We start from the raw sequence: 56856 nt of genomic DNA on the forward strand, positions 1-56856 counted from the left end.
AAGGGACCTGGCGAGATTCGCGACGAGTCATGAGTCGCTTTATGGCTGTTTTTATAGTGGCTTTGTAGTTCTTTTCAAAGGCTTCATTCCGTCTTCTCTTCGACTTTCGGCTTCTGCGGCAATTGCACCGCCGATTCCCATCGCATCGAACGACACGCGGAACACGGCTCGGTCGGCCGGTTCTCGGTATCGACGGTCGCACCGCAACTCCAGCATGCGAAGTAGCCGTCGGCGCCGATCGCATCGAGAAGCGAGCACTCCATGTCCGGCCGAACCGTCAAGCCGGGGCGTTCGTGCTTTCTCCACACGAGGCTAATAGAACCGGACGACTCCAGATAAACCCGGCGTAACTGTCCCAGATGCGCGACGTTTGCAGCACGAAGTTCCGACGCGAGCATTTCGCGGGACACCTCGCTTGTCTTGAGCTCGTCGAGAAGAATTCTGCCGTCCTTCACGAGCATGGTCACGTCGCCTTCCTGCGCTACCTGAAATTTTCGCCACCGCAGGCCGGCTCTCGAACTCATGCGCTGAAGCGCGACGACGGTAAACAGCACGATAGCCGCCGGCAAAATGCCTTGCGACGACACCTGAATCGGAACGCCAATCGCAGCGCCCAGCATGAGAATCACCGCGAGTTCCGTGATGCTCAACTGCGCGGCAACACGCTTGCCCATCATGCGCATTGCCACTAGCAGCAGCACATAGACAAGCGCCGCGCGGACCACCACTTCCAATAAGAACGCCCAGGGTCCGTCGCCAATCAGGATTCGCTGAACGAGCTGCATCAAACCTCCACTTCCCTGACTGCACATGTCCATTCAGTCGAGCCGCAGTTCTCGCATCGCAAATTGTCTGTGTGTTCCTTTTCAATCGTGTTGCCGCAATGACGACACGCCGACCAGCCTGGCAAGCGGCCTTCTTCCTGCAGTTCCTTGTCGATTGCCGGCAGCACGGAGAGGCCCGGCTTCGACGGTCTGGCGGGAATGAACGAGAAAGAACCCGAGGGCTCCATATAGAGCCGGCTAATCTGTCCAAGGTGTTGCCAGCCCTTGATCCGCATTGCTTCGAATACTTTTTCGCGCGGCATCGCGGCACGCGCCAACTCGTCCATTTCGAGCCGGCCTTCGCTGACGAGCAGCGTGACGTCGGTTGAAATAAGCGTTTCGAGCCGCCGGTGTGTGGTGCCGAGCCGGGCAATGAGACGCTGCAATACGATTGCGACGAGTGCAATCACCAGCGGCGGCAGCATCCCCCGGTTCGACGCCTGCAACGGCACGCCGATGGCCGCCGCGAGTGTGACCACAATCGAAATTTCGAACAATGTGTATTGAGCCGCCACGCGGCGCCCGAGCAGACGCATTGCGATGACGAGCAGTACATAGGTCACGCCGGTTCGCAGCAGTACTTCAAGCAGGAACAGCGATGACGTGTTCCCGAAAAGAAAGCGGTGCCAATCCGTAAGGCTGAAGGGATGGTTTTCCACGACGGTATGCGCAGCAGTGGCCTGGTGGGACACGTAGCGCATGGCGCATGCCTGAAGACCGCGCAAGGCAATTCAGGCACTTTGCATCTGCGAGAGCGCCGCTTCGGCCACTCGTCGCCCATTGTTCCAGTGCTCGTCGATGGCGGTCTTGCCGAACTGCGAGTCCTTGAAATGCGCTTCACATTGCGAGCGCTCGTAATCCACCGGCACGATGCGTACATTGTCCGGCTGCGCAAGCGCCGCTGCATTGATCAGTTGCGGGTCGCTCTGCCTCTTTTCGCCGTCGATGCACTCGAGCGCGTACGCAAGCAAAGACTTCAAACGCTGTGATTCCTCACGCGTTTCGTTGAAGAACGCCGCTCTGCTTGCGTGCTGGATGTTCTTGAGGCGAATGTCCACGTCGACGAGATTGTCCGCAAGCGGGCCATCGCAACTCCATAAGTCGGCGCGCAAAATGGTGGTGCTCACACCAGGCGGTGCGTTCGCCAGCAGATGGCGCACGGGCGCGCCGGTCACGAGCGAACCATCCCAGTACCAGGCGCCGTCTATTTCGACGGCTGGAAACCACGGCGGCAGCGCGCCCGACGCCATGATCATGGCGCCATCGAGTCCATCGTCGTGATTGACGAAGTAGCGCGCCGCGCCCGTCGCCACGTTCGCAGCCACCACACTGACCTGGACGGGGCTGCGATTGAGCAGTTCGAAGTCGCATAGGTTCGACAGCGTGCGAACGAGTGGTCGTGTGTCGAATACGCTCGCATCGCCCGGATTGCCTGTGCCTGCGACCCACGGAATATCCACGCGCCGCACGAAGAACCCCGGCAACCCGAATTGCAGCGCGTACGTTTGGTCGGCTTCGGCGAGCATGCGTCTCACCGTTCGATGTTCGAGCGCGCCGCGCGGCGGCCATAGTTGCAACGCGTGCTCGCGCAGCGCGGAGCCGGGCACCGACACGCTATTCCAGAAGGTTTTGAGCCGCTCTATCCTGCGCGACGGCTCGTTGCCGAAATAAAGCGCCGCATTGATGGCGCCAATCGACGACCCGCTGCACGCGTCGATTTCGACACCCGCGTCGTGCAATGCTTCGAGCACGCCGGCCTGGAATGCGCCAAATGCGCCGCCGCCTTGCAATGCAAGTGCAATCCGGTGAGCAGGCTTTTTATGTGCAATCGTCGATGGCGGCATGCGGCTCCTCGTCTTCTCCGCACGCAAAGCGGATCAGGATAAAGAAAGCATGCAGCGCCGCAACGCGCGTTCCTGCCGCTCGCGCCGGACTGCGGCCGCAAAAGTGCCGCGCGCGCAAGCTCGAGCCAAGCGCCGTTCAGTGCTGACCCGCGTTCAGCACCATCCAGATTTGCCGGGCCTCTGGCCCCGCAAGAATTCGCGCAAAGACCGCGCGACATCGGCTGCACGTGTAGTGCTCTTCGCGGCGCGTCTCTTCCACTGAACCGACGCCGTTGAGCGTCAGGTCCGAGTGCGGAGGCTCGGCCGCCGGTTTGCCATACAGTTCCGCGCATTGCGCGCAAGGTTGAATCCAAAGGTCCATGTGTCGGTTGCCAGTACTTTTTCTATTCGAGGCAAGCGCTTAGTCCTCAAACGGATTGCCGCTGCTTTTCGCCTCAGTACTGAGATTGTATTCCGCACGCACCGCCTTGAGGACCGCTTCCACGTCGCGCTCGAACCCGACCGCATTGCCGAAGTGAGTCATGTTCCAGTTGCAGCCCGTCTTGTCGGGGTCCTGCAATTGCGGCCGCGGCACGCGAATCTTCACGCCATCCTCGACGATTTCCTGCAACCGATGGATTCGCCGGCTGACCTCCTGCTGAAGCTGCGAGGCATTGAGCGTCTTGCGTATCATCCAGGTCCCCTTCCGTTTATCCGCGCCAGTCTAGCGCAACCGACGCGCGCCGCGACGTGGCGCCGGAATGGAAAGCTGGACCTGATGAGTGTTGGTATCGGAGGAGTAAAACGATGCGGGCTGTCTGGGCAGACCCAACATCGATTTGCCGTTACGCTCCCGCCCTTCCCATGGAATGCCCGCCCACTCTGGCTCGGCGGGCGGTGAGCATAAGCGCATCGCTGTCGGCACAGTAGTTGCAAATGTTAGCCGCATCACCAGGAGACAGTCATGATGCGGCTCTTTGCAAACTCATTCCGAGCGAACGCGGCCTATAAAAACGGCATCGTCGTGATCGGCGCATGCGCGGTCATCGCAATCTGCGTAACCGGACTTGCGGCACTTACGGGCATGCTGCCGGAATCGGAATCGGTCGCCGTCACCGTGACTGCCATGCCGTTGGTGGACCTGCAGACTGCGCTGTCACGCGACATCGTCAGCCCATGACCTAACGCGCGGCAGTGACCGCGCCCGGCTCCGCGTAGTCTTCGGCATCGATGTCGTATCCCGACGGCTCCCAGCGGATTGCGAGCAGCACGAGCAACGAAGTCAGCGGCGCGATGGCGATCAACCAGAAGACCTTCGTACCGAACGCGGCAGCGAGCACCGGAAATAGAAACAGCGAGACCGTCGACGCCGAACGCACCAGCGTCTGGTTAAAACCGACGCCGATTCCCCGCAGCGAGGTCGGATAGCTCAGCGACGCATAAGTCATCGAATGCGAGCCGGGTCCGAAACCTTGTCCGAACAGATAGCCGCCGAGCAGAAGAATCGCGACCACCACGAGCGCACCGCTGCCCGGTTTGCCGATCAGCGCGAGTCCGATCAGCGACGCGAATTGCAGCGCGTGCCCGAGCACAGTCATTTTCCACGCGCCGACGGTCGGCGCGGTGCGCACGCCGATCAGCCCGCCGACGAATGCAAATGCGAGATTCAGCGCGAGTGCCGCGACAATCGTCGTGAGCGGCCCCTGCTGGAAGAAACTCGTGATGATCACCGGCAAGCCGAAGATGATCGCGTTATAGCCGAATGACGAAGCACTGCCGATCACCGCGGCAAGAATCGTGCGGCGACGGTAAGTGGCGTTGAACAGAACCCCGTAGTTGCGCCACGATGCCGCGCGCGGCGCCTTCTGCGGCGTCGCGCTTCGTTCGACTACTGCGTCGATGCCGTAAGAGCGCTTCAGGATGCGCGCGGCCTCCTCGAGATCGCCCTGATTCGCGGCCCAAACAGGCGACTCGCTGATATAGCGGCTACGCACGAGAATGATCGCGATGGCCGGCACCGCGCCGAATGCGAGCGTCAAACGCCATAGCCAGCCCAGTTGATGCTCGGGCAGAATCGCGTACAACCCAAGAATCAGCAGATAGCAGGTACTCGTCGCCGCGTACCATGCGGGGCACCACGCAGCGACGCTCGCCGCCTTGTTGCCCTTGCCTGCCACGCGCGAGAACTCGGCGAGAAACGCCATCGCCACCGGCAAATCGAGCCCCACGCCGAAGCCCATCAAAAAGCGCGCGCCGCCGAGCACCCACGCGTTCGGCGCGAGGCCGGCCGCGATCGCCGCGACCACGAAGAACAGCATGTCGGCCATGAACACGCGATAACGGCCGATGCGATCGGTCAGATACCCGCCGAACAGCGCGCCGAGAATCGCGCCAAAGGTGATGGCCGACGACACGAATCCCACCTGAACCGGCGACAACGAAAACTGGCGCGCGATGTCCTTGATCCCGTAAGCGAGCGACGTCAGATCGTAAGCATCGAGAAAGACACCACCCAATGCAATCGCAATCACGATCCGCGCATTACTGCCTTTCGCGGCGCCTGCGCTGACGATGCGCGACACGTCCTGCGCATTGCGAATGACGGTGGGACGCGCCGCGTTGCCGGCAGACGTTTGCGGATCGGCTTCGGTGGAGGGAAAAGCAACAGTGGACATGATCTCGCGTTCGCATGAATGGCTGAAGCGTCGCATGGTAGCCATGCAATCTATGCGGGCAAAACGACGAATTTAACTATGCAAATCGGGAATTGCGTACTTGCATGCGGCTCGTGCCGCATGACGGCATTCAGTCACGCGATTCGAACTACTGCAGATTTTCTTATCAGCAATGATTGGTTGGATTCGACGGCACGCGAATCTAACGTGTAGTGCCAGGTCTCTGCCCGCCAGAGCATTCGTACTTCTTTTCCCTTCCATCGACCGGTATTGCCGCATGCGCTATTTCCGTCTGCTGAAATCTTTCTTCGCCGTGGCGGCGCTGTCGCTCGCCGCGGTTCACGCCTATGCCGACAAGCCGGCGGTGATTCGCATCGGCGTCGCGCAACAGGGTAATGGCGACCCGCCTACGTTTGGTGGATCGCCTGCAGCCACCGTGCAATTGCAGCAGTCGCTCGAAAAAGAATTTGCCGCCGACGGCATCAAGGTCGAATGGCTGTTCTTCAAGGGAGCCGGCCCCGCCGTCAACGAAGCGATCGCCAACAACGCGCTCGACTTCGCCTATCAGGGCGATTTGCCCTCGGTACTCGGCCGCGCCAACGGTTTGAAGACGCGCCTGCTGCTCGCCTCGGGCGTCCGCGTCGGCATCAAGATCGCTGTGCCGACGGATTCGGACATTCGTTCGATCAAAGGCCTCAAAGGCCGGCGCGTGTCGATCTTTCGCGGCACCAATCTGCAGCTCGTCGCGGACAATGCGCTCGCCGCCAATCAGATCGATGAGCGCGATCTTCGCGTGATCAATCTCGATTCCGCGAGTTCGCTGGCCGCGCTGGCATCCAAGGGGATCGACGCGTCGGTCAACGATTACCACCTGTACAAGCTGCGCGATCAGGGCCTCGCGAAGATCGTCTACGAGTCGCAGAACGATGGACCGCAATTCACGCGTCAGGCGCATCTGCTCGTGCTCGACGACTTCGATCGCGCGCATCCCGATGTCGTGCAACGGGTCGTCAACGTGCTCGTCAAAGGCGCGCAATGGTCGTCCGATGAAGCGAACCGCGATGCGCTCTTCAAGCTGTGGTCCAAGAGCGGCGTGCCGTATGCGTCATGGCAGGCGGAGTTCGCGAATCAAACACTCAAAGACCGCAACTCGCCGTTGATCGACCCGTTCATCGTCGCGCGCTACAAGGCCGTCGCGGCCGATGCGCTGAAACTCAAGCTGATCCGTCAGCCCGTCGAGGTCGATAACTGGTTCGAGACCAAGTATCTCGACAACGCATTGCGCACGCAGAAACTCGACCATTACTGGACGCGCTACGACGCCGCCGGCAAGCCGCTCGGCTAACACGGGAGCGATCACGATGAGCGAAACCGCACTTGATGCCGGCAACGAGCGGTTCGGCCACGACGCAGCGGCGCGCGAGTTGCCCGCGGCGCCGCCACGTCGCAATGCGCGGCTGCGCGCGCTTGCCTGGCGCCTCGCGCCCTGGGTGTTGCCGGCCGTGCTGCTCGCCTTATGGGCGACCGGTTGCGAGCGCGGCTGGATCGCGCCGCAGATCTTGCCGCCGCCCGAGCGCGTGTTCGACACCTTCGTCGAACTGGCGAGAAGCGGCGATCTCGCAAGCAATACGTTGATCAGTCTGCAACGTGTGCTGGTCGGCTTCGCTGCGGGCACGCTGCTCGGCTTCGCGCTCGGCGCGGCGCTCGGTCTGTCTCGCACTTTCGAAGCGTATGTGCTGCCGACCTTCAATGCGCTCGTGCAGATTCCGGTGCTCGGCTGGCTGCCGTTTCTGCTGCTGCTCGTCGGCGTCGGCGAGCCGCTCAAATACATTCTGATCGCCCATGCCGCGCTTGTTCCGGTGACGTTGAGCACGCTGCAAGGGTTTCGCCAGACGCCCGCATCGCTCGATGAAGTCGCGCGTGTCTTTGCGTACAAGCGCTGGCAACGGATCGTCTATCTGGTCGTGCCCGCCGCCGTGCCCACGCTCGCGACAGGCGTACGGCTCGCGTTCACCAAGGCCTGGCTCGCACTGGTGGTCGTCGAACTGGTCGCGTCTTCGGAAGGGCTCGGCTATCTGATCGTCTATGGCCGGCAACTGTTTCAGCTCGATCTGGTGATGGCGTCGGTCGTCGTAGTCGGCGCTATCGGTTACGCGATGAATCGTTCGCTCGACGCACTCGAAGCGCGCTTGCGGCGCGGTCAACCGTCGGCGTTTCGCGAGTAATGACGAGTAGCGACGACCCATTGCCGGGCCGCATCGCGTCGCATCGCCCATGAGGTATTCACGATGAGTCTTGCTGTCTTTAAACGGTCCGCCGAAGCATCTAAGCAGTCGACGAAGACGTTGTCGTGCGACTGCGGCGACAACGTGCCCGCCGCCTTCGCACGCGCCGCGCGACCACGCAAGCCACTGATCGCACGCGTCGACTGGCGCGGCGCCGTCTTGCCGATTGCGGCCATTGCAATCTGGTGGGCGATCTCCGAAGCGCACGTCGTCAAGAGCGGCTTGCTCGTCAGCCCCGCGCAGGTGCTGGCCACCGCCTGGCAGCAAATCGTCAGCGGCGCGCTGTTCAAGGCGCTTTCCGCGTCGCTCGCGCGTGAAGCAAGCGGTTTCGTGATCGGCACGCTAGGCGGCCTGCTGCTCGGCAGCGCGCTCGGCTTCTCGCGGCTCGCCACGCGCATGATCGGCCCGAGCTTCGACACGTTCAAGCAGATTTCGCTGTTCGCGTGGATTCCGTTGATTTCCGTGTGGTTCGGTCTCGGCGATGCAGCGAAGGTCGTGTTTCTCTCGCTCGCTGCGTTGCTGCCCGTCGCCGCGCATACGTGTGACGGCATTCATGCGGTGCCGCGCGCGTACATCGAAGTCGCGCGCACTTTTCGCTATTCGCGCTGGCAACTGATCCGCGCAGTCATTCTGCCGGCCGCGCTGCCGTCGATTTTCACGGGCCTCTATCTCGCGCTGATCTATTCGTGGCTTGCGACGCTGGGCGCGGAATATCTGCTCGTGGCAGGCAGCGGAATCGGCAATACGCTGATCGACGGCAGCGAGCAGTTCCGCATGGATCTGGTGCTGTTCGGCGTGGTCGTGGTCGGCGTGACCGGCTGGGCGCTGAACGCATTGGCGCGCGCGGTCGAACGGGCGATGTTTGCGCGCCGTTCGCAGGCGGCCGCCCGATGAACACGCCACACATTGCATTGCACACCGAGGTCCGCACATGACGTCTTCCACGCTGTCCGACAGCATCGACATTCTCCACGTCAGCAAGCGCTACGCGCGGCAAGACGGTACGCCGCTCGCGGTTCTCGACGACATCAGCCTGCGGGTACGCCCCGGCGAATTCGTCAGCGTGCTCGGATCGAGCGGTTGCGGTAAATCGACGTTGCTGCGGTTGATCGCGGGACTCGATACCGATTACAACGGCGAGATTGTCGTCGCCGGAGACAAGGTGCGCGACACGTCGCTCGAGCGCGGCATCGTGTTTCAGGATCATCGACTGTTTCCGTGGCTCACGGCGTCGCAAAACGTTCTGGCCGCGTTGCGCAATGCGCCGCTATCGGCGAAACAGAAGCGCGATGCGGTCGCGCAGCACATCGCGCTCGTCGGCCTGAACGGTTTCGAGCATGCGTATCCGCATCAGTTGTCGGGCGGCATGGCGCAGCGTGTGGCGATCGCGCGCGGCCTCGTGAACCGGCCACGCGTGCTTCTGCTCGACGAACCGTTCAGTGCGCTCGACGCGCTCACGCGCGGCCGCTTGCAAGACGAGTTGCAACGCATCTGGGAACACGAAGGCATCACGATGATTCTCGTCACGCACGACGTGGACGAAGCGCTTTATCTCGGCGATCGGGTCGTCACGATGGCGCCGCGGCCGGGCCGGATCAAACGGATCGTGGATGTCGCGCTGCCGCGTCCGCGCGATCGCAACGATCCCCGCTTCATTCGTTTGCGCGAGGAAGTGCTGGCCGATTTCGCCGGGCACGAGGACGATACGCCGCACGGCGGCACGCGCATTCCGATAGTCAATCCGCCGATCACCGAATGGCGGCTCGCGTGGTGACGCTCGCGGCATTCCCACACACCTGGATCATTTTCGGAGATCACGATGAGCGGTGAAAATCGCCACAAGCGGCAAATCAAACTGGGCGCGTTCCTGATGGAGACGGGCCACCATATCGCCGCATGGCGGCATCCGGATGCGCACGCGGGCGGCGGCCTCGACTTCGCGCACTATGCGGAACTCGCACGGATCGCCGAGCGCGCAAAATTCGACGCAGTGTTTTTCGCCGACAGCGTGAGCGTGCGCGACACGAATCTGCCCTCGCTATCGCGCACCGCGCGCGCCGATCATTTCGAACCGTTGACGTTGCTCTCCGCGCTCTCGGTCGTGACGAAAAACATCGGCCTGATCGCCACGGTCTCCACCACGTTTAACGAGCCGTATAACGTCGCCCGCAAATTCGCGTCGCTCGATCATCTGAGCGGCGGGCGCTCGGGCTGGAACCTCGTCACGTCGAGCACCGAATCGGAGGCGCTCAATTTCAGTTTCGAGCGCCATCCGGACCACGCGGTCCGCTATGAGCGCGCGCGCGAGTTCTACGACGTGGTCGCCGGCCTGTGGGATAGCTGGGAAGACGACGCATTTATCCGCGACAAGGAAAGCGGCGTCTATTTCGACCTCGACAAGCTGCATGTGCTCGGTCACGCGGGCAAGCACTTCAAGGTGCGCGGACCGTTGAACGTCGCGCGTTCGCCGCAAGGATGGCCGGTCGTCGTGCAGGCCGGCGCATCGGAAGCCGGGCGCGAACTCGCCGCACAAACCGCCGAGGTGATCTTCGTCGCGCATCAGACGCTCGAGGAAGCGCAGTCGTTCTATCGCGACATCAAAGGCCGCCTCGCGAAGTACGGCCGTGCGCCGGATCATCTGAAGATCATGCCGGGCATTTTTCCGATCGTCGGCCGCACGCAGGAAGAGGCCGACGCGAAATTTGCCGCGCTGCAGGACCTGGTTCATCCGACCGTCGGGCTATCGCTGTTGTCGAACATGTCGGGCGGCGTGGACCTGTCGCAGTATCCCGTCGACGGCCCGCTGCCCGAACTGCCCGAAACGAACGGCGGCAAGAGCCGTCAACGTCTGCTGTTCGATCTCGCGCGGCGCGAGAATCTGACGATCCGCGATCTCTATCTGCGCATTGCCGGCGCACGCGGACACCAGCAGGTGGTCGGCACGCCGCAAAGCATCGCCGATCAGTTGCAGCAGTGGTTCGAGGAAGAAGGCGCCGACGGCTTCAACATCATGTCGCCGTGGTTACCGGGCGGGCTAACGGAGTTCGCCGAACACGTTGTGCCGGAACTGCAACGGCGTGGACTTTTCCGCACCGAATACGAGGGGCGCACGCTGCGCGAGAACCTCGGACTGCCGCGGCCTGCAAACCGCTATACCAACCTCACAAAACAGGTGCCCGCGGTCGCGGGATATTGACGCAACCTGTTCTCTTTTCCAGGAGCCTCGCATGAGCGCAGCCGCATTGCAGGACACGCAGTCGATTCAGGTGAACCCGCTTTCCGCGCACATCGGCGCGGAAATTCATGGTGTCGATCTCACGCAAAAACTCGATGCGCGGCAAGTCGCGGAGATTCGTGCGGCGCTTCTTAAATGGCGCGTCGTGTTCTTTCGCGAGCAGTTTCTGACGCACGAGCAGCACATCGCTTTCTCCGCGCAGTTCGGCGAGCTGACGGTGGGGCATCCCGTGTTCGGCCACGTCGACGGTCATGCGGAAATCTACTCGATCTCGAAGTATCGCCAGGCAACGCGTTTCGAAGGGCAAACGCTGCTGCGTCCGTGGACTGGCTGGCACACCGACGTGACGGCCGCCGTCAATCCGCCTTGGGCGTCGATCCTGCGCGGCGTGACGATTCCGCCGTATGGCGGCGACACGCAATGGACCAATCTGGTCGCCGCCTATCAGAAGCTCTCCGCGCCGTTGCGCGCGTTCGTCGACGGTCTGCGCGGCCTTCACCGCTTTGCGCCGCCCGCCGGAGCAAGCGGAACGGAAGCATTCGTCAAAGCCGTCGAGCAACGCATTCTCGTGACCAAGCATCCGCTCGTGAGAGTGCATCCGGAAACCGGCGAGCGCGCGCTCTATGTGAGCCCGAGCTTCCTGAAGTCGATCGTCGGCGTGACGCCGCGCGAAAGCCAGGCGCTGCTCGAACTGCTCTGGGAACATGTGACGCGGCCGGAGTTCACCGTGCGTTTCAAATGGGAAGCAGGCAGCGTCGCCTTCTGGGACAACCGCGCGACGGCTCACCTCGCGCCCACCGATATTTTCGATCTCGAGTTCGACCGGCAGTTGTACCGCACGACGCTGGTCGGCGACGTGCCGGTCGGGCCGGACGGTACGCCTTCGGTGGCGATTGAAGGCTCGCCGGTGAGCGCCGCGGCCGCGGTCGCGTTGAACTGAGTGCGATGCCGAGCCGAGGCGACGCGAGGCAAGACGATGCGCTCAGAGGTCGCGCGTGCGCGGAATCACAACCGCCTGGCCGTGCAGTTTGCCTTGCTCATCGAGCAGTTGCCACAGCGTGGCTTCCTCGATCATGAAGCGCCGGCCTGACTGCGTCACGCGCACGCCCTTGTAGCCCGCTTCATAACCGAGCCGCTCCACGCGTGCAAGGAACTGCTGTCGCTCCTCGCGATTCGGGGCTTCTGCCGAGAGCCGGGACGGCAGCCTGGTGATTTCGTCCCAGCTATATTCGAAGCGGCGCTGCGCCGCCTTGTTGCCATAGATAAACACCGGGTCGGGATCGGTGTTGTGCGCAAGCACGGCGAACGGCGCGTGCTCGTAAAGCCATTCGGCGGCGGCGTCGGCAGACATGGGCTGCGGCACCAGCGGGACGCCGAGCAAGCGGGCGTAACTATCGCTGAGAAGCTGGTAGAAAGCGGGATCGCGGTGGAGTGGGGTCATCCAGGGCATCGTTACGGAGATCTGGGTCTCTGGGCAATGAAAGGCGTCCACGATACAGCAAGCCCGTCACGTCCGTCATGCCGGCGAGCGCCCCGCTCGGCAATTGAAACTCGTCATCAAGCCCACACGACCAGTGCACGCATGCGGTGCGGTTCCGGCATGCGCCGGTGCGCGCAATCACCGGAACGGGGCGCAAACGCACTGTGACATCGCCAGATACGGCGATTTCCGCGTGGCACGCTTCTCGCTCTAAAAGGAGCGCAAGGAGCCGGCGCCTCATCCGGTTCAACACAATCTGGAAATGGACGGCTAGGGTTCCGGCCTGCTTCACGCAGGTGCTGGTCCGAGAGCTGTCGACCTCAGGCGAGGTTACACGGCGGGACAAAAGCCCGGGAGAGAACGCGATGTTTTGCGCTGCTCCCTGCCGTCGCTAACCGTCCCTTCCGAGGTCAACCTCATGCGCAAGCTCGTACGCTTTCTCGGCATCGCCGCCGTCTCCCTCGCCGCTTTCGCTTCCACCTCCGCATCCGCCGCGGGCCGCACCGACTTCAAGGTTTGCTGGACCATCTACGCCGGCTGGATGCCGTGGGGCCAGGCGAAGACTCAGGGCATCGTCTCCAAGTGGGCCAGGAAGTACGGCATCAATGTCGATGTCGTGCAACTGAACGACTACGTCGAATCCATCAACCAGTACACCGCCGGCAAGTTCGACGGCTGCGCGATGACCAACATGGACGCGCTGACCATTCCGGCCTCGGGCGGCGTGGACTCGACGGCGCTGATCGTCAGCGACTACTCGAACGGCAACGATGGCGTGCTCATCAAGGGCAAGGGCAAGCAGATCGCCGACCTCAAGGGCAAGCAGATCAACCTCGTGCAGTTCTCCGTCTCGCACTACCTGCTGGCGCGCGCGCTCGAAAGCGCGCATATGAGCGAGCGCGACCTCAAGGTGGTGAACACGTCCGACGCCGACATCTCCGGCGCATTCGCAACGCCTGCCGTGCAGAACACGGTGACGTGGAACCCGATGCTCGCGGACCTGAAGGCGCAGCCGAACGTCACCGAAGTCTTCGACTCGAGCAAGATCCCCGGCGAAATCATGGACATGATGGTCGTCAACACGAAGACGCTGCACGACAACCCCGCACTCGGCAAAGCGCTGACAGGCGCATGGTTTGAAATGGTCGCGCTGATGCACGCGAACAACGCCGACAGCAGCGCCGCGCTCACCGCAATGGCCAAGGCTTCGGGCACCGACCTCGCGGGCTTCAAGGGCCAACTGTCCACCACCGCCCTCTTCTACACGCCGAAAGCCGCACTCGATTTTGTCACCAGCCCCGAGATGCCGAAGATCATGACGCGCGTCGCCAGGTTCTCGTTCGATCATGGCCTGCTCGGCCAGGATGCGAAAAGCGCGGACGTGGTCGGCATGGCGTTCGACAAAGGCGTCGTGATCGGCAACAAGAGCAACGTGAAGCTGCGCTTCGATCCGACCTACGTCGAAATGGCCGCGGCGGGCAAGCTCTAAGCGAGACATCTCACGCATTCGACAAGGCGGCCATTCATGCGACTCATCAATCGACATCCCAGCCGAAGCGGCGGCCTCATGCTGCTGGTGATGCCGTTCATCGTGCTGATTGCGGTGTATTTCACGGGGTCGTCGATGCGGCTTGCAGTCAATCCCGACGACAAGCTGCTGCCGGCCGCGACGCAGATGAGCGAAGCCATCAAGCAAGCCGCTTTCACCGAAGACAAACGCACGGGCGAGTACCTGCTGTGGGCCGACACGGTTTCGAGCTTGCGGCGGCTCGGTATCGGCCTCCTGGTGAGTGCCGCGCTTGCGCTGGCAGCCGCCATTGCGACCGGCTCGTTTCCGCTCGTCAGCGCGACGTTTTCGCCGTTCATCACGGTCGTTTCGATGATCCCGCCGCTCGCCGTGCTGCCGATTCTGTTCATCGTGTTCGGGCTCGACGAGTTGTCGAAGGTGGTGCTGATCGTGATCGGCATTACGCCGATGATCATTCGCGATCTGCATTCGCGCGCCCGCGAAATTCCGGCCGAATTGTGGGTCAAGGCGCAAACGCTCGGCGCCAATAGCTGGACGTTGATTCTGCGTCTCGTGCTGCCGCAGTTGCTGCCGCGTCTGCTGGTGGCGATCCGTCTGTCGCTCGGTGCGGCGTGGCTTTTTCTGATCGCGGCGGAAGCGATCGCGTCGACCGACGGCCTCGGCTACCGCATTTTCCTCGTGCGCCGCTACCTCGCGATGGACCTGATCCTGCCTTACGTCGCGTGGATCACGCTGCTCGCGTGGCTGATCGACGAGTGCCTGCGCCGCGTGACGCAGTGGTCGTTTCCCTGGTTCGGAGGCGCACGATGATCGAAGTCCGCAACGTGTGGAAGGAATACGGCGATCAGGTCGTGCTCGAACGATTGAACCTGCGTATCGAAGCGGGCGAGTTCTGTTCGCTGGTCGGCGCTTCGGGTTGCGGCAAGTCGACGTTCCTGCGGCTTCTGCTCGGCCAGGAGCGCGCGACGCGCGGCGACATTCTGCTCGACGGTCAACCGTTGCCCGCAGAGCCCGACGCGCATCGCGGCGTGGTGTTTCAGCGCTATTCGGTATTCGATCACCTCACGGTGCTTCGCAACGTGATGCTTGGGCTCGAGCTGCCGCGCGCGACATTCACCGGCCGGCTGTTCGGCGCGCAACGGCGTGCCGCGCGTGACGAGGCCGCGGCGATGCTCGAACGCGTCGGCCTCGGCGCGGCGTTGGACAAGTATCCGCAGCAACTGTCGGGCGGCATGCAGCAGCGCCTCGCGATCGCTCAGGCGCTGATGATGAAGCCGCGCGTGTTGCTGCTCGATGAACCGTTCGGCGCGCTCGATGCTCGTCGAAATGGGCAAGTGGGAACTCGGCATTCAGGACCTGCTGATGACGCTCAATCTGTTCAGCCGCGTCGACGTGACGGATGCGGGCGCGCTCGACTTCGTAGCGGGCAATTCGAGGGCCGGCGACTACGTCGATCTCTATGCGCCGATGAACACGCTCGTCGTGCTCACCGCGATCCAGCATCCGCTCGACCCGAATCCGGAATACGCGCCGAAGCCGGTCAAGCTCGAGTTGAGCCGCGCCGAGCCAGGCGTCGCCGAAATCTGCCGAACCGCCTGCGAGGAAAACGTGCGCGGCTTCATCAATACCGATCGTTTCTTTCTTTGAGCGGAGCGCGACACCATGACAACGACGCTGACCGTCAGCGATAAACGCCCCGAACACGCGGTCTTTCGCGAGACACTCGCGGCCGGCGAGCCGTGGCTTCACGAACTCAAAGCCGGGCAGACGCTGCGCATTCTCGATCTGGAAGGCAATCAGGCCGTCGATACGCTGTTCTACAGCCTCGCCGATCCGCGCGAGCGCTTCGATCCGCAACGCACGCTGCGTCGTCAGAAAAGCCTTTATCTGACGACCGGCACCGTGCTGTATTCGAACCTCGGCAATCCGCTGCTGACGATCGTCGCCGATACGTGCGGCCGTCACGACACGCTCGGCGGAGCGTGCGCACAGGAAAGCAACACCGTGCGTTACGCGCTCGAAAAGCGCTACATGCATAGCTGCCGCGATAACTACCTGCGCGCGTGCGCGCACGACGGACGTTTATCGAAGCAGGACATCGGCGCGAACATCAACTTCTTCATGAACGTTCCGGTGACGTCCGAAGGCGGCCTCACATTCGAGGACGGCATTTCGGCGCCAGGCAAGTACGTCGAATTGCGCGCGGAAATGGACGTGATCGTGCTGATCTCCAACTGCCCGCAGTTGAACAATCCGTGCAACGCCTACAACCCGACTCCCGCGGAGCTGCTGATATGGAACTGACGCGTGTTCGCCACTGGCTTTACTACGTCATGCTGGTTCGCTCGGGACGATGCTGTCGCTGCACGCGCGAGCAACTGACTCGAGCGGATCGATAGAGCCTCTTTGAAGCCGGTCTCTGCCGCGGACGACCGCGGCATGCATTCCCACGTGGCGGGACGGCCCGCCCACGAATCAAGCTCCCTTCATGTTCGAGAAAATCCTGATCGCGAATCGCGGCGCGATTGCGTGCCGCATCCTTAGAACGCTGCGCGAACTTCAAGTAACGGGTGTCGCGGTTTATGCCGAAGCGGATCGCGCGAGCCGTCATGTGAGCGAGGCGCCTATTGCGCATGGTCTCGGCGACGGACCAGCAGCGGCGACCTACCTTGATGTGCAAAAGATTCTCGAGATCGCTCGCCGCGAGAACGTTCAGGCGATTCATCCGGGCTATGGTTTCCTGTCGGAGAACGCGAGCTTCGGCGAAGCGTGCGAAGCGGCAGGCATCGCGTTTATCGGACCGACGCCCGCGCAATTGCGGGCATTCGGCCTCAAGCACACCGCTCGCGCGATCGCGGCGGAACAAGGCGTGCCGATGCTCGAAGGCACGGGCCTGCTCGACGATCTTGCGGCGGCGCTCGATGCAGCGGCATCGATCGGCTATCCGGTGATGCTGAAAAGCACGGCGGGCGGCGGTGGTATCGGCATGCGGGTGTGCTGGAACGTCGACGAACTGAGCGCGCATTTCGACGTGGTCAAACGGCTCGGCCAGAACAATTTCAGCGACGCCGGCGTGTTCCTCGAAAAGTATATCGAGCGGGCGCGGCATCTCGAAGTGCAGGTCTTCGGCGACGGGCACGGCGATGCGATTGCGCTCGGCGTGCGCGATTGCTCGGTGCAGCGGCGCAACCAGAAAGTACTCGAGGAAACGCCTGCACCGTGTTTGCCGGACGGCATGCCGGCCGCATTGTGCGACGCCGCGGTGAAGCTCGCTAAAGCGGTGAGTTATCGCTCGGCCGGCACCGTCGAATTCGTCTACGACAGCGCCGCGCAGCGCTTCTACTTTCTCGAAGTAAACACGCGCCTGCAAGTCGAGCATGGCGTGACCGAACAGGTCTGGGGCGTCGATCTCGTACGCTGGATGATCGAACTGGCTGCGGGCACGCTTGCGCCGCTGCAAGAACTCGCAGCAGGATTGAAGCCGCAAGGACACGCTATCCAGGCGCGTCTTTATGCGGAGGACCCAGGCCGCGATTTCAAGCCGAGCCCCGGGCTATTGACCGACGTCGCGTTTCCAACCGCCGACGGTCGCGCGCTGCGCATCGATACATGGATCGATGCGGGTTGCGAAGTACCGCCCTACTTCGATCCGATGCTGGCGAAGGTGATCGCGTGGTCGCCGACGCGCGACGAGGCACGCCGTTCACTCGGTCAGGCATTGCAGAACACGCGCATCTATGGCGTCGAAACGAATCGCGACTATCTCCGGCAGATTCTCGACGACCAGCCGTTTGCGTCGGGCGAACCGTGGACGCGCTGCCTCGAAGGCCTTCACTATCGCGCGACCACCGTCGAAGTGGTGAGCGGCGGCACGCAGACGACCGTGCAGGATCATCCGGGACGTCTTGGCTATTGGGCAGTCGGCATTCCGCCTTCGGGTCCGATGGATGACCGCGCGCTGCGGCTCGGCAACCGGCTGCTCGGCAATGCGGCAGACGCAGCCGCGCTCGAAATCACCATGAGCGGACCGACGTTGCGCTTCAACACGGATGCCGTCGTGGCGGTGACGGGCGCGCATCTGTCCGTATCGCTCGACGACATCGAGCAGCCGTTGAACACGACGCTGTTTGTTCGCGCCGGTTCGACGCTCGCGCTCGGCACGATCCGCGGCGCCGGCGCACGCGCGTATCTGTGCGTGCGCGGCGGCTTCGATGTCGCGATGTATCTCGGCAGCCGCAGCACGTTCACGCTCGGCCAGTTCGGCGGACATGGCGGGCGAGCGTTGCGGGCGGGCGACGTGCTGCATCTTCACGCACTCTGCGACGACAGTGCGGGCGTTGCGCTTGCCAATGTTCCGAAGCTGGAAACCGTGCGGACGCTGCGCGTGATTTATGGTCCGCATGGCGCGCCGGAGTATTTCACGCCGCGTTATATGGAACGGTTCTTCGACACCGAATGGGAAATTCATTTCAATTCGAGCCGTACCGGCGTGCGTCTGATCGGACCGAAGCCCGAGTGGGCGCGCGAGGACGGCGGCGAGGCCGGGCTGCATCCGTCGAACATTCACGATAATCCGTATGCGGTGGGCGCCGTCGATTTCACCGGCGACATGCCCGTGATTCTCGGTCCCGATGGTCCGAGTCTTGGCGGCTTCGTTTGTCCGGTGACGATTATCGAGGCGGACTTGTGGCAAATCGGCCAGTTGAAAGCCGGTGACAAAGTGCGCTTCGTACCCGTTCGAATCGATGAAGCGCGCGATGCGGCACAACAACGTCTGTGCGAATTGCAGACGCTCGAATTCGATGCGAAGCCGGTTGCTATCGCGAACGCAGCACCGCTCGTATCGCCGGTCGTGCTCGATACCGGCGCGGATCGCGAGCGGCTCGTCGCGCGCGTGTCCGGCGACACGCATCTGCTGCTCGAAATCGGTCCGGCGGAACTCGACCTCGTATTGCGTTTTCGCGGTCACGCGTTGATGCAGTCACTCGAAGCGATGGCATTGCCCGGCGTGATCGATCTGACGCCCGGCATCCGCTCGCTGCAGATTCACTATCAGCCTGAACGCTTGCCGTTGCAGCAGTTGCTCGCGATCGTCGAGCGTGCATGGCAGCATGTCCTGTTGCAGAAGGACTTGCGCGCGCCGTCACGCATCGTGCATCTTCCGCTGTCCTGGGACGATCCCGCATGCCGGCTCGCCATCGACAAATACATGACGACGGTGCGCAAGGACGCGCCGTGGTGTCCGAGCAATCTGGAGTTTATCCGCCGCATCAACGACCTCGATTCGATCGACGCCGTGAAGCAGATCGTGTTCGATGCGAGTTATCTTGTGATGGGACTCGGCGATGTCTATCTCGGCGCGCCGGTCGCGACGCCGCTCGATCCGCGTCATCGGCTGGTGACGACCAAGTACAACCCGGCGCGCACGTGGACGGCCGAGAACTCGGTGGGCATCGGCGGCGCGTATCTGTGCGTGTATGGCATGGAAGGGCCTGGCGGCTATCAGTTCGTCGGCCGCACGTTGCAGATGTGGAATCGCTATCGCGACGTCGCCGAGTTCGCGGGGCGCCCGTATCTGCTGCGCTTTTTCGATCGGATCCGTTTCTACGAAGTCACTGCCGACGAGTTGCAGCGCATCCGCGCGGACTTTCCGCTGGGGCGTTATCCGCTGAAGATCGAAGAGACTGAACTGTCGCTGGCGGATTATCAAACGTTTCTCACGCGCGAAGCGGCCGGCATCGAGCAATTCCGCGTGCGTCAGCAAGCGGCGTTTCAGGCCGAGCGCGAACGATGGCGCGAAGCGGGATCGGCGGAGGAAAGTTTCGAGCCGCCTGTCGCTGACGATGCGGAACTCGCGCCGCTGAAAGACGGCGACATCGCCGTGGACAGCGAGATCGCGGGCAGTCTCTGGCAAGTGCGCGTGAATTCCGGCGATACGGTTGAGGCCGGCGACGTGCTGCTCGTCATCGAGTCGATGAAGATGGAGATCTCCGTGTGCGCGCCGTGCGCGGGCACTGTCGGCGAGATTTATGTGGCGCCCGGCTCCGCGGTGCGTGCGGGGCAACGCGTCGCGGTGATCGAACGCCTTTGAACCTTCCTGGGAAATCATCCATGACTTCATTCGATTTGCGCCTCTCCACGCTGCGCGCCGCTTACCTTAACGGGACGATGACGCCGCGCAAGCTGATCGGCGAACTGCTGGAAAAAGCCGCTGCGCTGAATCCCGAGTTTCATCTGTTCATCCACCTTCTGAGCGAGGCGGAGATCGCGCCGTATCTGGAGTGGCTCGATACTCAGGATGTCGAATCATTGCCGCTCTACGGCATTCCGTTCGCGATCAAGGACAACATCGACCTGGCCGGTATTCCGACTACCGCAGCGTGCCCTGCTTTCGCCTATACGCCCGCCGAGTCGGCGACGCTCGTCGCGCAGTTGATCGCGCTCGGCGCCGTGCCGCTCGGCAAGACCAATCTCGACCAGTTCGCTACCGGCCTGAACGGCACGCGTTCGCCGTACGGCAAGTGCCGCAACAGCGTGCATCCCGAGTATCCGTCGGGTGGATCGAGCGCGGGGTCGGCGCTGGCCGTCGCGCTCGGCGTCGCGAGCTTCGCGCTCGGCACCGACACAGCCGGCTCGGGCCGCGTGCCGGCGGGCCTGAACAATCTCGTCGGACTCAAGGCGACCAAGGGTCTGCTATCGACAGCCGGCGTCGTGCCGGCTTGCCGCACGCTCGATTGCGTGACCTACTTCACGGCGACCGCGCGCGAAGCCAGCGAACTGCTCGCGCTGACCGCGCACGCCGATCCTCGCGACGCATACAGCCGCAGAAATCCGCAATGGAACGACGCGCGCGCGTTCGGCAAACTGACTCGCTTCCGGTTCGGCGTGCCGTCGAAGCTCGAATTCGCGGGCTGCGCCGAAAGCCCTGCGTTGTTCGCGAAGGCCCGCGCGATGCTCGAAGCCGCGGGTGGCGAAGCCGTCGAAATCGACTTCGCGCCGTTCGTCGAAGCAGCGAATCTGCTTTATCAAGGGCCGTGGGTCGCGGAGCGCTACACCGTCGCGGGAGAGCTGATCGAGGCTAATCAAGACGCTGTGTTACCGGTGATTCGCGACGTACTCGCGAAAGCGCCCGGTGCCACCGCGGTCGAGCTTTTTCGCGCGCAATATCGTCTGCAAGCGCTGAAGGTCACGTGCGACGCCGCGCTTGAATCCGTGGACTTCGTTCTCACGCCGACCTATCCGCGTCCCGTTACGTTAGCGGAACTGGAGCGCGACCCGATCGGACCGAACTCGCTGCTCGGCTACTACACGAACTTCATGAATCTGCTCGACTATGCAGCGGTGGCGACGCCGACCGCATTCATGAAAAATGGCTTGCCGTGGGGCGTGACCGTGTTCGGTCGCGCGTTCACGGATCAGTATCTGTTGAGCGTGGCGGACACGTTACAGCGAATGAGCGGAGTCGAATGCGTGGGAGGCAATGCGCCTGATGCGAGCAACGGGCGAGCAGCAGCCAACGACCGCATACGCGTCGCGGTATGCGGCGCTCACATGCAGGGCCTGCCGCTCAATCGCGATCTGCTTCGTCGTGGCGCGCGCCTGGTGGAAGCGACGCAAACCGCTCCGCACTACCGCTTATCTGCACTGGCCGCCACGCCGGACGGCACGAGGCGGCCCGGCATGTGGCGAGTGCCCGATGGAGGCGCCGCGATCGCCGTCGAAGTATGGGAGATGCAGAGCCTGGAACTGGGCTCGTTCATCGCAACCATCCCGTCTCCGCTTGGGCTCGGCAAAGTCGAACTCGCGAACGGCACATGGGTCACAGGCTTTGTGTGCGAACCGTATGGCGTGGAGTCCGGGGTCGACATCAGCGAGTTCGGCGGCTGGCGAGCGTGGCTTGCCAGCGAGCGCAAATAATGCGCTTAAAGCACGCCCCGCGACGCCAGGTTGCGATACAGCGCGCGCACCCCGAAAGTCCACGGGGCGACCTCGGTACTCAGGCGCACCGTGTTGATTAGCGCACCGAGTTCCGGCGTCGAGATGGTCACCTTGTCGCCAAGGTGATGCGTGAAGCCGCCGCCCTTCGTGTCGCGGTCCTTGATAGGCGAAAACATCGTGCCGAGGAACAGCATGAAACCATCGGGATACTGGTGATGGCGTCCCCACGTCTGCGCGACGAGATCCTCGGGGTCGCGACTGATCTCGCTCATGTGGCTCACGCCCTCGAGGACAAAGCCATCGTCCGACCCTTCCACGCGCAGCGCAACGCTTGTCGCGCGGATCGAGTCGAGATCGAACGATTCGTCGAACAGACGCACGAAAGGACCGATCGAACAGGACGCGTTGTTGTCCTTGCATTTGCCCAGCAGCAGCGCCGAGCGGCCTTCAATGTCGCGCAGGTTGACGTCGTTCCCTAAAGTCGCGCCGACAATTTCTCCGCGGCTGTTGACCGCAAGAACGATCTCCGGCTCCGGGTTGTTCCAGTTCGACGCCGCGAGTAATCCGACGTCTGCGCCGAAACCTACTGCGGACATCGGCTGCGATTTCGAAAATACTTCGGCATCCGGACCAATTCCGACTTCCATGTACTGGGACCATGCGCCGCGTCGTTCGAGTTCCGCCTTGAGCTTCATCGCTGCTTCCGAACCCGGCTTGATTTTGGACAAGTCGGTTCCGATAGTCGCGGCGATGGTTTGCCGCACCTCTTGCGCTTTGCTGGCGTCTCCGCCCGCCTGCTCTTCGATCACGCGCTCGATGAGGCTCACCGCGAACGTGACGCCGCATGCCTTGATCGCCTGCACGTCGTTGGGCGCAAGCAGCCGTAGTGCGTGCTCCTGCACAGCGCCCAGGTTCACTTCCACCAGTGTCTGAACAGAGCCAAGCGCTTCACCCGTAACTGTCCGCGCAAACTGAACGACGTCTTCACGATCGAACAGGTCGGCCGTGGTCGGCGCGCTCGCGGTTATATCCAGCACTTCGCCGTTGCGGACCACGACGACCGACGGCCCTTCATACGCGGCGGTTTTGCGCCAGACGCGGCCGACAAGCAGCGCCCGCTCGACATCGTGCGGCAGATAGTTGGTAGCGAATCGTGAAGTCATGGTAGCGATTGTCTCCGTGTATGTTGGCAGATCATGTCGGCGCAACGTATCGCCGATTGAAGTCAGTGTCGATAGTTTAGTGGGAATGCCGCGGGTTGCCGCGCTCTTCGATGACTTTCAGATAGAGCGTCGCGGGCTCGAGGCATCCGCCCGTGGACAACTGGCCGACGGTTTGCCGATATAGCTCTTGCCACGGGGTCTGCGCCGGCGGAATCGAGATGCTCACTGTCTCGCGACGGCGTGCAAGCTCTTCGTCATCGACCAGCACGTTCACCGAGCGCGCGTTCAGGTCGACACGCACGCGGTCGCCCGTTTGCAGCAGAGAGAGTCCGCCGCCCACGGCCGCCTCGGGCGACATGTTCAGGATCGAAGGACTCGCCGAGGTTCCGCTTTGCCGGCCGTCGCCCATCGTCGGAAGAGACGTTATGCCCTGGCGCACGAGCGCGGCGGGAGGCGCCATGTTGACGACCTCGGCGCTGCCCGGATAACCCACGGTGCCCGCGCCGCGGATAACGAGAATACAGTGCTGGTCGATCTCGAGCGACGGGTCGTTGATGCGCGCGTGATAATCCTCGGGTCCCTCGAACACGATTGCCCTTGCTTCGAAGGCGTTTTCCGCACCGGGCTCGCTCAGATAGGTATTGCGGAAAGCATCGCCGACGACCGACATCTTCATGATCGCGCTGTCGAAGAAGTTGCCCGACAGCACGATAAAACCAGCGCCATGCTTGAGCGGCTCGTCCGTGCTCTTGATGACTTCACGGTCCGGTTCGGCTGCACGGTCGGCGATCGCACCGACCACGTCGCCCGACACGGTCAAGCAGTCGCGATGCACGAGCCCCGCGCGGTCGAGTTCGCGAAGCACTGCCGGAACGCCGCCCGCGCGATGGAAGCTCTCGCCGAGATACTCGCCGGCGGGCATGCAATTGACGATAAGCGGCACGTTTTCGCCGACGCGCTGCCAGTCGTCCAGACTCAGTTCGATACCCATATGACGGGCAATCGCGATCAGGTGCGGCGGACAATTGCTCGACGCGCCCAGCGCCGACGCCACGACAATCGCGTTCTCGAATGCGGCCTTCGTCATGATCTTCGACGGCCGTACGTCGTCCCGCACGAGGTCGACGATACGCTTGCCGGTCGCATACGCCATCTGCCCTCGCTCCCTGTACGCTGCCGGGATGCTCGCGCAGCCAGGCAGCGACATGCCGAGCGCCTCGGCGAGACTGTTCATCGACAACGCCGTGCCCATCGTATTGCAATGACCAATGGACGGCGACGAGGCGGTGGTCAGTTCCATGAAGCCTTCGTAGTCGATCTCGCCCGCCGCGAGCAGATTGCGCGCGTGCCAGATGACCGTTCCCGACCCTACCCGTTTGCCGTGATGCCAGCCGTCGAGCATCGGGCCGCCCGACAACACGATGGCCGGCATATCGACCGTTGCGGCCGCCATCAGGCAAGCCGGCGTGGTCTTGTCGCAGCCCGTCGTCAGCACGACGCCATCCAGCGGGAAGCCGTGCAGGATTTCCACCAGACCGAGGTACGCGAGATTGCGGTCGAGCGCCGCCGTGGGACGGCGGCTCTGTTCCGCGAGCGGGTGAACCGGAAACTCCATCGGAATGCCGCCGGCGTCCCGAATGCCCGCCTTCGTGCGCGCCGCGAGTTCGATGTGGTGACGGTTGCACGGCGCGAGATCGCTGCCTGTCTGCGCAATACCGATGATCGGCCGGCCCGACTGCAATTCCTCGCGCGTGAGGCCATAGTTCATGAAGCGCTCAACGTAAAGCGCGGTCATGTCCGCATTGGCGGGGTCGTCGAACCATTCCTGGCTGCGCAACCGCCTTGAATTGAGTTGAGTCATCGCTTGTACTCCTCGTTCGATGTCTTGACGATATGGTAGCCACTATCGCCGTGATTGCCGCTTGCCTCTGGCTTCGTCGCGACATTTTTCGCAGGCGTTGTTATCGGTAACATTTTTGGATGTTATCACGCTGCGCGGACGTCGTGCAGCAGAAAAGGCTACGCACTTTCGCGTGCAATGACGGTGTAATCGATGGTTAATTTGCGGCGCTGCGGCACCGCTTGTGCGGTGACCGAACCGAGCGACGACAGCAGTAGCTTGCCGGTGCGTGAGCCGATGCCATACGCGTCGACGGAGACCGTGGTAATGGTCGGATGACAGCAGACGGCAACTTCGAAATTGCCGAAGCCCGCCACTGCAATGTCCGTGGGAACGCTGAGCCCGCGGCGGTGGCATTGCATGATCGCGCCGAACGCCGACATGTCGCTTACGCACATGACGGCGTCGGTGTCGGGCCACTGTTCGAGAAGCGCGTCGAGCGCCGGAGCGCCGTGGCTCATCGTGATAGGCGACTCGCCGAAGCGGATCACGCGAGGCTCGCCGAGACCTTGCGCTTTCATCTCCTGCTGATAGCCCTTCAGGCGCTCGAGACCGCGTCGATCAAGGTCGCTGGCGCCGGCCAGAAAACCTATCTTCCGGTAACCACGCTCCTTCAGATATCGGACCATCTCGCGCGCTGCGCGGGCGTTCGAAAAGCCCACCGCCATATCGATCGGATTGGCCGGCAAGTCCCACATTTCGACGACGGGTATGCGCGAGCGCTCGAGCAGTTGCCGTGTGCCTTCAGTGTGCTGCGAACCCGTCAGCGCGATACAGCGAGGCTGGTATCGGAGCATCGAGCGAACCAGCCGCTCTTCGCGAACGAGGTCGTAGTCGGTGTCGCCTATCAGGAGTTGCAAGCCGTGTGGTTCGAGTGTGGCCGATAGTCCACGCACCGTATCCGAGAAGTTGGAACTCGCCAGAGACGGCACGAGTACAGCGACGAATTCGGATCTGCCGGACGACAGCGCGCCTGCCGCGGCGTCGGCCACGTAGCCGAGTTTGTCGATTGCCTGCTGCACGCGCTCGCGGGTTGCCGGCGCAACGCTGTGCCCGGCGAGTACGCGCGACACCGTCATCTTCGAAACGCCCGCGATGCGCGCAACGTCGGACATGCGAGGCGGGCTCGCTTGCGGGTCGCTGACGACACGGTCGTTGATGCGGGTAGTGCCCATCGGTCTCGGGGTTGAGTTGCCTGAATGTTGTTCGAATGTTGCCTGAATGCGCGAGTCGGCGGAATACGGCAGCACCGGCTGGCAGCGACTGAGCATGATACGACACTCGGTACAGGGCGCCTAAGTAGATTCCCCTGGCTTGCCGTTTTGGGCCGCGTCGTGCTACCTTCGTTACCGATAACATTTTCGCCGCCGGCAACGTTTCGCCCCGATATGTTATCGGTAACATAAATCGCAGCGCACGGCGAGCATGCATGAGCGGCACGATGTATCGGTGCATGACAACGAGATGCTGAAAGCGGTCTCCGCTTTAACGGGACCGTTCGAGACACACCAAAAAGGAGACAGTCCCATGCCAACCCTCACTCAGGCGGCAGCCGCGCCGGCGGTAGCCAACGAGGTCGAAGAACAGTTGTATCGCAAGGTCTTGAAGCGCATCCTGCCGTTGCTGCTTCTATGCTATGCCGTCGCGTATCTCGACCGCGTCAATGTCGGATTCGCGAAGCTGCAGATGCTCGACTCGCTCGGCTTCAGCGACGGCGTCTATGCCGTGGGCGCCAGCATTTTCTTCTGGGGCTACTTCTTCTTTGAAATGCCCAGCAATCTTCTTCTGCATCGCTACGGCGCGCGTTTCTGGATTGCACGGATCATGGTGACATGGGGCATCGTCTCCTCGTCACTCGCCTTCATTTCCCCGCTTTCGCACTTTTTTCATGTCGAGACTTCGACGATGTTTTACACGCTCCGGTTTCTGCTCGGAGTATGCGAGGCCGGGTTCTTTCCCGGCATCATCCTGTACATGAATTACTGGTTTCCCGCCAGGCGCCAAAGCGTGGCGATGTCTGGGTTCCTGATTGCCATTCCGGTCAGCCTGACGCTCGGCGGCATCGTCTCCGGCTGGTTGATGGAAAACACGCACGGTCTGCTCGGCATGGGAGGCTGGCAATGGATGCTCCTGCTCGAAGGCATTCCTTCTATTCTCGTCGCGTTCGTCGTGCTTTTCCGTATGGGCGACGGAATTCAATCGGCGACCTGGCTGACACAGTCCGAGAAGGCTTTGCTTCAAAGAAATCTCGAACAGGAAAGTGCTAAAAAGACCCACAGCGTTGGCGCTGCGCTGAGAAGCCCGCGCGTCTGGTTGCTGACGTTCATTCTTCTCACGTTCAATACCGGCTTTTACGGGTTGGCCTTCTGGCTGCCTTCTATCATCAAGGCTTCCGGTGTAAAGAGTACTTTGAACATTGGCCTGCTGACCGCCATTCCCTACCTTAGCGCCGTCGTGGCAATGCTTTGGAATGCATCGCACTCGCGCAAGACCGGGGAGCGCAGATTGCATGCGGCTATTCCTGCGTTCATCGGTGGCGTCGGCCTGATTTTGAGTGCGCTGTTCGCGAACAATGTTCCGGTGTCGATTGTGTTTCTGACGATTTCGACGTGCGCGATTCTCGGCCTGATGCCGATTTACTGGACCTTCCCAGGACAGATTCTTTCGGGCACCGCTGCCGCTGCGGGCATTGCACTCATCAATTCGGTCGGCAACCTGTCAGGATTCACGGGCTCGATGATTACGAGCATCGCTAAAGACCTGACCGGCAATATCAACAATGGTACGTATGCCTTGGGCGCATGCCTGCTTGTCAGTTGCGTGCTTATTTTGTCGATTCCGAAGAGCATGCTGAACAAGGACCCGGTTCAAGACGCATGAGCGAATCGTCGCTGGCGCGATCGGGAGTCACATCTGGGTCACACCTATCTCAGACCGGAGTGAAGACGATCGCGCCATCGTTCTCGACTTGCGTGAAGGTGCGCAGGAATCGATAAGGTTGCCCGCCAATCAGCAGGTCGTTCCGGCCAGACTGCGTCGCTTCCAGTATCGAGCTCACCGCGGCGTTGCTGATTGAGCCGGAACGGGTCCATTCGTCGGCGGGGGCGCTTGCGTCGCCGATGTATAAGGCGCTCGAGTCGGAGCCCCGTCGCACGACGATGAAGCTGACGCCTTTGCTCAGCGCGAGTTCGAGGTATTCGCCAAGCGCCGCGAGCGCCTCAGGGCTCGATGATGGGGTCTCCGACTGATACGTGGTCATAATGCCGCCCGAGTTAGTTCGACTCAATGTCCCATGCTACCAGCAGCAGCGTGACAGATGGAATCAACCGCTTGCGAACCGGGTCGGGCGCGAGAGGATCACACTTGATTTGGTGCTATCTCGCCGGGCGTCCGGCGCGTCCTTTGAGTGATTTTGCCGCAGCACGCGCGTGTCGCTCGACGTCCACGTCCCACGGCGCCGGCGACGGAAAAACTTCTTGCAGGAAAGCGATAAACGCCTTCACCGCGGGATTGCTCCGGCGACTCTCGGGCCATATCGCGTGAAGCTGAAACCGGTCGTACGCGTACTCGAACAGCACGGGAACGAGTTCGCCGCGTCTGACGTAGGGGGCCGCGATATAGGTGGCCGAAATGCCGATGCCGGCACCGGCTGCGAGCGCCGTGGCGATGGCATCGCTCAAGTCCATCGTCAGCCCTGACGGCGGCGACAACTCCAATAGCTTGTCTCCCATCCAGAACGGCCAGACGGCTGGCTGCCCCGTCGATTGATAGCGGAAGTTCACGCAATCGTGGCTCTGCAGGTCGCTCGGGTGCCGGGGCGTGCCGCGCGCCTTCAAATAATCCGGCGACGCAAACGCGCATATCCGATGCGGAGCGAGCCGGCGTGCAATCAGTCTCGTGTCGCCCGGATCGCCGACGCGAACCGCAACATCGATCCCCTCCTCGATCAGATCGACAATCCGGTCGCTCAGTCGAACGTCGACGTTCACCTTCGGAAAGCGCTTGCGAAATTGCGGCAACGCGGCAGCAAGAATGTGCACGCCAACGGGAAGCGACGTCGCCACCTTGAGCGTGCCGGCCGGCTCGGCGCGAGCCGCGGCCACAGCCTGCTCGATGTCTTCCGCTTCGCGCAGCAGGCGTTGCGTCCTTTCGAGCAGATCGCGGCCTTCAGGCGTCAGCGTCAACGAGCGCGTTGTCCGGCTGAACAGCTTGAGCCCGAAGTGCTGCTCGAGCCGTTGCACGCTTTTGCTGATCGCGGACGGCGAAACCGCGAGCGAACGTGCGGCGGCCGTATAGCTGCCGAGCGACGCGGCACGCGCAAACGCCATGAGCCCGGTGAGTCGTTCGATTTGTTCCATGATGGCACTATTAAAGCGATGACCGGCCCAATTATCAAGCTGTGCGTCGTCAATTAATCTTCTTTCCAACGACGCCAACGGGCGTTCATCCCTGGAGAAGAAAATGACTAACGCAGTGCAGGCAGGCAACGCGGCGCAACTCGCGGACAAGACCGTTCTGGTTTTCGGCGGCACTTCGGGTATCGGGCTCGAGGCCGCGATTCAGGCCAAGCAGGCAGGCGCGCAGGTCATCGTTGTGGGCCGCAACGCGGTTGCCGCCGAACAGGCGGCGAAAGACCACGGTTTCGCGGGATGGCGCGCTGCGGACGTCACCGACGCCGATTCGCTCCAACGCGCCGTGAAGGACATACCTCGCGTCGACCATCTGGTGCTGCTGGCCGGCACATTCGTCGCGGGCAAGGTGCGCGACGCCGAGGTGGCCTATCTGCGTCAGGCGTTCGAGGAGCGTATCTGGGCCGCCGTCCATGTGATCCGCGCATTGGGCGATCGCCTGAGCAAGGACGGCTCGATCACGCTGATCTCCGGCAGCCTCGCGGATCGTCCGAACGCTTATGGGACTGCGGTACTCGGCGCGGCGTCGGCGGCAATGGAGGCGCTCGCTCGCGGTCTTGCCCTCGAGTTGGCGCCGGTTCGCGTCAATGCGCTGTCACCGGGACCGATCGACACACCCATCTTTCACAAGGCGCTGGGCGAGGCCCGCGACGGCTTTGTCGAAGGACTCAAGCAGACTCTGCCGCTGCACCGCTTGGGCACTGCCGCCGAGGCGGGTGCGGGCGTGGTGTTCCTGATGACCAATGGCTTCATGAACGGCGTCACGCTGAATCTGGATGGCGGCGCCCGACTGGTTTGAATCAAGAAAGCCTGCGGAGCGGTGGCTCGCGCGCTATAAGGAACCCGGGAGCATGAGCGCAACGCATCACGCGCCCGCTCGCAACCTCGCCCGCCCGCGCGGCGCGGCATTGCGCGACGGCGGCACGACTTCCGCCAGCAATTCGTCGTGCAAGCCGCGCAAGACTTCCACAAACGCCGACGCGAGCCGCTCCCGCGGCCGATGCGGCGGAAACAGCAAATAGGTCTGAAAACGCGTGGCCGGCACAAACGGGCGGATCGCAATATCAGGTCCAGCATAGTCCCGCGCGACGATAGGATGCGCGAGCGTCACGCCCATGCCATGACGGACCATCTCGCAGCACATCGCGGTGTACTGCGCCTCGATGGCGAGCACGCGCTGCACGCCCGCGCGCAGAAACACCTCGTCCATCAAGGCTCGCGTGCCGTCGCCGTGGCACAGCGAAATAAACGACTCGCCCTCCAGGTCCTCCGGCTTGATGCTGCGCTTTGCAGCGAGCCGATGCGCCGCCGGCATCACGCAAACGGCCGCCACGTCCGATAGCTGCTCGACCTCGCAATCCGAAGCCTCGCTCACGTAGACCGCCACGCCGAGATCGCAGAACTGCGATGCCGTCCAATGATTGACCGTCGCCGACGTATTGACGTGCAGCGACACCGTCACATCGGGAAACAGCTCGACGAAACGTTTGATCGCGTGCGGCACGAGCGTCATGCCCGCCGACGGCATCGCCGCGATCCGCAAACGCCCGCTGCCGAGATTGCGAATCTGCGCGGCCGCATTCGCCAGTCCCTGCAAGCCCACGAAAGCGCGTTCGACCTCGCGGAAAAAAGCCTCGCCCTCGCTAGTGGGAATCAGGCGCACGCCGCTGCGCTGAAATAGCTGCAGGCCCGTATCGCGCTCCAGTTGCGCAATCAGACGGCTCACGTTCGGTTGCGACGTGAAGAGCGCCTTGGCTGCGGCGGTCATCGACCCCGACACCATCACCGCGCGAAACGCCTCGATGTGCTTGAGATTCATGCGTATTTTCCCCAGGAGACGGTCTGTCCATCCATATCATCCATGTATGGATAGGTATTTTATTCGTATTGGACGACATAGCCAGCCGGCGCGACACTGCATTTCAGCGACGGGCAGCGAAGCCCGCCCCACACATACCGGAACTGGAGATCGTCGTCATGAAAAGAGCGTTGCATCGCCGTCTGTCCGCCCCCGCCCTTGCGGCCGTTTCGCTCGCCGTCAGCCTCGCCGCGCCGCTCATCGCGCAGGCCGAGACCACGCTGTATGTCGCCAACGTCGGCGGGTCGAACGAACAGCTCTACCGGCAGAAAATCATTCCGCCGTTCGAGAAGGCGCACAACGTGAAGATTGTGTACGTCGCGGGCAATTCCAGCGACACGCTCGCGAAGCTCCAGGCGCAGAAGGGTCATCAGCAGATCAACGTCGCGGTGATGGACGACGGCCCGATGTACCAGGCGATGCAGCTCAACCTGTGCGCGAAGCTCGACGACGCGCCCGTGATGAAGGACGTCTACCCGCTCGCGAAGCTTGGGCCGTCGGCAATCGGCGTGGGCATGGTGGCGACGGGCATCGGCTATAACGAGGAAGCCTTCAAGAAAGCCGGCTTGCCGCCGCCCGACTCGTGGAAGTCGCTTACCGACAGCCACATCAAGGGCAAGCTCGGCGTGCCGCCGATCACCAACACATACGGCCTGCACACGCTCGTAATGCTCGCGCGCCTCTCGGGCGGCGGCGAAAAGAACATCGACCCCGGCTTCACCGCGATGACGAAGCAGGTCGCGCCCAACGTGCTGTCCTGGGCGCCGACGCCTGGCGAGATGGACGGCCAGATGCAATCCGGCGACGTGATCCTCGCGCCGTACGGCAGCGGCCGCGCGGTCGCGTTGCAGAACACCGGCTTTCCGCTGAAATTCATCTACCCGAAAGAAGGCGCGGTCGCGTTGCAGGTCGCCGCGTGCGTGGTCGCTGAAAACGCGCAGCCGCAGTTGTCGCAGCAATTCGTGCAGTACCTGTTGACGCCGGAAGTGCAGGTGTTGCAGGCGCAAGGCATCGGACTCGGTCCCGTCAACAAGACGGTGAAGCTGACGCCCGAGATTGCTGCACGCGTGCCCTACGGTCCCGATCAGATCTCGAAGCTGACCGCGATGGACTGGACCACGATCAACCAGCATCGCACGGAATGGACGGAGCGCTGGAACCGTTCGGTCGAGCGCTGAACATCTTCGGCACTGGCAGATTCCTCGCGCGGCGCGCGATCTGATGAAGGAGCGAGGCGCATGGCCTTTCTGACTCTGCAAGGCATTTCGAAACGCTACGGCGATTTCACGGCGATCGAGCACATCGATCTGGACGTCGAACGCGGCGAGCTGCTTGCGCTGCTCGGCCCGTCCGGCTGCGGCAAGACCACCACGCTGCAGATGGTCGCCGGTTTCGTCTCGCCGACCACAGGCCGCATTCTGCTCGATGGCCGCGACATCACGAACGAACGCCCGGAGAAGCGCGGCATCGGCGTAGTGTTTCAAAGCTACGCGTTGTTTCCGCATATGACGGTGGCGGGCAACGTCGGCTTCGGGCTCGAGATGCGCAAGGTCAGGCGCAAGGAACGCGAAGAGCGCGTTGCCGAAGCGCTGTCTCTCGTGCGGCTGAAAGGTCTTGGACATCGCTATCCGAAGGAGCTGTCGGGCGGCCAGCGTCAGCGCGTGGCGATTGCGCGCGCCATCGCGATGGAACCCGAACTGCTGCTGCTCGACGAGCCGATGTCGAACCTCGACGCCAAGCTGCGCGAGGAGATGCACATCGAACTGCGCGCAATCCAGAAGCGTCTCGGCATCACGACGATTCTCGTCACGCACGATCAGGTCGAGGCGATGACGATGAGCGATCGCATCGCGATGATGCATCGCGGCGTGATCGCGCAACTGAGCACGCCGTACGACGCGTATGAGCGCCCCGCTACGCCGTTCACATCGACGTTTCTCGGCCGCACCAACGCATTGGCCGGCGAAGTGTTGCGGCGCAATCCGCGTTGCGCCGAAGTCGATGTCGCGGGCACGACGCTGCATGTTCCGCACGAAGGCCGGCACGTCGACGGCGCCGTGCATGTCTATATCCGCCCCGAAAAAGTCCATCTCGCCAACGGCGATGCACGCGTGCGCGGCCGTATCGCGACGCGTGTGTTCGTCGGCAATCAATGGCTGCTCGAAGTCGAGACGGAGCTCGGCAAGCTGCGCGTCGCGCAACCGAATCACGGCGCGCCGCCGCCCGACGAAGGCGACGAAGTCGGACTCGCATGGACCGACGACGACCTGCGCGTACTGACGCAAGACCGGCCGGAGGGCGCTCATGGCCACGCTTGACGACGACCGCCCAGGCGCCGCGCCGTGGCTGCTGTCGGGGCCGGCGCTGCTGCTTTTCATCGGTCTCTTACTGGTGCCGCTGCTGCTCACGCTGATGTTGTCGTTCCGCGTGTTCAGCGACACGGCCGGCGTCACGTCCGCTTATACGCTCACGAATTACTGGGAGGTCGTCAGCGATCCGTACTACGGCACAATCTTCCTGCGCACCGCCGGTCTCGCCTTCGCGGTCACGCTTCTTTCGATCGTGCTCGGCGTGCCGGAAACCATCGTGCTCGCGCGGATGAAGCGTCCGTGGCAATCGCTGTGTCTGCTCGTCGTGCTCGGGCCTCTGCTTATTTCGGTGGTCGTGCGCACGCTCGGCTGGCAGATACTGCTTGGCAACAACGGCGTGCTCAACAACGCGTTGCAGTCGCTGCATATCACCGACGAACCCGTCCGCCTCGTCTTCACGATGACCGGCATGATCATCGCGCTCACGCATGTGGTGGTGCCGTTCATGGTGATGTCCGTGTGGGCGACGATGCAAAAGCTCGACCCGCAAATCGAATGGGCCGGACGTTCGCTCGGCGGCTCGCCGTTCGCGGTGTTTCGCCGCGTGGTGCTGCCGCAGATCATGCCGGGCGTGTTGTCCGGTTCGATCATCGTGTTCGCGCTGTCGGCGTCGGCGTTCGCCACGCCCGCGCTGATCGGCGGGCGGCGCCTCAAAGTGGTCGCGACCGCCGCCTACGACGAGTTCCTCGGCACGCTGAACTGGCCGCTCGGCGCAAGCATCGCCGTGTTGCTGCTGATCGCCAACGTGGCGATCGTGATGGGCTGCAGCCGCCTCGCCGAACGCCGCTTCCGGCATATCTTCGATTGAGCGAAGGAGAGCGATCATGAAACAGAACGGCATTCTCGGGCTCGTCTATAACGCGTTCTTCCTCACCTTCATTCTCGCGCCGCTCGTCGTCGTGATGCTCGTGGCGTTCACCGACAAGGGCTTTATTTCGATGCCCTTCGATGGCGCGTCGCTGCGCTGGTTCCGCGCGATCATCGAGAACGGCGATATCGTCTCGGCGTTCTGGCTGTCGGTGCGGCTCGCGTTTGCCGCGGCGACCATCGGCGTGCTGCTCGCAGTGCCCGCAGCGCTCGCCATCGCGCGTTATCGCTTTCCGGGCCGCGCCGCGCTGACCAGCTTTTTCCTTTCGCCGATGATGATTCCGGCCGTCGTGCTCGGCATCGCTTTCCTGCGTTTTCTGTCGCTGCTGCATCTGTCGGGCTCGTTCTGGTCTCTCGTTTGTGCGCACGTGGTCATCGTGCTGCCGTATGCGCTGCGTCTCGCGCTGTCGTCGGCGGTCGGACTCGATCGCGATGCGCAACGCGCCGCGCTGTCGTGTGGCGCGAGCCGCTTCACCGCGTTTCGCCGCGTCGTGCTGCCGATGATCCGCACGGGCGTCGCGGGCGGCTGGGTGCTCTCGTTCATCCAAAGCTTCGACGAACTGACGATGACCATCTTCGTCGCGACGCCCGGCACGACCACGCTGCCCGTCGCCATGTACAACCAGATCGCGCAGACGATCGATCCGCTCGTCGCTTCGGTGTCGGCGGTGCTGATTGTCGGCACGGTCCTGCTGATGGTCCTGCTTGACCGCATGGTCGGACTCGACCGCATTCTGATCGGAGAAGCTCGATGACATTGACAAGCACCGCCGCGAGTGCCGATAAGCTCGCGGACGTGGTAGTCGTAGGCGGCGGCCTCGTCGGTTCGGCCGTCGCTTACGGGCTCGCCCGCGAAGGCGCGCGCGTCACCGTGCTCGACGAGGACGACGGCGGCTTTCGCGCCTCGCGCGGCAATTTCGGCCTCGTCTGGATTCAGGGCAAGGGCTACGGCCTGTCGCCCTACGCACGCTGGTCGCGAAGCTCAGCGACGCGCTGGCCGCAACTCGCGCAAGCGCTGCAACAGGAGAGCGGCATCGACGTCGCGTTGAAGCAGCCAGGCGGCTTCCACTTCTGCTTTAACGACGACGAACTCGCCGAGCGCGAAAAACGTCTGTCGACGCTGCGAGCCGAACTGGGCGATTACCCGTATCAGATGCTCGATGCCGCCGAAGTTCGCGCGCGCATTCCGCAAGTCGGGCCCGCGGTGATCGGCGCGAGCTACACGCCGATGGACGGCCACGTGAACCCGCTCAAGCTGCTGCGCGCGCTGCACACGGCGATGCAGGCGCGCGGCGTGAAGCTCGTCTCGGGCGAGCGCGCGGCGCGCATCGAAGCTCAAGGACACGGCTTTGTCGTGCATGGAAAACGCGGCACGTATCGCGCTGCAAAGGTCGTGCTCGCCGCAGGACTCGGCAATCGCACGCTCGCGCCGTTCGTGGGACTTCATGCACCGGTTGCGCCGAATCGCGGGCAAGTGCTGGTGAGCGAGCGCGTCGCGCCGTTTCTCCACTATCCGACGCTCAACGTGCGCCAGACCGACGAAGGCAGCGTGCAGTTCGGCGATTCGATGGAAGAAGTCGGCTTCGACGATTTCACCACGACGCACGTGCTCGCCGACATTGCCCGGCGCGGCGTGCGCGCTTTTCCGATGCTGCAACACGTGCGGCTCGTGCGCATGTGGGCGGCGCTGCGCGTCTATAGCCCTGACGGCTTTCCGATCTACGACCAGTCCGAAGCGCATCCGGGCGCGTTCGTCGTTACGTGCCACAGCGGCGTGACGCTCGCGGCCGCGCATGCGCTGCGCGTCGCGCCGTGGATCATGGGCGCGGCCATGCCCGACGAGTTGCCCACCTTCTCCGCGCAACGCTTCGAGCACGCGAGAGAACTGATTTCCGCACACTGAATCCGACATGACTACTCAATCGACTCACACACCGGCTCACACGCTCTTCAAGGTGCTGCCCGGCGCTGAAGGCGCGGCCGTCACCAACGTCGCCATCTGGTTCAACGATCAGCCGCTTACCGTGCCCGGTGGTCGTTCAGTGGCCGCGGCCCTGCTCGCGGCAGGCGTATCGCGTTTTCGCGCGACGCCGGTTTCCGGCGCATCGCGCGCGCCGTTCTGCATGATGGGCGCGTGCTTCGATTGCCTCGTCGAGATCGACGGCGTGCCGAGCCGCCAGGCCTGCATGGTCGAAGTCAAGGCGGGCATGCGTATCCGCTCGCAGGAAGGCGCGCGCGATCTGCCGCCCGTGAGCTTCGCCGACGCACCGATGGAGAACGCACATGGCCGCTGATTTCGCTTCCGAGTTCGCTTCCGAGTTCGCTTCCGAAGCCGTCGACGTCGTCGTGGTCGGCGCCGGTCCTGCCGGCATGAGCGCGGCCACGCGCGCGGCGCGCGCCGGGCTCAAGACTGTGTTGATCGACGAACAGGACGCCGTGGGCGGCCAGATCTATCGCGCGATCGGTCGCGCCGATGCGCGCCGCAAGGAGATTCTCGGCCCCGACTACGCAGCGGGCGCGGCGCTTGCCGAGGCCTTCGCCGCCTCCGGCGCGCGTCATCTGACCAATGCGACCGTGTGGCAGGTCACGCGCGAGCGCGGCGTCAATTATCTGAAGGACGGCAAGATCGGCAGCTTCGACGCGCAGCGCGTGATTCTCGCGAGCGGCGCATTGGAGCGGCCCTTCCCGATTCCCGGCTGGACGCTGCCCGGCGTGCTGACGGCGGGCGCGGCGCAGATTCTGTTGAAGAGCGCGGGCGAAGTGCCCGCCGCGCCGCCGGTGTTGGCCGGCTGCGGACCGCTGCTGTATCTGCTCGGCTGGCAGTATGTGCGTGCGGGCGTGCCGATCCGCGCGCTCGTCGATACCACGCGTCATGAGGACCGTTGGCGCGCGAAGCGTCACATGTTCGCCGCGCTGCGCGCGTGGCCGTTTCTCAGCAAGGGCCTGCAATTGATTCGCACGTTGCGCGACGCGGGCGTGCCGATCTTCGAGGCCGCCGACGATCTGCGCGTCGAGGGGCGCATCGGCAGCGATCAGGTCGAGCGCGCCGCCGCGCTGCACTTCACGAGCCACGGTAAAGCGCATCGTATCGAAGCCGATGTGATCCTGCTGCATCAGGGCGTGGTGCCGAATACGCAGTTCACGCAGGCGCTGCGCGCGGCGCATCGCTGGGACAACGCTCAACTGTGCTTCACGCCGAAGGTCGACGCATGGGGCGAGCTCGACGTGCCGGGCATCTTCATCGCGGGCGATGGCGCGGGCATCGGCGGCGCGCAGGCGGCCGCGTTGCAGGGCACGCTCGCGGGCCTCGCGGTGGCCGCGCAACTCGGCGCGCTAACTGCCGCCACGCGCGACGCCGAAGCCGTCGAACATCGCCGCGCGCTTGCCGGTGTGATGCGCATCCGGCCGTTTCTCGACAGCCTGTACCGTCCGCGCGACATCAACCGCATTCCGCGCGACGAGACCGTCGTGTGCCGGTGCGAAGAAGTGACCGCGGGGGAATTGCGCCAGTTCGTCGAACTCGGCTGCGTCGGACCGAATCAGGCGAAGTCGTTCGGACGCTGCGGCATGGGACCGTGCCAGGGTCGCATGTGCGGTCTTACGGTGACCGAAGTAATCGCCGATGCGCGCCGCGTCTCGCCGGCCGAAGTCGGCTATTACCGCATCCGTCCGCCGATCAAGCCGCTCACGCTCGGAGAACTCGCCGGTGAATGACACGACCGTCACGCAGGAAGCCGATGTGCTTGTGGTGGGCGGCGGGCTGCACGGCACGAGCAGCGCGTTTCACCTGGCGCGTCGCGGCGCGAAGGTGATCGTGCTGGAAGCCGATTACGTCGCGCGTCATTCGTCGGGCGTCAACGCGGGCGGCGTGCGGACGTTAGGCCGTCCGCTGCCGGAGATTCCGCTTGCGCTGATGTCGCGTGAAATCTGGCACGGCATGACCGATCTGCTCGGCGAAGACGGCGGCTTCGTTGCATCCGGCCAGTTGAAGATCGCCGAAACCGACGACGAACTTCTGACATGCCGCGAGCGAGTCGCGCTACTCGAATCGCGGGGCTTCACGCATGAAAAGGTCATTGACCGCGAGACCGTGCTCGAACTCGAACCGGCGCTTGCGCGGCATGTGACCGGCGGTATCTGGGTGGAGCGCGACGGCTACGCGTTGCCGTATCGGACCACGACGGCTTTCCGGCTCGCCGCACAGCGCCTTGGCGCGCGTTTTCTCGAAGGCACCGCCGTGCGTCGCATCGAACAGCGCGGCACGCGATGGTTCGCGCACACGCCGCGCGGCACGTTCAGCGCGGAGAAACTGCTCGTCACCGCAGGCGCGTGGTCCGGCGAACTGGCCAAGCAGGTGGGCGAGCCAGTCCCCGTTCATCCCGAAGGTCTGATGCTGATGGTCACGCATCGCGTCGCGCCCTTCTGCCGCGCAACGCTCGGCGCAACCGGCCGGCCGCTGTCGTTCAAGCAGTTCGACAACGGGACGGTCGTGATCGGCGGAAAACTGATCGGCATTGCCGATCTGGCGAATCGTCACGGCGAGGTCGATTTCGTGCGGCTCGTGCGCAGTGCCCGGACCGTGACCGACCTCTTTCCGCATCTGCGTGATCTGGGCGTGAACCGCGCATGGGCCGGCGTCGAAGCATTCACCGAAGATGAGCTGCCGGTCATTTCCGCGAGCCGCGAGGCGTCGAATCTGTATTACTCGTTCGGCTATTGCGGCAGCGGTTTTCAGTTGGGACCGGGTTGCGGCAAGCTCGTGTCCGAACTGATGCTCGACGGCACGCCGAGCCTTTCGCTCGACGCGTTCGCGATCGATCGTTTCGAGCGCAACGCGGCGCCCTCTCACGCCGGCGCCGCGCAACTCGCGACGCATTAAGCGGTTCTGTTTTTTGTTCCGTCGTGCGCGCTTCGCGAGCACGCGCGGCGGCTTCGTTCGACCTCAACCTGAGAAATTGTCATGACCGATATTGTTCGTATCGAAACCAATCAACGTATGAGCCGCGTCGTGAAGGCTGCCGGCCTCGTGTTTATCGGCGGCCAGACTTCCGCGGATCATGCGCCCGACGTGAAGATTCAGACCGCCAAAGTGCTGGAGAAAATCGACGGCTTCCTGGAGAAGGCTGGCATCGACAAGACGCGGCTGGTTTCCGCGCAAGTCTGGCTCGCGGACATTTCGCGCGACTTCGCCGGCATGAACGAGGTCTGGGACGCGTGGGTTCCGCAAGGCTGCGCGCCGACGCGCGCGACGGTGCAGGCCAAACTTGCCGCGCCTGAGCTGCTGGTCGAAATTGCTGTTGTGGCGCTTGGCTGAGGCAACGCGGTAGGGGAAACGTGGGAGCGGCTGTCGTGTCGGGCAAGCGCTGAGATAGGAGTTGTGCGGATCACGGCCACGCGTCTAGCGATGCGATACGCGTGGCCGCTGCGACTTTCCCGCGACGCGCCGCTATTTGAACTTGACGAGATCCTTGAAGATCAGTTCGGCCCACGTATTACCCTTGGCCTGCACGAGCGAGCCGCCATTCTTGAGCGGTCCGAGCGCGATCGGCGCGAAGCCGAGTTGTTCGGCCAGAGCCGCGACCGGTGCCACCGCCTTTTCGTCATCGCTCGACAGAAACGCGACGCGGCTGCCGCCGTTCACGTTCGGATCAGAGGCAAGAACCCCTGCGGGCAAATGGTTAAAGCCCTTTACGAACTTGGCGCCCGCAAACGCTTTGGCGATAACCGCGGACGACGGCTGACCGTCCAGTTCCTCAACGGGAACACCGAAAGCATTGGTCGCGTCGATGATCGTCTTGCCCTGCCAGTTCGGGATCAGCTTCGCGACTTCGCGATGTTCCCAGAACGGAATGGCCAGGAAGATGATGTCGGACGCGATGGCGTCTTGCAGCGTCTTCGGGACAACGGTGGGGCCGATCGCTCTTGCCTGCTGCGTCAGGCTCTCGGGCGAGCGCCGGCTGGCGACGGTCACTTCGATGTTCTTTCTTGCAAACGCTCGGGCGAGCGCCTGGCCTACCGCGCCAAAGCCAATAATCGAATAGCTCATGCGAATACTCCATTCAATATGATAAGGAATCCGGATTTTTTGGAAGTACTTGGACCACCTGCGTCAAGTCGATAGCTACTTCCACACGCTTATCGGCGCGATCTCAGATAGCCGACGTACCGCCGTCGACATACAACTCCACGCCATTCACGAAGCTCGAATCGTCTGAAGCGAGAAACAGCGCAACCGTCGCGATTTCCTCGGGACGACCCATCTTTCCGCGCGGCACCAGCGATTCGAACTGCCGCTTCGTCTCTTCGTCGAAGACTTGTTCCTGAATCGGCGTGGCGATCTGCCCCGGGCTCAGCACGTTCACGCGGATATTCCTGCCCTTCAGTTCGTTGAGCCAGCCGCGTGCGAACGCGAGCAGCGCCGCCTTGCTCGCCGCATACACGCTGAAACCAGGGAAACCTTTGATCGACGCAATCGATCCGGTCATGAAGATCGATCCGCCGTCGTTGAAGAGCGGCAACGCCTTTTGAACCGTGAACAGCGTGCCGCGCGCATTCAGGTCGAAGGCCGCATCGAAGTGCTGCTCGGTAATCTGACCCAGCGGCAGCGCTTCGCCCGTGCCGGCGCTTGCGTACAGGATGTCGATCTTGCCCTTCTCCCGCTTGACTGTATCGAACAGGCGGTCGAGGTCGGCGAGATTGGCCGCGTCGCCGCGCACGCCGGTCACGTTGCGGCCAATCTGCTTGACGGCCTCGTCGAGCGCCTCCTGCCTGCGGCCCGTGATGAACACATACGCGCCTTCTTCAACAAACCGCTTCGCGCTCGCCAGCGCCATGCCGCTCGATCCGCCCGTGATGACTGCAACCTTACCGTCTAGCTTTCCCATGACTTCTCCTTTCGTGGTGTCGGGCAGCGCCTCTATTCCCATTTGAACAAAAGCGCTGTATCTTATGGATCACTGATCCACATCCTGAGTCAAATATATGGATCACTGATCCACTTGTCAAGAAAATCATGCGAGCCGACGCCAGAAAGAACTACAGCCATCTACTTGAAGTCGCGCGCGACGTCATCAGCGAACATGGCGCCGATGCGTCGATGCGAGATATCGCCCGCCGCGCCGACGTCGGTCTGGCGACCGTGCTGCGCCATTTCCCGACGCGAGAAGCGTTGTTCGAGGCGTTGCTGCGCGAGCATCTGGACGCGCTGACGCAAAAGGCGGCGGAACTGGAAGCGTCGAGTCCACCTGACGAAGCGCTCGTGTCCTGGTTTCGCGAAGGCGTCGCATTCGTTCATAGCTATAACGGCGTTGTCGCGTTGATGGCGAGCGCCCACGCGGACCCTGAGTCCGCGCTTTACGCGTCATGCGCAGCGGTGCACTCGGCGGGCGAGCGACTATTGCTCCGCGCTCAGGCCGAAGGAACCGCGCGCGCCGATATGAACGGTGTCGACCTGTTCGCGCTGATGTCGGCACTCGGCTGGGTCGTCGACCAGCCGTCGTTCGCGCCACGCGCCGATTATCTCTTCGACTTTATCGCGGGCGCGATGCTGACGAATCGGTCGAGCAAGGATGTGAAGAAGGGAATGTGAGATTCGTCGCAAGCTTCTTAGAGGTACGTGCGTTGACGCGCTGCAAATGCCAATACGGCAATTGCATATCGATAGAAATTGGAACGGCGCACGCGTGCGGCCTTTAACATAGGCATCCTTCCTGTTCCGTCCTCGGGGTTACACGCGCAATGTCCCAACCTCTCCGCTTCGGCGTCTGGGCGCTCGTACATGGCAGCCGTGCGGCGCTGCAGGACCCCGCGGAACCCTACGACGCTTCATGGGCGCGCAACAAGGCGCTCGTGCTGGAAGCCGAGCGTCTCGGCTACGATTCGGTGCTCGTCGCGCAGCACACCATCAATCCGCACGATCCTTCGCTCGATCAGCTCGAGGCGTGGACAGCATCGGCTGCATTGGCCGCGCTGACTTCACGCATCGAGATCATCGCCGCGATCAAGCCGTATCTGTACCATCCGGCCGTGCTCGCGAAAATGGCGCAGCAGATCGAGCACATCAGCGGCGGGCGCTTCGCAATCAATCTCGTGAACGCATGGAATCGCCCCGAGCTTGAGCGCGCCGGCATCGGCTTTGCGGAACACGACGAACGCTACGCGTACGGCCGCGAATGGATCACCGTCGTCGATGCGTTGCTGCGCGGTGAAGCGCTCACGCATCGCGGCGACAACTTCCGTATCGACGACTATCAGTTGCGTCCGGCCGATCCGTTCCGCGCGCGGCCGCGCATTTATGTCGGCGGAGAGTCGGAGCCTGCGCGTTCGCTGGTGGCCGCGCATGGCGATGTGTGGTTCATCAACGGACAGCCGCATGACGACGTGGCGGCTCTTATCGCCGATGTCTCCGCCCGCCCCCGTCCGGCCGGCCACGATGCGTTGCGCTTCGGCCTGTCGGCGTTCGTGATTGCACGCGAGACGCAGTCCGAGGCCGACGCTCATCTCGAGCACCTGTTCGCGCTGGCCGAACTCGACAAGCCGCTACGGGAACGGCAAAAAGCCAACATCGATCCCAACGCGGTGATGCATCAGACGTTCGCGCGCTCGGCGCGCGTCGGATCGAACGGCGGCACGGCTGCGGGCCTTGTCGGCGATTACGATACGGTCGCGCGGCGCATTGCGGAGTTCCATCGCGCGGGCATCGAACTGTTCATGCTGCAGTTCCAGCCTTTCGAAGCCGACATGGCCCGCTTCGCCGAGGAAGTCATGCCGCGCGTTCGCCGCCTGCTGGACTGAACACAACGCCACCGCCGAAAGTCAAACGCCCGCCCGTCATGTCACGTCATGTCACGTCGTGGCACGCGCGCGGGCGCTTTCATGCACGCCTAGAAAAACGCACCGGTAGGCGGCAACTGACCTGTCAGCAAATTCTGTCCAAGCAAACGCTCCTTATAGAGCCGCGGATTGTGCGAGGCGATGACCTTGATGTTGCGCCAGTGCCGGTCGAGCGCACCGATACGCGAGACGACCGAGCCCGAGCCGAGATCGATCAGCCAGCTTGCGATCTGCGGCGCGAGGTCGTCGATCACGACCTTGGCTTCGGACGCTGCAAAGGTGGCAGCGAGCGTGGCCTCATATTCGCCGTCCGTGCCGTAAGCGTCCCAGGCGCGCTGCAACGCAGCGACAGCGCGATCGGCGGTTGCTTCGACGCTCGCCGCATACGCACGGATTCGACCGAGTTGCGACTGAAGCACGGGTTCGTCGGCGGGATGCTCGGCTTCGCCGTGATAGAAGTTGCGGCCGCGCGTGCGCAGCACGTCGACGGCGTCCAGCGCAACGCGGCGCACAATGCCCGCAATGCAATTGGTCAGATAGACCTGATGGAACGTGAATCCCCACGGCGCGGCGTGTTCGGACGCCGGCGGGTCGAGCGGATAAAGATGCGCCGCCGGCACGGTGACGTCGCGAAAGCGGGCCGTGCCCGAGCCGGTCAGCCGCTGACCGAAACCTTGCCAGTCGTCGTCGTTGCTGACGCCTGCGCTTCGCTCAAGCACATATTGCACGGTTCGCCCCGCACGGCTCTCCACCGCGAGGCCGACGAACGCGTCGTTATACAGATTGCCCGTCGCGTACACCTTCTCGCCGGAGCCCACGTACAGGTCGCGCGAAGCGTCCCATTCGAGCCGGCTCAACACTTGAGTCGGGCGCGCGCCGGCCGCCTTCACATCGCTTTCGGTAAAGCTCAGGCCGACGGTTTTTTTCTGCGCGCTCAATGCGAGGACGTGTGCATGGAACGGATGATCGCGCTTTCTGAGCGCCGTTTCCACTTGCCACAGATGATTGCGGAATGCATGCGCGATGTTCGAATCCGCGGCGGCGACGTCGCGCGCAACGACCAACAATTCGCTGAGCGACACGCCATGCCCTCCTCTATCGGACGGCAGACGCAACGCGCCGAAGCCGATCGCTTTGAGTCTCGCGATCTCGTCGTGCGGCAGACGATGTTCCCGTTCGCGCGCCGCGGCAGTCGCGGCGATGTCGGCAATAATGTCCGCGAAGCCGAGCTTCACGCTCAGCGGCGAAATCCACTGCGTGGGCCTCGCTTCCTTGATGTTGCTGGTGTCAGTCATGCGCTCGCCCGTGTTCAAACTCTAATGCTGTAGTCCGCGACCTTGATGCGCGAGTTGATGATCTTGCGCTCCGCGAGCCAGTCGGCGGCGCGCTGAAACTGCGCGATGAAGGCGGCGTCGTCCGCCTCGTGGAACTGGTTCACGCGCTTGAGGCCGGCGAGATAGTCGCGCACCTGATCCGGATACTTGCCCTCGCGCTGCACGAGCTGCTCCGCTTCGACGGAGTGCGACGACTGCCATGTGCCTTCAACGTAATACGCATCGATGACCGCGCGGATCAGCTCGGAGTTCTCTTCGGTGAACTTGCGGCGCGTGACCAGCGAGCTATAGTCGATCAGGAAATCCAGGTCGCGGCCTTCGTTGAATATGTCCTTCGCGTCGTTCGAGAAGCGCGCGATGTCCACGCCCGGCGACCACATCGACCAGGCGTCGACCCGGCCTTGCGCGAACGCCGGTGCGGCGTCGGGCGGATTCAGATAGACGAACTGCACCTTGTCCCGGTCGATGCGATGTTTCTCCAGCGCGGCGATAAGCAGAAACTCGCCGAGTCCGGAGCGGTTGACGGCGACCTTGCGGCCCGCGAGATCCGCAATCGAGTTGATGCCGCTCGACTTCTTCGCGATGATGGAAGTGGAGCGCGGCGAATAGATATCGAACGCATTGAAGACGATCGGCGAGCCGGCGAGCATTGCGGCGAGCGCGGGCGTCGTCGATCCCCAGAAACCGAAGTCCGCGCTGCCGCCGACCACGGCCTGAATCGACGGCGCATGGTTCGGGAACGGCCCGATCCATTCGACCTTGATGCCTTTGGCCGCGAGCGTCTTTTCGAACACGCCGCGCTGTTTGGCGATGTCGGGCAGGCTGCCGTAGCCCCAGCCGATTCGTACGGTGTCCGTATTACGTGTGAGCTTGCGCGGTTCGGCTGCCTGCGCCGGAACGAGGCCGCCCACGGCAGCGCCGGCCAGCAGGCCGCCCGCCGCGCGCAGCAACTGGCGGCGGCTCAGCAATGAATCATTCATCCTTTGAGATCCTTCGGTTTGACGGGAAACGGGTCAATGAGACTGAACGCCCAGCTCTTCGAGCAGAATGGACCGCAGCGTGCCGGCGTGGTCTTTGGGGCGGAACGAGGCCGCGATGCGGCCTGCGCGCATGACGATGATCCTGTCTGCAAGGGTCAGCGCTTCGTCGACATCGTGAGTGACGATCAGCACGCCTGGCTGGTGGAGCGCGACAAGCTCTTTGACGAGTCCGTGCATCTTGATGCGGGTCAGCGCGTCGAGCGCCGCGAACGGTTCGTCGAGCAGCAGCAGCGCGGGATCGGGAACAAGCGCGCGTGCCAGCGCCACGCGCTGAGCCTGGCCGCCCGAGAGGTTGCGCGGCCAGTCGTCCTCACGGCCGGCGAGCCCGACTTCGGCGAGCGCGCGCGCGGCGCCGTCGCGGCCAATCGTCCTTTCGTGACCGAGCGCGACGTTCTCCCACAGCGGCGCCCACGGCAAAAGGCGAGGTTCCTGGAACACGACGGATGGACGTTCCGGCGCGCGAATCGTCCCCGCGTCCGGCTGATCGAGTCCGGCCAACGCGCGCAGCAGCGTCGTCTTGCCGCAACCGCTTTCACCCAGCAGCGCGACGAATTCGCCCTTCTGGATGTCGAGGTCGAGCGAGTCGATCACGACGCGGCTGCCATAGCGTCGCTTCAGTCCACGGACGGAAACGGCCAATGCTTGAGTACTGATGCGTTCGCGTTCGCGTTCGTGTGAAGGCGCTGCCGCAGCGCGATCGCGAGATGGAGCGGTAGGCTGATTCACTTGCGCGCTCCTTTCGTGTAGTTCGCGTGCCACGAGAGGAAGCGGCCTTCGAGCAGACGCACCAGCGCATCCGCGACGACGCCGATGATCGCGTAAATGATCATCGTGAGGATGATGACGTTCGTATTGAGGAATTCGCGTGCATCCATCGCGAGGAAGCCAATGCCCTTCGTCGTTGCGAGCGTTTCGGCGATGACCAGCGCGAGCCACGCATGCGCGAGCGCGTAGCGCACGCCCGTGAGAATGGACGGCATCGCGCCCGGAAGAATGATCCGCCGCACGATCGCGGCCCGCTCGAGTCCGACCACGCGGCCAAGCTCCATGAGCTTCGGATCGATCTGGCGAATGCCGAGCATCGTGTTGATGTAAATCGGAAAGAGTACCGCGAGCGCAACCAGGAAAATCTTCGCGACTTCGCCGACGCCGAACCAGACGATCACGAGCGGCAGCATGGCGAGGAACGGAACCGCACGCACCATCTGAACGGAGCGGTCGAGAAGCGCCTGCGCGAGCGGCGAAAAGCCGACGATGACGCCAAGCGCGAGGCCGAGCGTTCCGCCGATCACGAACCCGCCCGCGGCGCGCAGCAGCGACACACCGAGATGAACGAAAAGATCGCCGTTACGTGCCAGGTTGAGGGCGGTTTCAAGCACGCTGCTCGGAGCAGGCAGCACTTGCGGCGCAATGAATCCGGCGCGTGCAGCGGTTTCCCACAGCAGCACGACGACCGCGGGAATTATCCACGAGAGCCAGATGTACAGCGTCGCTTTAGAAACGCCTACGCGGGACGGTTGCGCGGCGACATAGCTGTTGCGGATGGAAGTCAGGTCGGCCATGCGGCGGGAGACGTCATGAGTCATCGGGAAGGAGTGTGGAGATACATCCCGCAGCCTAAGTAAAAACTTTGCTGTTCTCCAACGAATCAATCCTTCTAACGATATGCGCTGCGTATGCAATGTGCACCGGCATGCCGTTATAACGACGAATTCCGTCCGTATTGCGTCACCCTCCCATGCGATGTTACGTACTTTGAAAACATAACGACGTGCTTAGCACTGCGGCGTCATAGCAAAGCATCGAATATTGTTAGTCGTTTTCTCCTCTTCAGAAGCCGGCGGGCTACAGACGCCTGCGTAACCATCTCGCCACGCTGAGACCGCCCAGCATCATGCCGGCCGTAAGCGGCGGCGCTGCGCGAACCACGCTTGCCTCAGGCCATTCGGAAATCATCGGCTCGCCATCACGCGCTACCAGTCTCGAGATCCACTTGCGCGCGCTGAGCGGCAACGGAGGCGCGACTTGCCCAAACACGTTATGCAACTGATCGCTCGCATGCGGAAACGAGCCTAGCGCGATGGCCTCTTTACGTGACGGCGAACCTATCACCTGGCTCGTCACGACGGCCGCCCCGCGCGCCAAGCCGTCCATACAATCCAGTATGTCGATTTCAGCCGCCGTCAGGACGGCCAGCACATCGTCGACATAAGCGTTGATGACATCCTGCTGGATTTTCAGGCCCCATTCCAGCGCCTGCGGATTGTCGCGAGTGAGAAGCTTCGGAAAGACAGAGCCGTCGTCTGCCCGCGTGTATCCGGTCGTCGTGCCATGATCCGCCGCGCACAAGGCTTCGAAAATGGGCGCGCGAATCAGCGGCCTGATAGGCTCTCCCACGGACTCGCTGAGATAGTCATCGAGGCTGCCGCAGTTTTCCGGGCGATGATAGAGGCCAAAGTAAAAGCCCGAGAGGCGTCGGTCGAAGCCTGCTTCCCGGCTGCACGCAACCTTTGCCAGCGAGCGCTGCAAATTTGCGCGCCATCCAATATCGACGACACCGACGTTACCGTCCGCGAAGAATGCGTGCTGCTCCAGATAGTCGAGCAGTAGCCGTCGCGCAGAAGAAGCGGACGCGTTGATCAGATCGCGGACCTGATCGTCTGCCTGGATGTACCGGATCAACTGCTCTACTTCAGCGCGACTCATCGCGGCGTGCGGGGAGCGAATACCAAGACGTTCCTGCAAACCGGCGATGGCCGTGTGATTGATATCCAGATCGAATTTTCTGAACACGTCCGCGAGCGAATTGCCTGCCTTGAAACCGAAATGACTCAGGTCGCCTTCCGATATGTCCAGAACAGCGGGCAAGTGAAGCGATCGCCGCGACACGTGCAGATATCGCAGATCGATCGGCAAGTCGTACGCGCTTACTATCTTTTTAGCAATCGATAACAGTATCTGGCCGTCACGCGCGAGGAAGAACAATCGATCGACTTTCCTGCGTCTCGCCTCTGTGAGGATCCACACGACGAACGCGAGCAGCAACGGACCCACGAAGCCAGCCGATACCTCTGCGAGCGTCTCGTCGTGGTCGCTGACGGGCTTGACGCGCAGCCGCGCCGTGCGCGCGCTTCCCGACAGAGCAGACCCAAGCAGCGGCGGCTCGATCGCCGCCTTATCCAGCTCGCGCTCGAGCCGTCCGGGCGCAGTCTTGAAGAACGGCGCGGCACGACCGCCTACACGCCATACCTGGAATACATCGGAGAATACGTTGTCTCCGACGTGCAGGTGTTTGACTCCACTGCCTTTCGCATCCGAAAAGAGAGTCCCACTCCTCTTGGTACGACGGTTCTCGCATGAAATGAACAACTGCCCCGGCTGCACGCGCACGCCGCAACCGCTGAGCATGCTTTCCAGGTCCGATCGCGAAAAGTAGATATCCGAAATAATTGCTGTTCTTCCCAATGCCGACAAGCGATTGAATATCTCGACCATGCCGGTTATGGGACGTAACAAGCGCTTTTCGAGCGCGACTTCGATGGCCTGCGCCGCACACAGGAATTCGCGTGGCAAATCCACCGACTCTGCGATCTCCGCATAAATGTTGTCGAGCGTCACTTCACGCTCGACACGGGCCTTGCGTGCCCTCCACTCCGCCGATTGCCTGATCGCCATCCATTCGCCCGGCTCGACGACCGGACCAAATTCGCGTTGCAGCCGATATCCCGCCACGAGGAACAGATCGGAGGGCCGCCGCAAGGGCCTTGTTATTAAAGTGTCGAACGCATCGAAAGAGACGAGGCCATCGCCGGTCCAGATTCGCTGTGCATCCAGGTCGTGTAGTGGATTCATCCCCGCAAAAAGTTGCTGGATGCCAGCTGATACAAATCGTTGGTTGATGACGCGTTCGAGAAGGAGGTTCGTCGCATTCATCGGTGCCTTCCGCCTTAAAAGAGAGGGACTACTTTCGACCGCGCCGGCGTTGTCTGTTCGCTCGCCCGACATGGGTCTTTCGCACGCCGGTTCAGCACTAAGATCTAAAAAGCGCGCGCCGTCAGCCATGACTCATCAACCATGACTCATCGTCAACGCAAGCGGTTAAAGCTACCCGGTCGCAGATCACGACGATCTCCGCGCCATATGACGGCTCGATCACCAGCAGATTCCAATCCCCACTGGCGATGCTCGTCTCGTACCTCGTCATGGAAGGCGAACCAAGCCGGACCTCGGTGCCATCGAGTGAATTTGCCCAGTTGACTTTCGCTGCCAGTTCACCCTCCGCGAATCGATGCCACGAAGATAGCAATACCCTCGACACCACGTTGTGACGAATGATGTCTGCCGCCCTCAGCGCATGTATTCCTTCGCAGGTTATTGCTCGCACGTTGTCGCCCCTCAGCGCGAACGTCGTGCGTAATTCGGACCTGGCGCGATCATGTGTCACGGACAGTAGCTCCGCGTCATGAAAGCTGCGCGCCACGTCTTTCGTCAGTAATTCGTCTTTCATAGCGGTCCTCAAAGCCTTGAGGTGTTCACGGTGTAAAGCACGGCCGGGTTCTGTGACGCGCCTCGCTCCTATAAGTGCGTCGCTCGTGCTTCGCTAACAACGCGAACTCCTTTTTTAGCGGTGTGATTGCGAGCTAACGGGTTGCAAATATAACGGACTGCGTAATCAGCAATAGGTGAATATGGAACGAGACAAAGACTGGAAAGCGCGAGCGTCCCGAGCTTTTTCTTCAGGCTCCAGAATGGATTTGCCACGATCGCATGGAGATAAGCATGCGAATGTTTTAACATCCAGCGCCAGCGGGCCGTCAGCGGCGCGTTGTAGACGCTCGCGCAGAAATACGCCCTTTCAAGCGCGAAATCGTGAAAGTCGCGTGGCAACTGCATGCCCAGGCGGCGCGATGCTATTTCGCGCAGAGTCGCCCACCGCGACGTGAATGCTTTAGGCGCCCTGTCGGTCTGCTCGGAATTAGCAAATGTAGCGCCTCGCGCTCCGCAATACACGCGGTAACCGCCGAGCGACTTTGGAATGCTCAATACTGTTCCAACGAGAGCCGCCCCGTAAATCGCGTAGAAATCCGCGCCATACCGGCTCTTGGCCGTCTCTGGTACGGGGAAGATCTTTCGCAACGCACTGACGCTATACGCGTTGCCGGACGCAGGCGGTGACGGGTACAGCCATCCGTCGAGCAGAGGTTTCAAACAGTCACCGTCGGCTAACGAGTGAGGTACATAAACTCCCGTACATTTGCTGGTGCAATCGATCACATCCAGCCGGAACTGCACCTTTGCCACGTTTTCTCTCTGGAAGCTCTGCATCACTTCGGTCACTGCACCGGGATAGAGTACGTCGTCCGAATCGAGAAACAGAACATAGCCCGTCTTGAGCCGCTGAAGCGCCAGATTGTAGGCGGAGACCTGGCCGCCGTTGTCCTTGAAAATGGTCGTTATGCGAGTAGCGTAGGCTTGCATGATGGCGCGCGATCCATCCGTCGATCCGTCGTCGATGACGATGACGCGTGTATTCATGTAGTCCTGCGCGAGCGCGGAATCTATTGCCTGTGCCAGATACTCTTCATAGTTGTAGTTGCAGATCACAACGTTCATTTCTTTCATGGTGACTTCCCGGCAAGAGCTCAAGGCGATCTGACCGACCGGATACGTTCAAACGAATCGGCGCCGGATGAGCGATCTTGCAATGTTCATGGGGGCGAGCAACGTGACGATGCTCCATCCCGCAATCAGGCAACGAAACGCGGCTCGCTCGAAGTTCGGCCGAAAGGGAATGGACAATGCGTCGCGCAGGGCGCGCAATCGGCTGTCGCCGGGCAGCGGATGCTTTTCCGGCGTCAGCCGCAAAGAAGCAACTCGCAATTGAAGCAAATGCGGTGCGCAAAACAGCGTGCTAATCGGCGGTGGCGGCCTGCCGGTCATGGCGCAGGCTTTGCACGCGGCATGGTGTCGCTTGAGCGCCCGCGCAATCTCGCGGCCGAAGTTATTCGTGTTCGCGCTCATCGCGCTATCGTTCTCGCCATGCATGCGATAGAGCACCAAAGGCGCGGGAATCGTCTCCACGTCGCCCATGTAGGGAGCCATCGCGATGCATGTCGAATCCGTGAACGAATCGCAACTCGCGTCCAGTGGAAAGATCTTTCTGAGGAAGCTGCGCGCCCACGCATTTCCCGAACCCGGCGGCGTGGGATACTCCGACGTCCTGTACGCCCACTGACGGATCGCCTCCGGCGAGAGTCCCGGCGGGACCTTTGGAATCACGTTTCGAATCTTCGGAATGGCGTTGTCGTTGTGTATGGGACGCCCGTGTGCGTCGACTCGCTCCATCAATACCTGCACTTTGGTGAGGCCCGTGCGCCACACCGAGGCGATCGAGCGCAGCGCGCCGGGCACCAGAACGTCGTCCGCATCGAGGAAGATAACGACGTCGCCCGAACTCTTCGCGAAGCCCACGTTGTTCGCTTCACGCTGACCACCGTTCTCCTTGAAGATGGCCGTAATCGCTTCTCCAAACGAGCCAATGACTTCGGCGGAGTTATCGGTCGAGCCGTCGTCGACGACGATGACTTCGACGTGCGGCCAATCCTGCGTCAGGGCGCTTTCCACCGCTTGCCGGAGAAAGCGACCGTAGTTGTAATTGGCGATCACGACCGAGAAGAACAGCTCGGAATGGTTCGCTGGACATTCGCTGTATCGAACTCTCATCGACTACCTCCAGCCCGCCTGGATGAATACATCCTGAACACATCCGTTTTGCGAAGCCGCTCACGGGTACGCTTTTTCGTTGATTCAGCCGCCGGCCCGGACGGTAGGTCGCGTTACTTCGCCCGAACCGGGTTCGCGCACCCTGCCCTCGCGCAGCAACAGAGTGCCTGGCGATATTCGAGTTATGCGTTCATATAATCAGTGCAGTCGGCGCGGCCTAAAGTCGAGTAGTAATGTCGCGAATCGCTGAATCGTCGATAATATCGTCGTACGAAATAATCGTATTTAGTCGTCCGTAGATGCACTTATTCGCACTGCGCTACTTTTCGCACAATCGCTTCGCAGAATGGGAACAGGTTATGCAGACTGCTCTCTGCACTGCGCGAAAGGCGGCGGCTGTTTCGTCGATTGCAGGATGCACGCTGTAAAAAGCCGAGCTGATCGAAGACGTGCCGTTGCCGCCGTAATCGGCCAGTCGTTTATGAATCGAGCGATACGCGTTTCGCGTACATTGGGACGGCGCGGCTAAATTCGCGCTTCGAGAATAGCGGCCAGAAACGTTATGGCTGCGCCACCTTTCGGACCGCGCTGGTCGCTGCATTCAGCAAGCGGCCATCATCGTGCCTCAATGTCTGCTTCTTGATTACGCGTCCCGTCTTGCGGTCCACCAGTACCGAGTGCTTCTCGCCCGGAGCAAACAGATTGGCCTCGCCCCATTGACGCAACATCACAATGACAGGGAAAAGCGCTTCGCCCTTCTTTGTTAGGACGTATTCCTGGTGTCCCGAACCATCCGACGCTGGCACGACCTCGAACACCCCGCTTTCAACGAGCATCTTGAGGCGGTCGGCCAGAATATTGCGGGCGATGCCCAGGTTGGAAACGAACTCACCGAACCGACTCACGCCGTCGAAGGCGTCTCTAACTATCAGCAGTGCCCACCTGTCTCCCACGATGTCAATCGCCCGGCCAACGGGGCACGATAAATCAACAAGACTTCTCTGTCTGGCCATCTGGCGCTCCTCGATCCCAATGCGAACGTCCGAGCCCGACCGACAGTACCGACGGTCGCACGTAAGCTCAATCGTAAGTTGCATTTTAAAACAACTGTCCCTACACTCCTGATAGTTGCAATTTGAAACTACACAAACCGACTTTTCCATGAGCACGTCCTGTACCCCCGAAGTGCAGCATGATCCGCCCACTGACTCGATAGAGCGCAAAGAAATGCCCAGGGGCCTCGTCGCCCTGATGTCGGTGTGTTGTGCGGTGAGCGTTGCCAACGTCTACTACGCCCAGCCGTTGCTCGACGCCATCTCCCACGATTTCCATATTTCTCATTCCGATGTGGGTGGCGTCATAACAGCGACTCAAGTGGGCTGCGCGCTTTCCCTGATGTTTGTCGTGCCGCTCGGCGACCTGATCAACCGCAAGCGGCTTATCGTCTGCCAGCTGGTTTTGCTCGCCATCGCGTGCGTAGCCGTGGCTCTATCAGGATCGCAGCATGCCTTGCTCGCTGGAATGATTGGCGTCGGATTGCTCGGCACGGCAATGACGCAGGTTCTGATCGCATGCGCAGCCGCACTTGCCAACGAAAGCGAGCGCGGCAGAGTAGTCGGCACGGCACAGGGCGGTGTTGTCGTTGGCTTGCTGATGGCTCGATCACTCGCTGGCGTCGTGGCAGATGTGGCTGGCTGGCGAGCCGTCTACCTCGTGTCCGCAGTTTTCGCTGTCGGCATGCTGATTGTGCTTCTTCTCTTTCTACCGACTCCGCGGCCGTCCCGAGTGCAATTGAGCTACGCCGGCCTGCTGCGCTCGATGATCGAACTCCTGCTGCGTGAGCGCGTACTGCAGGTACGAGGTTTCCTCGGTCTTCTCATGTTCGCAGCATTCAGCATTTTCTGGAGTGCACTTGTTCTACCGCTAAGTGCGCCGCCTCATGCAATGTCACATACGGGCATCGGTGCATTCGGTCTGGTCGGGGCACTCGGCGCGATGGCGGCGGCACGTGCCGGGAGCTTGACCGACCGGGGCCACGGTCAGACCACAACGTGCGTCGCGCTAGGTCTTCTCTGCGCGTCATGGCTACCGATCTCGCTTATCGATAAGTCAGTGATCCTATTGATTGTTGGCGTCGTACTTCTTGACATAGGCGGGCAAGCGATACACGTCGTCAACCAGAGCATGATATTCAGCACGCGTCCCGAGGCGCATGCCCGCCTGGTCGGCTGCTACATGCTTTTTTATTCCGCTGGAAGCGGCTTGGGCGCGATATCGTCGACGGTGATTTATTCGCGTGCAGGGTGGCCAGGCGTTTGCGCACTAGGTTTCGTCGTCAGCATGACTGCATTCGCATTCTGGGCAGCGACGGTCCGGCATGCCGGGAGACAAATGCCGCTTGCCGGAACGGCTGTGCCCGTTCCTGTCGAAGCCGGACTGTCGCGGCCTTCGCGACTCGTCGCGAAGGCTCCTGCCCGGCGAAGTACTCGTCAGCCGTGTGGCGGAACCGCCTCGGGATCCATCCACATCACTTCCCAGATATGACCGTCCGGGTCCTCGAAACTGCGACCATACATGAAGCCGAAATCCTGCACAGGCGTAGGGTCTGCCTTGCCGCCGGCATTACTCGCCTTTTCGACAAGGCTGGATACCTGCTCGCGATCATCCGCCGACAGACAGAGCAGCACCTGCGCGTCGGTGTGCGCATCGACAATCCGCTTGCTGGTGAACTGGCGCCACTTGTCGTGTGTGAGAAGCATCGCGAAAATGGTATCGGAGAGCACCATGCACGCTGCGGTATCGTCACTGAATGCGGGATTATTGACCGCGCCAACTGCCGCGTAGAAGGCTTTCGACCGCTCCAGGTCCGTCACTGGCAGATTAACGAAGATCATCTTGGTCATCATTTTTCCTTTGAGATCTAGCCGCGGCAGGATTGCCGCCACCATACATACCGACGAATGACGTGGAGAAGAATCGACGAAAGCCGCGAAGAATTTTTGAACGCGCAACGCGCACTCGGAAATAGCATGTCTGCTTTCGACGGTCTCGCGGATTAGGCCGACGTTGGTTCGACCTCTTACCCCGGCAATAAGCCAACTGCCCTGTAAGTGCCGATCAAGGTGTCGAACAAGGCAATGTCCGCCCGCCCGCGCGCCATCAACTGAGCGCCCGCGACTGCGGCGTAAATCGCGCACGCGCGTTCGCGGCTCCCCTCGCCAGTGACGACGCCAGACGCCTCCAGCGACCGACGGAGCCAGGCCACGTTGACGTCAGCGAAGGCCTGCACTTCCTTTTTGACCGCTTCAGGCAGATCGTCGTATTCCGCGGCCATAAAGCTGCTCAGGCACATGCGGTTGTCGCACTCCAACGACCGGCGAAACGTCTCCGGGTATCGACGCAAACTGACGAGCGGATCGCCTGATGCCGCCGCGAGTTCTTCCAGCGCAGCGGCCGCGTCCTCGTAGTAGCGTCGCGCGACTGCCGCCGCGAGGTCCGCCTTGCTCGCGAAGTGATGGTAAATGCTGGCAGCTTTAATGCCGACGTCCTGCGCCAGGTCCCGAATATTGAGCCCGGTATAGCCGTGCGCCTGCGCCATTCTTGTCGCAGCAGCAAGGATGCGGTCCCCTGAGCTGGTGACGGCTGCAATGGTCACGACGGTCTCCTCAAAAAGTTGTTGACCTGACGCATTGTACCGCCTAAAGTTGCCCCTAACAAACGTTAGGTAGGTAACCCACATGTCGCATCGCAAGAGCGGCATTTTTTTGATAATAGTTTCCTAACTACTGTTAGGTAGTCTCATCCGTTTCCACTCGATCCGTCCCACAACCGCCAAGGAAAAACCATGACCTCCGAACTCCTTTACCTCGATGCCACCCGACTGGCCGAACTGATCCGCACACGCGAAGTCTCGCCCGTCGAGGTCGTGAAGGCACACCTTGACCGCATCGACGCGGTCGATCCGAAAGTCAATGCGATCGTGACGGTCGCGGACGATGCGCTGGAAGCCGCCAGGGCCGCCGAAACGGCAGTGCTGTCGGGCAAGGCGTTGGGGCCGCTGCACGGAGTGCCCTTCACCGCAAAAGATTCGATCGACACGGCGGGCGTGGCTACGCAACGTGGCTCGCCCATCTTTAAAGGACGCGTTCCTGACGCCGACGCAACTAGCGTGGCCCGGCTGAAAAATGCAGGCGGCATCCTTCTCGCAAAAACGAACTTGCCCGAATTCTCGTACTGGATCGAAAGCGACAATCTGCTCAGTGGCCGATCGAATAATCCGTGGGATCTGCAGCGCACTCCGGGCGGCTCCAGCGGCGGCGAATCGGCGGCCATCGCAGCGGGTATGTCGCCGCTGGGGCTCGGCACCGATCTGGCGATCTCTGTGCGCGGACCCGCTGCGCAGACAGGCATCGTGTCGCTAAAGGCGACTCACGGACGCGTGCCCATGACAGGGATCTGGCCGCGCGCCCCACGCCGCTTCTGGCACGTGGGTCCGATGGCTCGCAGCATCCGCGACCTGGCGCTCGCGTTCTCGCAGCTGTCCGGTCCCGATGGGCACGACGCTTTTGCAAGC

Annotated in this window: 54 protein-coding genes, 2 pseudogenes and 1 riboswitch (2 of these 57 running past the window's edge); of the genes and pseudogenes, 30 read left to right on the forward strand and 26 right to left on the reverse strand. The window is 62.3% G+C overall.

All coding sequences use genetic code 11. The annotated features are described in order from the left end of the window. Positions 1-33, forward strand: the 3' portion of a protein-coding gene (locus tag AB6809_RS25850) for an AraC family transcriptional regulator (protein ID WP_371027445.1). The gene continues 999 nt to the left of window position 1, outside the view; the window shows 33 of its 1032 coding nt (coding positions 1000-1032); its start codon lies off the left edge, out of view; its stop codon occupies positions 31-33. 50 nt (positions 34-83) lie between these two features. Here AB6809_RS25850 and AB6809_RS25855 read toward each other — a convergent pair whose 3' ends face one another. The 5 genes from AB6809_RS25855 to AB6809_RS25875 form a co-directional block, all read right to left on the reverse strand. After that, positions 84-785, reverse strand: a complete 702-nt coding sequence (locus AB6809_RS25855) for a DUF421 domain-containing protein (RefSeq protein ID WP_161966596.1) — start codon at positions 783-785, stop codon at positions 84-86. Further along, positions 785-1525: a DUF421 domain-containing protein gene (locus AB6809_RS25860; RefSeq protein ID WP_371027446.1), complete on the reverse strand. Its 741-nt coding sequence runs from the start codon at positions 1523-1525 to the stop codon at positions 785-787. Before AB6809_RS25860 ends, AB6809_RS25855 begins: the two co-directional genes overlap by 1 nt. Before the next feature lie 30 nt (positions 1526-1555). Continuing rightward, the gene (locus tag AB6809_RS25865; RefSeq protein WP_371027447.1) at positions 1556-2668 is read right to left on the reverse strand and encodes a patatin-like phospholipase family protein; all 1113 of its coding nucleotides are present in this window, start codon (positions 2666-2668) and stop codon (positions 1556-1558) included. 136 nt (positions 2669-2804) lie between these two features. After that, on the reverse strand, positions 2805-3029 hold the full coding sequence (locus AB6809_RS25870) for a hypothetical protein (protein WP_083803830.1): 225 nt from the start codon (positions 3027-3029) through the stop codon (positions 2805-2807). 39 nt (positions 3030-3068) lie between these two features. Further along, complete coding sequence (locus tag AB6809_RS25875; RefSeq protein ID WP_029968999.1) at positions 3069-3341, reverse strand: hypothetical protein; 273 nt, start codon at positions 3339-3341, stop codon at positions 3069-3071. Between the two features lie 270 nt (positions 3342-3611). Here AB6809_RS25875 and AB6809_RS25880 point away from each other — a divergent pair, with 270 nt between their 5' ends. Then, positions 3612-3827, forward strand: a complete 216-nt coding sequence (locus tag AB6809_RS25880) for a hypothetical protein (RefSeq protein WP_006050340.1) — start codon at positions 3612-3614, stop codon at positions 3825-3827. 1 nt (position 3828) lies between these two features. On the opposite strand, the gene AB6809_RS25885 is transcribed toward AB6809_RS25880, so the two are convergent. Beyond that, the gene (locus tag AB6809_RS25885) at positions 3829-5322 is read right to left on the reverse strand and encodes an MFS transporter (RefSeq protein ID WP_371027448.1); all 1494 of its coding nucleotides are present in this window, start codon (positions 5320-5322) and stop codon (positions 3829-3831) included. 277 nt (positions 5323-5599) lie between these two features. On the opposite strand from AB6809_RS25885, the gene AB6809_RS25890 reads away from it, so the two are divergent. The 6 genes from AB6809_RS25890 to AB6809_RS25915 all read left to right on the forward strand — a co-directional run bounded on the left by AB6809_RS25890 (position 5600) and on the right by AB6809_RS25915 (position 11782). After that, positions 5600-6667 (forward strand): ABC transporter substrate-binding protein, encoded by a 1068-nt coding sequence (locus tag AB6809_RS25890; RefSeq protein ID WP_371027449.1) that lies wholly within the window; start codon positions 5600-5602, stop codon positions 6665-6667. Positions 6668-6683: 16 nt separating this feature from the next. Continuing rightward, complete coding sequence (locus AB6809_RS25895) at positions 6684-7547, forward strand: ABC transporter permease (RefSeq protein WP_371027450.1); 864 nt, start codon at positions 6684-6686, stop codon at positions 7545-7547. Between the two features lie 63 nt (positions 7548-7610). Further along, on the forward strand, positions 7611-8501 hold the full coding sequence (locus AB6809_RS25900; protein ID WP_371027451.1) for an ABC transporter permease: 891 nt from the start codon (positions 7611-7613) through the stop codon (positions 8499-8501). Positions 8502-8538: 37 nt separating this feature from the next. Continuing rightward, complete coding sequence (locus AB6809_RS25905) at positions 8539-9381, forward strand: ABC transporter ATP-binding protein (RefSeq protein WP_006050345.1); 843 nt, start codon at positions 8539-8541, stop codon at positions 9379-9381. Positions 9382-9426: 45 nt separating this feature from the next. Beyond that, complete coding sequence (locus AB6809_RS25910) at positions 9427-10803, forward strand: LLM class flavin-dependent oxidoreductase (protein ID WP_371027452.1); 1377 nt, start codon at positions 9427-9429, stop codon at positions 10801-10803. A gap of 31 nt (positions 10804-10834) precedes the next feature. Further along, positions 10835-11782, forward strand: a complete 948-nt coding sequence (locus tag AB6809_RS25915) for a TauD/TfdA family dioxygenase (protein ID WP_053860555.1) — start codon at positions 10835-10837, stop codon at positions 11780-11782. A 42-nt stretch (positions 11783-11824) separates the two neighbouring features. Here the strand turns inward: AB6809_RS25915 and AB6809_RS25920 are convergent, their stop codons facing one another. Then, positions 11825-12283, reverse strand: a complete 459-nt coding sequence (locus tag AB6809_RS25920; RefSeq protein ID WP_371027453.1) for an MEKHLA domain-containing protein — start codon at positions 12281-12283, stop codon at positions 11825-11827. Positions 12284-12581: 298 nt separating this feature from the next. Beyond that, positions 12582-12681: riboswitch (guanidine-I (ykkC/yxkD leader) on the forward strand. A gap of 59 nt (positions 12682-12740) precedes the next feature. On the opposite strand from AB6809_RS25920, the gene AB6809_RS25925 reads away from it, so the two are divergent. The 7 genes and pseudogenes from AB6809_RS25925 to atzF all read left to right on the forward strand — a co-directional run bounded on the left by AB6809_RS25925 (position 12741) and on the right by atzF (position 21767). Beyond that, positions 12741-13811: a putative urea ABC transporter substrate-binding protein gene (locus tag AB6809_RS25925; protein WP_192700219.1), complete on the forward strand. Its 1071-nt coding sequence runs from the start codon at positions 12741-12743 to the stop codon at positions 13809-13811. Between the two features lie 36 nt (positions 13812-13847). Then, positions 13848-14660, forward strand: coding sequence for an ABC transporter permease (locus tag AB6809_RS25930; RefSeq protein WP_371027454.1), 813 nt, complete (start codon positions 13848-13850; stop codon positions 14658-14660). Beyond that, positions 14657-15166: pseudogene (locus AB6809_RS25935) on the forward strand (ABC transporter ATP-binding protein); the annotation flags it as partial. The gene AB6809_RS25930 and the pseudogene AB6809_RS25935, both read left to right, overlap by 4 nt. Beyond that, positions 15162-15497 (forward strand): annotated as a pseudogene (locus tag AB6809_RS25940) (DUF1989 domain-containing protein); the annotation flags it as partial. The pseudogenes AB6809_RS25935 and AB6809_RS25940, both read left to right, overlap by 5 nt. Before the next feature lie 15 nt (positions 15498-15512). Beyond that, positions 15513-16154, forward strand: coding sequence for an urea amidolyase associated protein UAAP2 (locus AB6809_RS25945; RefSeq protein ID WP_006050353.1), 642 nt, complete (start codon positions 15513-15515; stop codon positions 16152-16154). Positions 16155-16338: 184 nt separating this feature from the next. Then, on the forward strand, positions 16339-19941 hold the full coding sequence (uca, locus tag AB6809_RS25950) for an urea carboxylase (protein WP_371027455.1): 3603 nt from the start codon (positions 16339-16341) through the stop codon (positions 19939-19941). Positions 19942-19961: 20 nt separating this feature from the next. Further along, positions 19962-21767: an allophanate hydrolase gene (atzF, locus tag AB6809_RS25955; protein WP_371027456.1), complete on the forward strand. Its 1806-nt coding sequence runs from the start codon at positions 19962-19964 to the stop codon at positions 21765-21767. Between the two features lie 5 nt (positions 21768-21772). On the opposite strand, the gene AB6809_RS25960 is transcribed toward atzF, so the two are convergent. The 3 genes from AB6809_RS25960 to AB6809_RS25970 all read right to left on the reverse strand — a co-directional run bounded on the left by AB6809_RS25960 (position 21773) and on the right by AB6809_RS25970 (position 26026). Continuing rightward, positions 21773-22951, reverse strand: a complete 1179-nt coding sequence (locus AB6809_RS25960; protein ID WP_371027457.1) for a fumarylacetoacetate hydrolase family protein — start codon at positions 22949-22951, stop codon at positions 21773-21775. Positions 22952-23027: 76 nt separating this feature from the next. Next, positions 23028-24812, reverse strand: a complete 1785-nt coding sequence (locus AB6809_RS25965) for an IlvD/Edd family dehydratase (protein ID WP_371027458.1) — start codon at positions 24810-24812, stop codon at positions 23028-23030. A gap of 158 nt (positions 24813-24970) precedes the next feature. Continuing rightward, the gene (locus AB6809_RS25970) at positions 24971-26026 is read right to left on the reverse strand and encodes a LacI family DNA-binding transcriptional regulator (RefSeq protein ID WP_171800545.1); all 1056 of its coding nucleotides are present in this window, start codon (positions 26024-26026) and stop codon (positions 24971-24973) included. A gap of 352 nt (positions 26027-26378) precedes the next feature. On the opposite strand from AB6809_RS25970, the gene AB6809_RS25975 reads away from it, so the two are divergent. Continuing rightward, entirely contained in the window at positions 26379-27731 is a 1353-nt protein-coding gene (locus tag AB6809_RS25975) for an MFS transporter (RefSeq protein ID WP_371027492.1), read from the forward strand. A gap of 49 nt (positions 27732-27780) precedes the next feature. On the opposite strand, the gene AB6809_RS25980 is transcribed toward AB6809_RS25975, so the two are convergent. After that, a complete protein-coding gene (locus AB6809_RS25980; protein ID WP_258196119.1) occupies positions 27781-28137 on the reverse strand; it encodes a hypothetical protein in 357 nt (118 codons plus the stop codon). 88 nt (positions 28138-28225) lie between these two features. Next, the gene (locus AB6809_RS25985) at positions 28226-29209 is read right to left on the reverse strand and encodes a LysR family transcriptional regulator (protein WP_371027459.1); all 984 of its coding nucleotides are present in this window, start codon (positions 29207-29209) and stop codon (positions 28226-28228) included. A gap of 103 nt (positions 29210-29312) precedes the next feature. On the opposite strand from AB6809_RS25985, the gene AB6809_RS25990 reads away from it, so the two are divergent. Next, positions 29313-30059 carry an SDR family oxidoreductase gene (locus AB6809_RS25990; protein ID WP_107707884.1) on the forward strand — a complete coding sequence of 249 codons (747 nt, stop codon included), beginning with the start codon at positions 29313-29315 and terminating at the stop codon, positions 30057-30059. Between the two features lie 66 nt (positions 30060-30125). On the opposite strand, the gene AB6809_RS25995 is transcribed toward AB6809_RS25990, so the two are convergent. Then, a complete protein-coding gene (locus tag AB6809_RS25995; protein WP_107707885.1) occupies positions 30126-31079 on the reverse strand; it encodes a LysR substrate-binding domain-containing protein in 954 nt (317 codons plus the stop codon). 158 nt (positions 31080-31237) lie between these two features. Here AB6809_RS25995 and AB6809_RS26000 point away from each other — a divergent pair, with 158 nt between their 5' ends. The 9 genes from AB6809_RS26000 (at position 31238) to AB6809_RS26040 (ending at position 39668) form a co-directional block, all read left to right on the forward strand. After that, entirely contained in the window at positions 31238-32296 is a 1059-nt protein-coding gene (locus AB6809_RS26000) for an ABC transporter substrate-binding protein (RefSeq protein WP_029968964.1), read from the forward strand. Between the two features lie 60 nt (positions 32297-32356). Beyond that, positions 32357-33436: an ABC transporter ATP-binding protein gene (locus tag AB6809_RS26005; protein ID WP_114157395.1), complete on the forward strand. Its 1080-nt coding sequence runs from the start codon at positions 32357-32359 to the stop codon at positions 33434-33436. Next, positions 33423-34295, forward strand: a complete 873-nt coding sequence (locus tag AB6809_RS26010) for an ABC transporter permease (RefSeq protein ID WP_371027460.1) — start codon at positions 33423-33425, stop codon at positions 34293-34295. Before AB6809_RS26005 ends, AB6809_RS26010 begins: the two co-directional genes overlap by 14 nt. Positions 34296-34311: 16 nt before the next feature. Then, the gene (locus AB6809_RS26015; RefSeq protein ID WP_006050366.1) at positions 34312-35109 is read left to right on the forward strand and encodes an ABC transporter permease; all 798 of its coding nucleotides are present in this window, start codon (positions 34312-34314) and stop codon (positions 35107-35109) included. Continuing rightward, a complete protein-coding gene (locus AB6809_RS26020; RefSeq protein ID WP_006050367.1) occupies positions 35106-36257 on the forward strand; it encodes an FAD-binding oxidoreductase in 1152 nt (383 codons plus the stop codon). Before AB6809_RS26015 ends, AB6809_RS26020 begins: the two co-directional genes overlap by 4 nt. Before the next feature lie 7 nt (positions 36258-36264). Continuing rightward, positions 36265-36648 carry a (2Fe-2S)-binding protein gene (locus tag AB6809_RS26025; protein WP_371027461.1) on the forward strand — a complete coding sequence of 128 codons (384 nt, stop codon included), beginning with the start codon at positions 36265-36267 and terminating at the stop codon, positions 36646-36648. Next, the gene (locus AB6809_RS26030; protein WP_371027462.1) at positions 36638-38068 is read left to right on the forward strand and encodes an FAD-dependent oxidoreductase; all 1431 of its coding nucleotides are present in this window, start codon (positions 36638-36640) and stop codon (positions 38066-38068) included. Before AB6809_RS26025 ends, AB6809_RS26030 begins: the two co-directional genes overlap by 11 nt. Further along, positions 38061-39233 carry an NAD(P)/FAD-dependent oxidoreductase gene (locus AB6809_RS26035; protein ID WP_371027463.1) on the forward strand — a complete coding sequence of 391 codons (1173 nt, stop codon included), beginning with the start codon at positions 38061-38063 and terminating at the stop codon, positions 39231-39233. The genes AB6809_RS26030 and AB6809_RS26035 overlap by 8 nt, the downstream gene beginning before the upstream one ends. An 81-nt stretch (positions 39234-39314) precedes the next feature. Next, a complete protein-coding gene (locus tag AB6809_RS26040; RefSeq protein WP_006050371.1) occupies positions 39315-39668 on the forward strand; it encodes a RidA family protein in 354 nt (117 codons plus the stop codon). A gap of 132 nt (positions 39669-39800) precedes the next feature. Here AB6809_RS26040 and AB6809_RS26045 read toward each other — a convergent pair whose 3' ends face one another. Further along, complete coding sequence (locus AB6809_RS26045; RefSeq protein ID WP_371027464.1) at positions 39801-40400, reverse strand: NADPH-dependent F420 reductase; 600 nt, start codon at positions 40398-40400, stop codon at positions 39801-39803. A gap of 103 nt (positions 40401-40503) precedes the next feature. Then, the gene (locus AB6809_RS26050) at positions 40504-41238 is read right to left on the reverse strand and encodes an SDR family NAD(P)-dependent oxidoreductase (protein ID WP_371027465.1); all 735 of its coding nucleotides are present in this window, start codon (positions 41236-41238) and stop codon (positions 40504-40506) included. Between the two features lie 128 nt (positions 41239-41366). Between AB6809_RS26050 and AB6809_RS26055 the strand changes: the two genes are divergently transcribed. Next, on the forward strand, positions 41367-41942 hold the full coding sequence (locus AB6809_RS26055; protein WP_053860541.1) for a TetR/AcrR family transcriptional regulator: 576 nt from the start codon (positions 41367-41369) through the stop codon (positions 41940-41942). 149 nt (positions 41943-42091) lie between these two features. After that, the gene (locus AB6809_RS26060) at positions 42092-43147 is read left to right on the forward strand and encodes an LLM class flavin-dependent oxidoreductase (protein ID WP_006050375.1); all 1056 of its coding nucleotides are present in this window, start codon (positions 42092-42094) and stop codon (positions 43145-43147) included. Positions 43148-43236: 89 nt separating this feature from the next. On the opposite strand, the gene AB6809_RS26065 is transcribed toward AB6809_RS26060, so the two are convergent. The 9 genes from AB6809_RS26065 to AB6809_RS26105 all read right to left on the reverse strand — a co-directional run bounded on the left by AB6809_RS26065 (position 43237) and on the right by AB6809_RS26105 (position 53296). Further along, on the reverse strand, positions 43237-44481 hold the full coding sequence (locus AB6809_RS26065; RefSeq protein WP_371027466.1) for an acyl-CoA dehydrogenase family protein: 1245 nt from the start codon (positions 44479-44481) through the stop codon (positions 43237-43239). Between the two features lie 14 nt (positions 44482-44495). Next, a complete protein-coding gene (locus AB6809_RS26070) occupies positions 44496-45500 on the reverse strand; it encodes an NrtA/SsuA/CpmA family ABC transporter substrate-binding protein (protein ID WP_006050377.1) in 1005 nt (334 codons plus the stop codon). A 33-nt stretch (positions 45501-45533) separates the two neighbouring features. Continuing rightward, positions 45534-46214, reverse strand: coding sequence for an ABC transporter ATP-binding protein (locus tag AB6809_RS26075; RefSeq protein WP_044021388.1), 681 nt, complete (start codon positions 46212-46214; stop codon positions 45534-45536). Between the two features lie 68 nt (positions 46215-46282). After that, on the reverse strand, positions 46283-47122 hold the full coding sequence (locus tag AB6809_RS26080) for an ABC transporter permease subunit (protein ID WP_371027468.1): 840 nt from the start codon (positions 47120-47122) through the stop codon (positions 46283-46285). Positions 47123-47405: 283 nt separating this feature from the next. Then, the gene (locus AB6809_RS26085; RefSeq protein ID WP_371027469.1) at positions 47406-49622 is read right to left on the reverse strand and encodes an HAD family hydrolase; all 2217 of its coding nucleotides are present in this window, start codon (positions 49620-49622) and stop codon (positions 47406-47408) included. Beyond that, positions 49615-50067: a hypothetical protein gene (locus AB6809_RS26090; protein WP_006050381.1), complete on the reverse strand. Its 453-nt coding sequence runs from the start codon at positions 50065-50067 to the stop codon at positions 49615-49617. Before AB6809_RS26090 ends, AB6809_RS26085 begins: the two co-directional genes overlap by 8 nt. Positions 50068-50135: 68 nt before the next feature. Next, the gene (locus tag AB6809_RS26095) at positions 50136-51182 is read right to left on the reverse strand and encodes a glycosyltransferase family A protein (RefSeq protein ID WP_371027470.1); all 1047 of its coding nucleotides are present in this window, start codon (positions 51180-51182) and stop codon (positions 50136-50138) included. 48 nt (positions 51183-51230) lie between these two features. Continuing rightward, the gene (locus AB6809_RS26100; RefSeq protein ID WP_029968938.1) at positions 51231-52283 is read right to left on the reverse strand and encodes a glycosyltransferase family 2 protein; all 1053 of its coding nucleotides are present in this window, start codon (positions 52281-52283) and stop codon (positions 51231-51233) included. Positions 52284-52843: 560 nt separating this feature from the next. Continuing rightward, positions 52844-53296, reverse strand: coding sequence for a winged helix-turn-helix transcriptional regulator (locus AB6809_RS26105; protein ID WP_371027471.1), 453 nt, complete (start codon positions 53294-53296; stop codon positions 52844-52846). Between the two features lie 148 nt (positions 53297-53444). Between AB6809_RS26105 and AB6809_RS26110 the strand changes: the two genes are divergently transcribed. Continuing rightward, on the forward strand, positions 53445-54827 hold the full coding sequence (locus AB6809_RS26110; protein WP_371027472.1) for an MFS transporter: 1383 nt from the start codon (positions 53445-53447) through the stop codon (positions 54825-54827). On the opposite strand, the gene AB6809_RS26115 is transcribed toward AB6809_RS26110, so the two are convergent. After that, entirely contained in the window at positions 54773-55186 is a 414-nt protein-coding gene (locus AB6809_RS26115) for a VOC family protein (protein ID WP_053860889.1), read from the reverse strand. The two genes, AB6809_RS26110 and AB6809_RS26115, sit on opposite strands and share 55 nt — an antisense overlap. A gap of 176 nt (positions 55187-55362) precedes the next feature. After that, positions 55363-55938: a TetR/AcrR family transcriptional regulator gene (locus AB6809_RS26120; protein WP_371027473.1), complete on the reverse strand. Its 576-nt coding sequence runs from the start codon at positions 55936-55938 to the stop codon at positions 55363-55365. 189 nt (positions 55939-56127) lie between these two features. On the opposite strand from AB6809_RS26120, the gene AB6809_RS26125 reads away from it, so the two are divergent. Then, positions 56128-56856, forward strand: partial view of an amidase gene (locus AB6809_RS26125; protein WP_310031897.1) — the 5' portion only. It continues 681 nt past the right edge of the window; 729 of the gene's 1410 nt are visible here — the first part of the coding sequence; the start codon lies at positions 56128-56130; the stop codon falls past the right edge of the window.

Source organism: Paraburkholderia sp. RCC_158, assembly GCF_041355255.1.
GTDB lineage: Bacteria > Pseudomonadota > Gammaproteobacteria > Burkholderiales > Burkholderiaceae > Paraburkholderia > Paraburkholderia graminis.

Coding starts and splice junctions, on each gene's coding strand:
- AB6809_RS26015 (WP_006050366.1), top strand. CDS start 34,312: ATGAAACAGAACGGCATTCTCGGGCTCGTCTATAACGCGTTCTTCCTC.
- AB6809_RS26115 (WP_053860889.1), bottom strand. CDS start 55,186: ATGACCAAGATGATCTTCGTTAATCTGCCAGTGACGGACCTGGAGCGG.
- AB6809_RS25930 (WP_371027454.1), top strand. CDS start 13,848: ATGCGACTCATCAATCGACATCCCAGCCGAAGCGGCGGCCTCATGCTG.
- AB6809_RS25920 (WP_371027453.1), bottom strand. CDS start 12,283: ATGACCCCACTCCACCGCGATCCCGCTTTCTACCAGCTTCTCAGCGAT.
- AB6809_RS26085 (WP_371027469.1), bottom strand. CDS start 49,622: ATGGCTGACGGCGCGCGCTTTTTAGATCTTAGTGCTGAACCGGCGTGC.
- AB6809_RS25995 (WP_107707885.1), bottom strand. CDS start 31,079: ATGAATCTCAAGCACATCGAGGCGTTTCGCGCGGTGATGGTGTCGGGG.
- AB6809_RS25945 (WP_006050353.1), top strand. CDS start 15,513: ATGACAACGACGCTGACCGTCAGCGATAAACGCCCCGAACACGCGGTC.
- AB6809_RS26020 (WP_006050367.1), top strand. CDS start 35,106: ATGACATTGACAAGCACCGCCGCGAGTGCCGATAAGCTCGCGGACGTG.
- AB6809_RS25925 (WP_192700219.1), top strand. CDS start 12,741: ATGCGCAAGCTCGTACGCTTTCTCGGCATCGCCGCCGTCTCCCTCGCC.
- AB6809_RS25990 (WP_107707884.1), top strand. CDS start 29,313: ATGACTAACGCAGTGCAGGCAGGCAACGCGGCGCAACTCGCGGACAAG.
- AB6809_RS25905 (WP_006050345.1), top strand. CDS start 8,539: ATGACGTCTTCCACGCTGTCCGACAGCATCGACATTCTCCACGTCAGC.
- atzF (WP_371027456.1), top strand. CDS start 19,962: ATGACTTCATTCGATTTGCGCCTCTCCACGCTGCGCGCCGCTTACCTT.
- AB6809_RS25865 (WP_371027447.1), bottom strand. CDS start 2,668: ATGCCGCCATCGACGATTGCACATAAAAAGCCTGCTCACCGGATTGCA.
- AB6809_RS25960 (WP_371027457.1), bottom strand. CDS start 22,951: ATGACTTCACGATTCGCTACCAACTATCTGCCGCACGATGTCGAGCGG.
- AB6809_RS26090 (WP_006050381.1), bottom strand. CDS start 50,067: ATGAAAGACGAATTACTGACGAAAGACGTGGCGCGCAGCTTTCATGAC.
- AB6809_RS26055 (WP_053860541.1), top strand. CDS start 41,367: ATGCGAGCCGACGCCAGAAAGAACTACAGCCATCTACTTGAAGTCGCG.
- AB6809_RS25965 (WP_371027458.1), bottom strand. CDS start 24,812: ATGACTCAACTCAATTCAAGGCGGTTGCGCAGCCAGGAATGGTTCGAC.
- AB6809_RS25900 (WP_371027451.1), top strand. CDS start 7,611: ATGAGTCTTGCTGTCTTTAAACGGTCCGCCGAAGCATCTAAGCAGTCG.
- AB6809_RS26110 (WP_371027472.1), top strand. CDS start 53,445: ATGAGCACGTCCTGTACCCCCGAAGTGCAGCATGATCCGCCCACTGAC.
- AB6809_RS25855 (WP_161966596.1), bottom strand. CDS start 785: ATGCAGCTCGTTCAGCGAATCCTGATTGGCGACGGACCCTGGGCGTTC.
- AB6809_RS26080 (WP_371027468.1), bottom strand. CDS start 47,122: ATGGCCGACCTGACTTCCATCCGCAACAGCTATGTCGCCGCGCAACCG.
- AB6809_RS26065 (WP_371027466.1), bottom strand. CDS start 44,481: ATGACTGACACCAGCAACATCAAGGAAGCGAGGCCCACGCAGTGGATT.
- AB6809_RS26105 (WP_371027471.1), bottom strand. CDS start 53,296: ATGGCCAGACAGAGAAGTCTTGTTGATTTATCGTGCCCCGTTGGCCGG.
- AB6809_RS26030 (WP_371027462.1), top strand. CDS start 36,638: ATGGCCGCTGATTTCGCTTCCGAGTTCGCTTCCGAGTTCGCTTCCGAA.
- AB6809_RS26025 (WP_371027461.1), top strand. CDS start 36,265: ATGACTACTCAATCGACTCACACACCGGCTCACACGCTCTTCAAGGTG.
- AB6809_RS25860 (WP_371027446.1), bottom strand. CDS start 1,525: ATGCGCTACGTGTCCCACCAGGCCACTGCTGCGCATACCGTCGTGGAA.
- AB6809_RS25890 (WP_371027449.1), top strand. CDS start 5,600: ATGCGCTATTTCCGTCTGCTGAAATCTTTCTTCGCCGTGGCGGCGCTG.
- AB6809_RS26100 (WP_029968938.1), bottom strand. CDS start 52,283: ATGAGAGTTCGATACAGCGAATGTCCAGCGAACCATTCCGAGCTGTTC.
- AB6809_RS26000 (WP_029968964.1), top strand. CDS start 31,238: ATGAAAAGAGCGTTGCATCGCCGTCTGTCCGCCCCCGCCCTTGCGGCC.
- AB6809_RS25985 (WP_371027459.1), bottom strand. CDS start 29,209: ATGGAACAAATCGAACGACTCACCGGGCTCATGGCGTTTGCGCGTGCC.
- AB6809_RS26050 (WP_371027465.1), bottom strand. CDS start 41,238: ATGGGAAAGCTAGACGGTAAGGTTGCAGTCATCACGGGCGGATCGAGC.
- AB6809_RS25885 (WP_371027448.1), bottom strand. CDS start 5,322: ATGTCCACTGTTGCTTTTCCCTCCACCGAAGCCGATCCGCAAACGTCT.
- AB6809_RS26010 (WP_371027460.1), top strand. CDS start 33,423: ATGGCCACGCTTGACGACGACCGCCCAGGCGCCGCGCCGTGGCTGCTG.
- AB6809_RS25880 (WP_006050340.1), top strand. CDS start 3,612: ATGATGCGGCTCTTTGCAAACTCATTCCGAGCGAACGCGGCCTATAAA.
- uca (WP_371027455.1), top strand. CDS start 16,339: ATGTTCGAGAAAATCCTGATCGCGAATCGCGGCGCGATTGCGTGCCGC.
- AB6809_RS25895 (WP_371027450.1), top strand. CDS start 6,684: ATGAGCGAAACCGCACTTGATGCCGGCAACGAGCGGTTCGGCCACGAC.
- AB6809_RS25915 (WP_053860555.1), top strand. CDS start 10,835: ATGAGCGCAGCCGCATTGCAGGACACGCAGTCGATTCAGGTGAACCCG.
- AB6809_RS25875 (WP_029968999.1), bottom strand. CDS start 3,341: ATGATACGCAAGACGCTCAATGCCTCGCAGCTTCAGCAGGAGGTCAGC.
- AB6809_RS26060 (WP_006050375.1), top strand. CDS start 42,092: ATGTCCCAACCTCTCCGCTTCGGCGTCTGGGCGCTCGTACATGGCAGC.
- AB6809_RS26040 (WP_006050371.1), top strand. CDS start 39,315: ATGACCGATATTGTTCGTATCGAAACCAATCAACGTATGAGCCGCGTC.
- AB6809_RS25910 (WP_371027452.1), top strand. CDS start 9,427: ATGAGCGGTGAAAATCGCCACAAGCGGCAAATCAAACTGGGCGCGTTC.
- AB6809_RS26095 (WP_371027470.1), bottom strand. CDS start 51,182: ATGAAAGAAATGAACGTTGTGATCTGCAACTACAACTATGAAGAGTAT.
- AB6809_RS26005 (WP_114157395.1), top strand. CDS start 32,357: ATGGCCTTTCTGACTCTGCAAGGCATTTCGAAACGCTACGGCGATTTC.
- AB6809_RS26045 (WP_371027464.1), bottom strand. CDS start 40,400: ATGAGCTATTCGATTATTGGCTTTGGCGCGGTAGGCCAGGCGCTCGCC.
- AB6809_RS25970 (WP_171800545.1), bottom strand. CDS start 26,026: ATGGGCACTACCCGCATCAACGACCGTGTCGTCAGCGACCCGCAAGCG.
- AB6809_RS26070 (WP_006050377.1), bottom strand. CDS start 45,500: ATGAATGATTCATTGCTGAGCCGCCGCCAGTTGCTGCGCGCGGCGGGC.
- AB6809_RS25975 (WP_371027492.1), top strand. CDS start 26,379: ATGCCAACCCTCACTCAGGCGGCAGCCGCGCCGGCGGTAGCCAACGAG.
- AB6809_RS25870 (WP_083803830.1), bottom strand. CDS start 3,029: ATGGACCTTTGGATTCAACCTTGCGCGCAATGCGCGGAACTGTATGGC.